This window comes from Kitasatospora sp. NPDC033851, assembly GCF_055576085.1.
Genome location: NZ_JBVIRL010000019.1, coordinates 1 through 55,551, shown reverse-complemented (window position 1 = coordinate 55,551; position 55,551 = coordinate 1). Strand labels below are relative to the sequence as shown.

Here is a 55,551-nt window from a genome sequence, read left to right as displayed (position 1 = left end):
AGGTGATGGCCCCACAAGTTAATCCCGGGTAGCTTCGGCTGTCCAGAGTCGACAGGCGTGGAAATCAAGGTCGGCGGGGGCGCCAAGTGAATCCTTGCTAGCCTTCGGTCGACGCCCGGACGGCACCGGGTGGGGCGCCCGGACGGCACCGGGTGGGGCGTTCGGAGCCGTACGGGCGGGGTGCTCGGAACGGTACGGGCGGAGTGTCCGGCCGGACGGGAGGGAGGCGTGCCATGGTGGTCCGACGGCCGCGCGGGCGGCGTGCCCAGATCCTCGCCGTGGCTGCCGACCGCTTCCACCGCAGCGGCTACCACCAGGTCTCGATGACCGAGGTCGCCGCCGGGGTCGGCATCACCGCGCCCGCGCTCTACCGGCACTTCCGGGGCAAGCCCGAACTGCTCGACCGCGCCGTCCGGTTGGGGCTGGACGAGCTCGCCGAAGGGCTGCGCGCGGCCCGTACCACCGAGGAGCTCGGCGCCGCGCTGGCCGCCGTCGCGGTCGGCCACCGCCCGCTCGGCACCCTGGTGCAGCGCGACGCCCGGCTGCTGCCGCCGGACCGGCGGGCCGCGCTGCGCCGTGAGCTGCGCGCGGACGTCGCGCCGATGACCGTCGTACTGCGTGCGGAGCGTCCCGAACTGGCGTCGGATGACGCCGAGTTGCTCTGCTGGTCGGCGCTCTCGGCCTGCGCCGGGCTCTCCTACCAGTCGGCCGTGCCGCAGCCCCGCCGTGCCGAGGCGCTGCTGCGCGAGCTGGTCGCGGCCGTCCTCGCGGTCTCGCTGGACGGCACGACCGTCGAGCCCGCGGCCGGACCGGCGCCCGAACCCGGGCCGCAGGCCCGCCGGGAGGAACTGCTCGCGGCGGCCGTCCGGCTGTTCCACCAGCGGGGCTTCGACAACGTCAGCACCGACCAGCTCGGCGCCGCCGTCGGCATCTCCGGCCCCAGCGTGTACCGGCACTTCGACAGCAAGGCCCACCTGCTCGCCGCCTCGCTGGTGCGCAGCCGGGAGCGGCTCTGGCACGAGGTGGGCGGCGCGATCGCGGCCGCCGACGGGCCCGGGGCGGCGCTGGCCGCCGGGCTGGACGCGTACGTGGGCTTCGCGCTGCGCAACGGCGACTACCTGGGCGCGATGCTCAGCGAGACGGAGCGGCTGGCCCCGCCCGACCGGCGGGCCGCGGTGGACTTCCGGCGGGACTTCCTGCGCACCTGGGTCGGCCTGCTGCGGCAGGTGCGTCCGGAGTACGACGCGGCGGCCGCCCGGATCCGGGTGCACGCGCTGTTCGCGCTGGTCAACGACGGGGTGCGGAACCGCCCGCACAGCACCCGGCCGGATCTCGGGGACTGCCTGCTGCGCCTCGGCCGGGCCGTGCTTGGCCTGCCCTGGCCGCCTTCACCGTCGTGACTGCCCGGAAACCCTGACTGCCCGGAAACCTGACTGCCCTGATACCTCGACTGCCCTGAGACGCGACACGGGCCGGGCGCCCGCCCCCTGGAATTCGTCCAGCGCGGGGCGGGCACCCGGCCCGGTGGGCGCGGCCTAGTTGAGGACGTTCGGGTAGTACACCCGGGCGTCGACGTTGCCGTTGCCCTGCAGGGCGCCGATGTTCCCGCCGTTGCCGGTCACGGCGAGGCCGTTGTTCTGGTTGCTCGCGCCCGAACCGGTGGCCGTCTGCTGGGTGTTGACCACGTTGCCGTGGACGTTGCCGATGATGTTGTTGGAGCCGACGTTGTTCACGACGCTGCCGTTGGAGTGGTCGATCGCGCCGGCGCTGTTGTCGGCGTGCGCGGTGGCGGCACCGACGCCGACGAGGAGGAACGCCCCGAGGGCGGTGACGGCGGCGGCTGCGCGAATACGGGACACGCTGGTCTCCCTGACTGGAAGTGCGAATTGTGGCGCGCTTCGGAGTGGCCGCTCCGAGGCGCCGTTGCCTGACGTCGCCCGCTCAGCATTCACCAGCGATGTGGACGAACTCCATCGAATGGGTGGCAATTCCTCCGATGGTGGAGGCCTGGTCAATTGGGGTTGACCGCAGTTCGTCAGTCCGGAAGGCCGGCCGTCCGTCAGCCCGGAAGTCGGTCAAGAAGAAAGAAATGGTGGGCAGATTGTCGCACTGGCACACTGGGGACCCATGTCTGAAGGTGCCCCGCTCGAGCCCACCCCCGTCGAGGAACTGCGGACGACCGAGGTCGATCTCGGCGGCCTGGTGAACGTCCTCGCCACCCACCTCTACTCCACCCCGCTGGTCGCCCTGCGCGAACTCGTCCAGAACGCGCACGACTCGCACACCCGCCGGCTCCTGGAGGACCCGGAGGGCGACCACCGCCCGCTGATCCGGGTGCGTGCCGACGCCGCCCGGCGCACCGTCTCCATCGAGGACACCGGGGCCGGACTCACCGAGCCCGAGATCCACTCCTACCTCGCCACCGTCGGCACCGGCTACACCCGCATGCTGCGCGAACTGACCGGCAATCAGGAGCTGATCGGCGCCTTCGGGCTGGGCTTCCTGTCCGCCTTCTCCATCGCCGACGAGGTCACCGTCACCACCACCTCGCACCGCGAGCCGCGGCTCGGCCACCGCTACCGCAGCCGCGGCGGCGAGCAGTACCGGGTCGAGCCGGTGCCCGCCCGGCCCCGCCCGGGCACCGTGGTCGAGCTGGCGCTCAAGGCCGAGCAGGCCCACCTCGCCGACGAGCCCACGCTGCGCGAAGTCCTCGCCCGGTACTGCGTGCTGCTCCCGATCCCGGTCTACGTCGGCGACGACGAGCAGCCCGTCAACTCCGTCGAGGTGCCCTGGCGCCAACGGGTGGAGGGCGACCGGCACGCCGCCCGGATGCGCTTCGCCACCGCCTTCGGCCGCCGCTTCGAGCCGCTCACCGCCTTCCCGGTCCAGCCGGTCGACGGCGGCACCGACGCGATCGGCCTGCTCTGGGTCCAGGACGGCGGTACCTACGGCAGCAGCGACAACCGCGACCTCGCCGTCTACCTGCGCGGCATGCTGCTCGCCGAGGACGCCCGCGACCTGCTGCCCAGCTGGGCCGGGTTCATCGGCGGGGTGGTCGAGTCCAGCCGGCTCACCCCCACCGCCAGCCGCGAGGACCTCCAACGCGACGAGCACTACCGCGCGCTCCAGAAGGCCCTCACCGACGCCATCGTGGACGGCCTGTACGAGACGGCCCGGCTGCGACCCGCCGCCTGGCGCCGCATCCTCACCCGGCACGGCCAGGACCTGCTCGGCGCCGCGCTCTGCGACGAGCGGCTGTTCACCCTGCTCGCCGACGACGTCCCGGTGCCCACCTCGCAGGGCGACCTCACCGCCGGAGCGCTGCGCGCCGCCGGAGGGGGAGCGGTGCACGTCGCGCTCGGCAGCGGCGGCGGCTTCGAGGAGATGCTGTACCGGGCCATGCGGGTGCCGATCGCGCGCGGCGACCGCTACGCCGTGCTGCCCTTCCTGCGCCGCTACGCGCAGCTGCGCGGCTGCCGGCTGGTCGAGCTGGGCAGCGAGCAGGGCAACCGCGAGCTGTTCCGCGACCCGGAGCGGCCGCTGCCGGAGGGGGAGGCGGCCTGGCTGGCCGGCGCCCTCGCCGACCAGGGCGAGCAGCTCGTCCCGGCCCGCTTCGACCCGCCCGGCCTGCCGCTGGTGCTGGTCCCGGACCGCGAGGCCGAGCTGAAGGCCCGGATCGAGGACGACCAGGCGGACGCCCGGATCCCGTCCGCCGCGCTGCGGCTGGCCCGCGCCTTCACCGCCCGCACCGACGGCGAGGTCAGGGCCCGGCTCTACCTCAACCTGGCGTGCCCGGCCGTCCAGGACCTGCTCACCGCCTACCGCACCGGACACACCGGCAGCGCCACCGCCGCCGGGCTGCTCCGCTCGCTCAAGGTGATCATGGCCGCGGCCTCCTCCGGTCCCGCCGAGGGCGACCTCACCGCCGCGCTGACCGGCGTCGGCACCGCGGTGTCCGCCCTGACCGCCGCCGTCCCGGCCGGGCTGCCGGACGTCCCGGACAGCCCCGGCGCCCTGTCGGACGAAGCGTGACCGGCGAAGCCTGACGGACGAAGCCTGACCGGCGAAGCAAGACCGGCGAAGCAAGACCGGCGAAGCGTGACGGACGGATTGTCAGTGGTCCGCGGTAGACAACTCATCAGCACGACGCAGAGGGAAGAAGCATGACCACCGACATCTGGTCCTGGGTGCGCGACGCCCACCGGCAGTTGGTCGAGGCCGGTCACCACCGGCTGGCCGAGGCCATCGTCGACCTGCCCGAGCACGCCACCGAGGGCCGCAACGACCAGCTGGACGCGCTCTACCCGGAGGCCCTCGCCGCCGCGCGGTCGCTCGACCTGCCCTGGGTCGAGGTCTACCTGCGGCACTGGCGGATGCAGAACCTGCTGAACAAGCGCCAGCAGGGCGAGGCGGTCATGCCCGAGGCGATCGACCTGCTGGAGTTCGCCCACCGGGAGGAGACCGTCGGCTGCCCGCAGTCCGTCTGCGTGGTGCAGGACTTCGCGATCTGCCACGCCCGGGTCGACGGGCCCGGGTACGTGACGGAGCGGCTCGAGGTGGTCGGCGAGACGCTCGACCGGATCGAGCCCGGCCGCGCCTGCTACGACTGCCTCTCCCGCGAGTACTCCGACGCCCTGGAGGACGACGGCCGGGCGGCCGAGGCGCTCGACCACCTGGACACCGCCGCCAACCGGATGCGCGCGGCCGGTCAGCGGATCTCGCTCCGCTTCCACCAGGCCCGGGCCGGCACCCTGCACCTGCTGGGCCGGTACGAGGAGGTGCTGGAGCTGCTGGACACCGCCGAGCGGGCCGAGCAGGCGCAGGGGCACCGGCTCGACGAGCGCGACCAGCGCTGGGGCGCCCTGCTGCGGGCCCGCGCGCTCGCCGCGCTCGGCCGGACGGAGGAGGCGCTCGCCCTGCTCCCCGACCGGGCCGAGGCCGAGCTCCACGCCGACCTGCGGCCCGCCTGGACACAGACGGTCGAGCTGCTGGTCGCGGCCGGCGCATGGGAGAACGACGCCGACCTGGGCGCCGTGCTGGCCGGCTGGGTCGGCTACCTGGACGGCGCCGGCGCGCACCGTCCGTGCGTGGACCTGCTGCTGGCGGCGGGCCGGCTCGCCCTCGCCCGCGGCGCCCGCACGGTGGCGCTGACCCTCGCCGCGACCGGGGCGCGCAAGCTCACCCGGCTGCGCCGCACCGACGGTGTGGCCGAGGAGATCGCCGCCCTGCGCGCGGCCGCCGAGGCGCTGCCGGAGCCCGCGCTGCCCGTCCCGCCGGGCGAACTGACGGCGTACCTGGCCGAGGCCGAGGTGCCCTTCGAGGTCGGCGCCGACCTGCTCTCCGTCGCCCTGGACCGGTACCGGGATGAGCCGGCCGGCGCCACCGGGCTGACGGTGCTCCTGGCCACCGTGCTGGGCGGGCTCGGCCACGCCCGGGCCGCGGCCGACCTGCTGTGGCGGCGGCTGGAGGCCGACCCGGGGGCCGGCGAGCTGACCGGCACGCTCGGCGAGCTGCTGATCGACGCCCGGGACGCCGAGGGCGTGCGCCGCCTCGCCGACCGGCTGTCTCTCACGGCCCCGGCCGACGGGCACTGGATACGCGCCCGCTGGGCCGCCGCCGAGAGCCGCTGGAGCGAGGTGCTGGAGCAGTGCGAGGCGATCCTCGCGCTCGACGACGAGGTGCTCAACACCCGCCGCCTCGCCGCCCGCGCCGCCACCGAGCTGGGCGACCACGCCACCGCGCAGCGGCTCTACCAGGAGCTGCTGGAGCGCGCGCTGCCCGCCGAGCCCACTCCGGACGAGGAGGGCCCGGAGGCCGCGACCCCGGCCGCGAAGGCCTCGGACGAGGAGGACCATCGGACGGTCCGGGAACCCGACCTCTGGCACCTGATCACCGCGGCCAGCGCCAACCGGGACTGGGCGGTGGTCCGCTCCACCGGCGCGCTGCTCGGCATCGAGTTCGACGAGCCCGAGGGCCCGGTGGACGAGGAGTGGCAGCTGGTCACCATCCGGGCCACCCGCACCAACGGCGCGACGGCCGACCTGCCCGCCATCCGGACCGGACCGGCCACCGCCCGCGTCCTGCCGGTGCTCGGCGACGACCTGACGCTCAACCACGGCGACGTGGTGGTCTTCTCCCCGGCGCTGCTGGAGGGCCCGCCGGCCGAGGACGCCCCCGAGGAGGAGCGGCGGCGCTGGCGACCGGTGTTCGAAATGCTCACCCTGCTCGACCCGGCGGGGTACACCACCTACTGGATCGACGGCGGCTGGCCCGGCGACGAACCGTGGGGCACCCTGCGCGAGCGGCTGCAGGAGGCCGGCTACGCGGTCTGGGCGTACAGCGGGGAGCAGTACCGGATCACCGACCCGGCCGACGAGGACGAGACGCTGCCCGGCATCTACGCGGCCCTCGGGGTGCCGCCGGTCGCCTCGGCCGCCGAGGCGGACGCGCTGCTGCACCGGCTGACCGGCGGCTGGCCGCACCCGCTCGCCTGGCCGGCCCTGGCCGAGGCCGCCGGCGCGGACCTCGCCCGACACGAGGAGATCGTGGAGCGCTACGGCCTCTGACCGCTCCGGTACGACCGCCCCCGGCCCGACGCGGGCCGGGGGAACCTTTCCACTCCCGGTCGAGTCTTTGTCAATGCTTTACTTTTTCATGACCGAGACTCGACCTCCGGGAGTGCCCGCACCGTGACCAGCCTCGCCCTCGGCCCGTCCTGGCTCGACCCGACCGCCCTGATCTCCACCTTCGGTCCGCTCGGCATCCTGGCCATCGTCTTCGCCGAGTCCGGCCTGTTGATCGGCTTCTTCCTGCCCGGCGACTCGCTGCTGTTCACCACCGGCCTGCTGGTGGCCGGCGGCACCTACCTGCACCAGCCGCTCTGGGTGGTCTGCGCGCTGATCGTGGCCGCGGCGGTGGCGGGGGACCAGGTCGGCTACCTCTTCGGCCGCAAGGTCGGGCCGGGCCTGTTCCGCCGCCCCGACTCCCGGATCTTCCGGCAGGAGAACGTCGAGAAGGCCGCCGCCTTCTTCGACCGGCACGGGCCCAAGGCGATCGTGCTGGCCCGCTTCGTGCCGATCGTGCGGACCTTCACGCCGATCGTCGCCGGCGTGAGCAGGATGAACTACCGCACCTTCGTGGTGTTCAACCTGGTCGGCGGCGTGCTGTGGGGCGGCGGGGTCACCGTGCTCGGCTACTTCCTGGGGCAGATCCCGTTCGTCCGGGACAACATCGAGGCGATCCTGGTCGCCATCGTGCTGGTCTCGGTGATCCCGGTGGTGGTCGAACTGCTGCGGGCCCGCCGGTCCGGCGAGGTTCCCGCCACCCGCAACCGCGCCGGGTAGGCGCCCGCCGCCCAGGCCGTGGGACGTCGCGTACATGTGCGTCAGGCTGTTCGATCAGGCATGGTGTAACCCGAGATCGAGCGGTGGCCGGCGGCCACCAGGGGCGGCAAGGAGCGGAAGTGCCTAAGCGGGGCCGACCGGGTGCGGGCAAGCGGGCGAGGGGAGGCCGGGCAGTCCGCCGGGTGCGGCAGACACCCCCGAAGCCGGTGCACCCCTCCGAGGCCCCGCCCACCGAGGGCCTGCTCGGGCACCCCGCCCCGCCCGTCGATCCCACCATCGTCGTCCCGTTCGTCCTGCCCGTCCCGGAGACCAAGGGCCTGCTGACGCCCGAGCCCGAGCCGCTCCCCGAGCCCGAGCCGTTCCCGGAGCCCGAGCCGCTCCCCGAGCCCCGGACCGAGCCGCACCCCGAGCTCACCGTCGACGCGCGTCCTCAGGACGCGGGCCCTCAGGACGCGGGCCCCCGGGACGCGGGCACCGGGAGCGTCCGCCCGGCCCGTCGCCGTTCGGTCGCCGAGGACACCCTCACCCCCGAGGAGTGGCGGGCGGCCGGCTACACCCCGCCCGCCGGCATCCCGGTCGCGGACCTGACCCCCGGCGCCCCCGGCGAGGCGCCGTGGCCGGACCGCATGCGCACCCTGCTGCGCACCCCGATGTTCGAGCGCCCCGCGTTCGAGCGGACCGCCCGCGAGATGCACCCCTCCGCCGGTGCCGCCCGCAACGTCCCCCGCATCCTCGACCTGACCCTGCGCATCGGCGAGCTGCTGCTGGCCAGCGGCGAAGCCGCCGAGGACGTCGAGGCGGCGATGCTCGGCATCGCGCACGCCTACCGGCTGGACCGCTGCGAGCCGCAGGTGACCTTCACCCTGATCGGCATCTCGCACCAGCCCTCGCTGGTCGAGCCGCCGGTCACCGCCGACCGCGTGGTGCGCCGCCGCACCTCCGACTACACCCGGCTGAACGCGGTGTACGAGCTGGTCGCGGACATCACCGCGGAGAAGGTGTCGGTCAACGACGCCTACCGCCGGCTCGCCCTGATCCGCCGCAACCGGCACCCGTACCCGGCCTGGCTGCTCGCCCTGACCACCGGTCTGCTGGCCGGCGCGGCGACCTTCCTGGTCGGCGGGCAGATCGACGACAAGGCCTGGCTGGTCTTCGCCAGCGCCTTCATCGCGGCCGTCCTCGGCGACCGGCTGGCCTCCGGGCTGGCCCGGCGCCGACTGCCGGAGTTCTACCAGTTCGTGGCGGCCGCGATGCCGGCCGCCGCCTCCGGGATCATCCTGTCCTTCAACGACTTGGGCCTGCGCGGCTCGGTCGTGATCACCGGCGGCCTGTTCGCCCTGCTGCCCGGGCGTGCCCTGGTGGCCGCCGTCCAGGACGGCCTGACCGGCTTCTACATCACCGCCGCGGCCCGCCTGCTGGAAGTGATCTACCTGGTCGCGGGCATCGTGATAGGCGTCATGGTGATCCTCTACCTGGGCGTCGGCGCCGAGGCGAAGCTGCGGCCGGACGAGAGCCTGGCGGGGACCAGTACCCCGCCGGTCCAGCTGGTCGCCGCGATGCTGCTGACCCTGGCCTTCGCGACGCTGCTGCAGACCGACCGCCGCACGCTCGCCCTGGTCACGGCGAACAGCGGCATCGGCTGGGCCAGCTACGGCGCGCTGGTCTACAACGCGGGCGTCAACCCGATCGCGGCGACCGGGGTGGCGGCCGGCCTGGTCGGCCTCTTCGGCCAGCTGATGGCGCGCTTCCGCAACGGTTCGGCGCTGCCGTACGTGACCGCCGCGATCGGCCCGCTGATGCCGGGTTCGGCGCTCTACCTCGGGATGCTCGCCTTCGCCCAGGGGCATTCCAGCGCCGGCCTGGTGTCGGTCTTCCGGGCGGCGGCGATCGCGATGGCGCTGGCGGTCGGGGTGAACCTCGGTGGGGAGATAGCCCGGCTGTTCCTGAAGCTGCCGGTCGGTGCCGAGCTCCCGTCGCTCTACCCGGCGGTGCCGCGCCGGGCGGCCAAGCGCACCCGAGGGTTCTGACCGCGCGTTGACCCGTGTTGGACCCGTATTGGGCCCCGGGCCATGTCACGGCAGGCTGCACGCAGGACCAGGAACGAAGGTAAGACGCATGACCACACTGCTGGACAGCTACCGCGAGCACATCGTCAACGCGCAGAAGCAACCGCTGTTCCTGCTGCTGGTCGGCTTCATCACGTCCTTCGTCTTCATCCGGTTCAGCGTCCGGATGATCCGCGCCCAGGTGCGCTGGTGGCCCGGCAACGTGACCCCCGGCGGCCTGCACATCCACCACATGGTGTTCGGCCTGGGCTTCCTGCTGCTCGGCGGCATCGGGGTGTTCGCCACCTACGGCGGCCAGCCGTGGATGGACTGGTTCGGGCTGGCCTTCGGTATCGGCTGCGGCCTGGTGCTGGACGAGTTCGCGCTGATCCTGCACCTGGACGACGTGTACTGGGGCGAGCAGGGCCGCAAGTCGGTGGATGCGGTGATCTTCGGGATCCTGTTCACCGCCCTGCTGCTGATCGGGTACGTGCCGTTCGGCGCGCTGCCCGGCGAGGAGACCAGGTGGGGCCTGATCACGGTGATCTCGGTGAACGCGCTGGCCTCGGTGATCACCCTGCTCAAGGGCAAGGTGTGGACCGGGCTGCTCGGAATCATGGTTCCCGGCCTGTCCTGGATCGGCGCGATCCGGCTGGCCCGCCCGAGCAGCCCCTGGGCCCGCTGGCGCTACTCCACGCGCCCCCGGCGCCGGGCGCGTGCGCTGCGGCGCGAGCGCCTGCTGCACCGGCGCGCCGACCGGGCCCGCACCTGGCTCTTCGACCTGATCGCCGGCGCCCCCGACAAGGTGCCCGCCAACCATCCCGCCGCCCACCGGGTCGCCGAGCGGATGGCCGCCCGGGCCAGCGCCCACCTCGACGCGCACGCCGCCCGGGCGCTGGCCCGCCGTCAGGCCCGGCTGGCCGACCGCCGCTCGGCGGCCGCCGCCGGGGCGACGGCCAAGTCCACGACCGCGGACGGCCCGGCGTACGCGGCCGGCCCGGGCCGCTCCCACCGGGCGCGGCAGCGCCGCCGTACGGTCCGGGCCGGGCGCAGCCGGACCTATGCCGTCGGCCCGACCGGGCTGGAGCGCCGGCCCGAGCGACACCCCCGGCTGCGGACGCACACCCGCCGGATCCACCGGTAGTTCGCATACCGCCTGCATCCGGCCGGAGCTGAATCCTGGTCGGATCATCTGATGATCACTCGACCGGCGGAGCGCTTTCCGGGTCTGAAGGCCGCCGGAATTGAGAATATGAGCGTCATGTGACCGTTCTGTCATGTGATGGGATGATTCGTCCGGACTTCCTGCCGCCCGGCCACCGCCTGCCCGTGCGCCGCGCGCCGTCCGCCGCCGTCCCCTCCGGACCCGTGAGAAGGGATGTCGCGTGGCGCGCAGGCTCCTGCCGACCCTCCTGTTGTCGCTCACCGCCCTGCTCGGGCTGCTCCCCGCCGCCCAAGCCGCCCAGGCCGCCCCGTCGACCGGCGAACCGCTGGGCGGCGAACCGGCGACGACCGAACAAGCCGGCCGCGAACCGGCCGGCCGCGGACCGGCTGTCGGTGAACCGGCGCTCGGCCGGACCCGCGGCGAGGAGCCGTACCCGAGCACCGAGGACATCGACCGCGCCCGGGCCGAGGCCGAGCGGAAGGCCTCCTCGACCGCCGCCCTGGAAGCCGCGCTCACCGCCGCCCGGACCGAGCTGGACCGGGCCGGACGCGGCGCCGAACAGGCCGTCGAGGCCTACAACGGCGCCCAGCTCGCCCTCACCCGGGCCCGCGCCGAGGAGGGCGCCGCCGTGCGGCGCGCCACCACCGCCGAGGCCGAACGGTCGGCCGCCGCCGAGGACGCGGCCCGGCTCGCCGCCGAAACGTACCGCCAGGGCGCGGGCGCCGAACTGTCCGCGCTCAACGCGCTGCTCGGCGCCCACGGCCCGCGCGAGGCGGGCGACCGCGCCGCCGCGGTCCGCCAGGTCAGCGAGCGCACCCGGCAGATCCTGGACGCCGCCACCTCCACCGCCGCCGCCGCCCGCACCGCCTCCGCGGCCGCCCGCACCGCCACCGGGACCGCCGAGAAGGCCGCCGCCGAAGTCGGTGCGGCCAGGGCACGGGCCGAGCAGCGGCTGGCCGCCCAGCAGGGCGAGGTGGCCGCCGCCACCCGGCACCGCGAGCAACTGCTCACCGAACTGGCCGCCGCCCGGAACACCACCGTCGAGCTGGAGCGCAAGCGCCGCGAGGCCCTGGAGGCGATCGCCGCCCGCGAGGCCGAGGCCGCCGCCCGCGCCGCCGCCGAGCAGGCCGCCCGGGAGGCCGAGGCCGCCGAAGCCGCGGCGGCCTCCGCCCAGGCCGCCGCCGTACCGCCCGCCGCGCGCCCGTGGTCCGCCGAGGGCGCGGCCGCCGCGGTCGCCTTCGCCAAGTCCAAGATCGGCCTGCCCTACATCTGGGGCGGCGAGGGCCCGGCCGGCTACGACTGCTCGGGGCTGACCATGATGGCCTGGCGCGAGGGCGGCCGGCCGCTCAACCACTTCGCCGCCGACCAGTACGCCCAGAGCACCCGGATCGGCTACCGCCAGCTGCGCCCCGGGGACCTGGTGTTCTGGACGGACACCGGACGCGCCGCCGACATCTACCACGTCGGGCTCTACATCGGCGACGACCAGATGATCGAGGCCCCGCGCGCGGGCATGCCGATCAAGCAGGCCAGCCTCTGGATCATGGGCACCCCGGACTTCTACGCCCGGCCGTGAGGCCCGGCCGGGTGCTCGGGTCGTGAGGGCCGGTCGCGAACTCGGGTCGTGAGGGCCGGCCGTGAACTCGGGTCGTGAGGGCCGGCCGTGAGCCCCGGCCGCCCGCAGGCTACCGGTCGAGCAGGGCGTCCGGTTCCTTCCGGCGGGCGCGCAGTCCCACGCAGGTCCAGATCCAGGCGGTGCAGAGCGGGAGCGTCAGGATGGCGACCGCGACCGCCTCGCCGATCCGGCCGATGACCTGGGAGTCGCAGACCTCCCGCAGGTGGAAGCCGGGCGGCTCGTAGAAGGCCGGCGAGCCGCAGTCCCCGCCGACCCGGGCGAGGATCAGCCAGGCCGCCCAGGCCCAGCCGAGGACCGTCAGCATGCCCAGCACCATCGCCGTGGTGCTCCGGGCCCCGTGCTCCTTCGACACTCGGAGTTGTTCGTCCTCCATGGCTCCCCCCGGGAGATCGTCCGTACCTGAACCGGCACGAGGATGGTGGCAGGAAGGGCGCCCCCACACCAGTGTCGGTGGTCGGCGTTAGCGTGGACGCTCGACCGTGGTGAGCCGACCGTACTGAGGAGGCGTCATGCTGTTGCGCGATGTTCGGGCAGGGGATGTCGAGGCGTACGTCCGGATGCGCTGCGACCCGGTGATGATGGCCGAGTTGGGCGGGCCGCTGCCCCGGGAGCGGGTGGAGGAGCGGCTGCGCAAGGACGTGGTCGAGGCGGCGGCGGACCGCTACTGGGCCAGGATGATCGTCCCGGACGGCACCGAGGACGGCGAGGTCGCGGGCACGGTCAACCTCTGGTCGGGCGAGGAGGACGGCCGGACGGTCTCCGAGATCGGCTGGATGGTGCTGCCCGAGTACCAGGGCCGCGGGCTGGCCAAGGCGGCCGTCCGCCGGGTGCTGGACGCCGCCGCCGAGGACGGCCGCTGGGGCGAGGTGCACGCCAACCCGGGGACGGGCAACGGCCCGTCCAACGGGATCTGCCGGGCGCTCGGCTTCCGGCTGCTCGGCGAGCGGGACCTGGGCTTCGCGGGCCGCGTCCTGCGGACCAACCACTGGGTGGTGGTCCCGGGGAAGCACCTCGGGGCGGGCACGGACTGACGTCGGGTACGGATCAGCGTCGGGTACGGATTAATCAGGTGCCGCTGCCGGAGGGCCGCCGTACGGTGGCCCCATGGGCAACAGCATCGATCACACGGCCGTCGACACCGTGAACGGGCTTCGGGTACGGGCGGTTGCCGAGGACGAGGTGGCGGCCTGGGACCGCGCGCTGACCTGTGGCTTCCTGCGTCCGCACGTGGCCAGCGCGGCGGAGGTGCGCCGCCGGCAGTGGGAGCCGGGCCGGATGCTGGCCGGCTTCGACGGCGACCGCCAGATCGCCACCTTCCGCAGCTACGACGCCGAGTTGACCGTCCCAGGCGGGGCCGTGATCACGGCCGACGCCATCAGCCACGTCACGGTCAGCGCCACCCACCGGCGCCGGGGCCTGCTCAGCACGATGATCCGCCGGGACCTCGCGGCCGCCGCCGAACGCGGCACGGCCGTCGCCATCCTGATCGCCGCCGAGTACGGCATCTACGGCCGGTTCGGCTTCGGCCCGGCCACCCGGTGCGCAGGCCTGCGCGTCGACCTGCGCCGCGCCCGGGGCCTGCGCGAGGGGCTGCCGGGCGTGCCCGGCGGCCGGATCGACCTCGTGACGATGGCGGAGGTGCGCGAGCTCGGGCCCGGCCTGCACGAGCGCTGGCGGCGCACCCAACCGGGCGCGATCGACCGCGACAAGCTGTGGTGGCAGCGCGCCACCGGTGAGGTCCAGGTGCCGGGCTTCGACTTCAAGGAGCCGTTCGCGGCCGTCCACCGGGACGCCGACGGCACGGTCACCGGCCTGGTGGCCTACCGGATCGACGGCAAGTGGGACGGTGACTACCCCGACTCCACACTCACCGTCGAGGAGTTCACCGCTCTCGACCTGCCCACCACGATCGAGCTCTGGCGCTTCCTGCTGTCCGTCGACTGGGTGGCCAGGATCGCGATGCCCAACGCCTCCCCGGACGAGCCGCTGCCGCTGCTGCTCCGGGACCGGCGCGCGGTCACCCCGCACGAGGAGAGCTCCGACTTCACCTGGCTGCGGGTGCTGGACGTCGAGGCCGCGTTCGGCGCCCGGACGTACGGCGCCCCCGGCCGGGTGGTGCTGGAGGTCGATGACAAGCTCGGCTTCGCGTCCGGCCGTTGGGCGCTCGAGGTCGCCGCGGACGGCACCGGCCGCTGCACCCGCACCGGGGAAGACGCCGACCTCGCCCTCGGAGCCTCGGAGTTGGGCTCGCTCTACCTCGGCACGGAGACCGCCCCGAGGCTGGCTGCGGCCGCACTGGTCACCGAGCTGCGCCCGGGTGCGGCGGCCGCCGCGGACCTGCTGCTGCGCGCCCCGCTGCAGGCCTGGAACCCGGACATCTTCTGAGCCACGCGAACCTGCCTGGCTCTGCCTGGCTCCGCCCGGACGCGCCGGAGGCCGGCCCCACTGCGGGGCCGGCCTCCGGCGCGTCCGAGTCGCTTCCCTCGGGCGCTACTTGACCGCCGTCTTGCCGATGGTCGGCAGGATGAAGTCCTGGATCAGACCCTTGGCGTCGCGGACGATCGGCCGGAAGACCCGGTAGCGCGACAGGTTGATCACCCGGGCCGCCAGCGGCGTCGAGCGCCGCACGAACTCCCTGGTCCGCTCGGTGTCCGGGGTGCGGTCGAAGACCCAGTAGAGCACCACGATCATCAGGTGCAGCCACAGCACGTCGGGCAGCAGCTCGACCAGTTCGGCGTCCAGCTTGGGCGCCAGTTCCGAGCCCTGCAGGACCTCGCGGAACAGTTCGACGGCCGTCGCCCGCGCCGGGTGGGACTCGTTGGAGAACGGGCTCAACGAGCTGGTCGGATCGGCGGCGGTGCGGAAGAACTGCGCGGAGAACTCGTGGTACGGCGCGGCCGTGTCGAGCCAGGAGTCCAGCGCGATCTGCAGCCGCTCGGAGAAGTCCCGGGTGTGGGCCATGCGGCGTTTGGCGTCGGCCGCGTGGTCGTAGGTCATCCGGTCGTAGAACCCCTGGATCAGGAATTCCTTCGCCGAGAAGTAGTAGTAGGCGTTGCCCACCGAGACGCCCGCCTCGGTGGCGATCGCGCGCATGGTGGTCTTCTCGTAGCCCCGTTCCTGGAACAGCCGCATGGCCGTCTCCAGGATCAGCGCCCGGGTCGCCTCACTCTTGTCGGTCTTCGGCTGCGCCCGGCCGCCGGGCATGGGCCCGCCCTCCGCGCCGGGTGCGGCCGAAGCCTCGGTCGCACCGTTCTCGCCGTCCGTTCGGTTCGTCGCTGCCAGGTCGTCCACGGGCACGAGCCTAGCCGGAGACGAGGCTCCAGCCGGTGTCGGTGTTCGTGGCACCGGATGCCCCCTCCGCACCCGGTGCCACGCCCGCCACCCCCCGTGATTCGAACACGTTCAAAAGCTTGGCAGAACTGTAGACGCTTCGGTTGAACATGTTCAACTCATCTCTGTGGGAGGCTGGTCACATGATCAGTTCAGGGCAGACCGTTATCCGGCGGGGTGGCGCGCAGGACGCCGAGTCCATCGCCGAGCTGCACGCCCGCAGTTGGCGCACCACCTACCGGGGCATCGTCCCGGAGGAGGCGCTCGGCGACGGGATGATCGCCCAGCGGCGCGAACTGTGGCAGCTGCGCCTGGACGCGGACTACGGCGAGCCGGAGAACACGCCCGAGCTGCTGGTCGCCGAACGGGACGGGGAGACGGCCGGCTTCATCTACCTCGTCCCGCAGCCGGACGGCCGGGTGCTGATCGACAACCTGCACGTGCGCCCCGGCCTGACCAGCGGCGGCATCGGCCACGCGCTGCTGGCCGCAGCGCATGTCTTCGTCGCCGAGCGGCACCCCGGGGCCGAGCTCTTCCTGGAGGTGCTGCGCGACAACACCCGCGCGGTCGCCTTCTACGAGCGCGAGGGCGCCGTGCGGGTCCGGGCACAGGAGGGCGTTTTTCCGGGCGGGTTCCTGCTGCCCGAGTACGTGTACGCCTGGCCGGGCCGGTCGGAGTCCTAGACCGGTCGGGAGTGGCCCCGAGCCGGACGTGGCCCGAGCCGGATGTGGCCCGAGCCGGATGTGGCTCAGAGCCGGAGCCGGGGTCGGTCAGTCGACGTCGTAGACGGTCACCGGCACACCACGCGCCGTCAGTCGGGCGGTGACCAGCGGCTCGACCTTCGCCCAGCGCCCGCCCGCCAGTCCGCAGCCGAGCCGCGGCATGTGGACGGAGGCGCCGAGTTCGAGCGCGCGGTCGCCCAGCGCGGCCAGGCCGGTGTCGATGGCCTCGTACCGCACCGGCACCCCGGTGGAGCGCCCGGTCCGGATGCCGCGCTGGCCGACCAGGTTGGCCACCCAGACGTACGGCTCCACCTGCACCAACTGCAGGGCGCCGAGGCCGAAGTCGTTCTTCGCCCGCTCCCGGTGCCAGCGTCTGTACGCGGACTCGGGCTCGGGCCAGCGTCTGGAGAGCGCGAGCACGAAGCCCTTGCCCCAGCCGCCGAGGTCGTTGCAGATGTGCGCGATCACCTTCACGCCCTTGCCGAGCGGCGTGGTGGCATCGCCTCGGACGTAGGTGATTTCCGCCATGCCTCGAAGTTAGACCGAGGCACTGACAACGCGCTCGGAATTTTCCGGCGCCCGCTGTGCCTGCTGTGCCCCCAGCGCCTGCTGTTCCTGCTGTTCCTGCTGTGCCCGCCCGGCTGCCGTGGCCTTGCGCACCGTCAGGTGCCGCCGTCCGGCCAGCGCGATCAGCAGCGCGAGCGCGGCGGCCGTGGCCGGAAGCGCGTAGCCGGTGCCGGGGGCGGCCTGTTCGGCGAGCGTCCCGGCAAGCGCCGCACCGGCCGAGATGCCGACCACGATGCCGGACACCGCCATCGCCATGCCCTCGTTGAACTGGCGCTGCGGCAGCAGTTCCTGGACCAGCGTCATCCCGGTCACCATGGTCGGCGCGGTGGCCGTGCCGGCGGCGAACAGCCCCAGCCCGAGCACCCCGAGGCCGGCTCCGCCCAGCCCGGCGGCGAGCGGCAGCAGCAGCACCCCGGCCATCGCCGACGCCCCGATCAGGAAGCGCGTGCCCGGCGCCCGACGTGGTGTCAGCAGTCCGAACAGCAGCCCCGCCACGCAGGATCCGGCCGCGAAAAGGGCCAGCAGCACGCCGGCCGCCGCCTTGTGCCCGTGCGCGTCGGCGTACGCCACGGTGGTGATCTCGGTCGCGCCGAAGACCATGCCGGTCGCCAGGAAGGTCAGCACCAGCACCCGCAGCCCGGGCACCCCCAGCGGGGAACCGTGCCGCTGCCCGGCCGACGTCCGCGCCTTCGTCGAGGGGGCGGGAAGCGGCGGTTCGGTGCGCCGCTGGGCGGCGAACAGCAGGGCGCCGGTGGTGCCGAGCGTGCCGGCGGTGAGCAGCCCGGCCTCCGGGGCGAGCGTGGTGCAGAGCAGCATCGCGAGCACCGGCCCGGCCATGAAGCAGAGTTCGTCCAGCGCCTGCTCGAAGGAGTTGGCCAGGTGCCGGGCGGCCGGGTCGTCCCGGTACAGGTGCGCCCAGCGGGAGCGGGCCATGCCGCCGAGGTTGGGTGCGGCGGCGCAGGCCGCGTTGCTCAGGTACAGCGTCCAGTCCGGTGCGTCGAACCGGACGCAGAGCAGCAGGGCGGTGAGCGGGACGGCGTTGTACAGCGCGGCCGGTACCGTCACCCGCGTCTGCCCGTACCGGTCCACCAGGCGGCCGATCAGTGGCATCCCGATCGCGCCGGTGACCAGCCCGGCCGCCGAGACCGTCCCGGCCAGCCCGTACGAGCCGCGCCGCTCGGAGAGCAGCACCACCAGCGAGACGCCGGTCATCGACAGCGCGAGCCGGCCGAGCAGCCCAGCCAGGGTGAAGGCGAGGGCGCCGGGGGCCGCGAACAGCCGCCGGTAGGAGTAGGAGTGGGAAGCGATGAGGGCGCGCGAGGGCAAGCGGGCTCCTGGGAAGGAAGAAGGGGGGACGTCCGACAGCCTCGCCGTGGTGGCGGGCCGCCGTCCAACACCTGTTCCGCCGCACTGACAACGCGCTGTTGTTAATCTGCCGCCCATGCCCCGTGACCTGCACCCCCGCCTGCTCCGCGGCTTCGTCGCGACCGCCGAGACCCTGCACTTCGGCCGGACCGCCGAGCGGCTGCACATCGCCCAGCAGGCACTCAGCCGGGACATCCGGACCCTGGAGGGGCTGCTCGGCACCACGCTGTTCACCCGCACCACCCGCAGCGTCGACCTCACTCCGGCCGGACAGCGGCTGCTGCCCCGGGTCCGCCGACTCCTCGCCCTGCACGACGAGATCCTCACCGAGGCCGGGACCGGAGCCGCCGCCCGGCCGCTGCTGCTCGACCTCAACAGCGACGTCACCGGCCCGGACCTCACCGCCGACCGGGTGCTCGGACGGGCCCGCGCCGCCTGGCCCGAGGGTGAGCTGCTGGCCCGCTTCCACGGCGGCCTCGCCGCGGCCGCCGCCGAACTGCTGGCCCACCGGCTGGACGCCTCGTTCGGCCGCTTCGCCGGGCTGCCCGCCCCGGTGCGCGCCCAACTCGTCCAGTTGCCGGTGCGGTTGGAGCGGATCTCGGTGATGATGGCGGACACCCACCCGCTGGCCGGCCGCCCGGCACTACGCCCGGCCGAGCTGGCCGGTCACCCCGTCGACATCTGCGCGGGCAACCCGGCCACCACCGAGTGGGCCGATCTCGGCGCCCGGCTGCTGCGCGAGCACGGCCTGACGGCGGCCGACCCGTACGTCCCCCCGGTGGGCGTGGACGAGACCGCCCGCTACCTCGCCCGGCACGGCGATCCGATGCTGACCACGGTCGGCGGGCCTAGGATCCCCGGCACGGTGAACGTGCCGCTGGTGGACCCGGTGCCGCTGAGCCTGGTCAGCCTGGTGCACCGGCCCGGCGAGCGCCATCCGGGGCTGCGCGCGCTGGCCGACGCGGCGGCCGGACTGGGCGCGGCCGAGGGCTGGCTGCGCCGCCCGCCGGGCAGCTGGCTGCCGGAGGCGGACGCGGCGCTGCTCCCGGTCGCCGGGTAACGGAGCGTTGCGACGAAACCGCCCCTGCCCAGGGGGGATGGGCAGGGGCGGCGTACGGGGGGCGGGTTCGGGCCCGCCTCGCGGGGTGTCCGGGTCAGGAGGCCTTGACGGCGGAGATGTCGAAGCTGAGCTTGACCTTCTCGCCGATCAGTACGCCGCCGGTCTCCAGCGCCGCGTTGTAGGTCAGCCCGAAGTCGGTGCGGTCGACGACGGCCTTGCCCTCGAAGCCGACCCGCTGGGCGCCGTACGCGTCGGTGGCGCTGCCGGTGTACTCGAGGTCCAGGACGACCGGGCGGGTGGTGCCCTTGATGGTGAGCTCGCCGGTCATCCGGTAGGCGTCGTCGCCGAGCGGCTCGGCGGAGGCGCTGCGGAAGCGGATCTCCGGGTGGGTCTCCGTGGCGAAGAAGTCACCGGTGCGCAGGTGCTCGTCGCGCTGGGCCTGGTTGGTGTCGACGCTCGCGACCTTGATCACCAGCTCGGCCGAGGAGTTGCCCGGGGCGCTGCCGTCCAGGTGCAGCTTGCCGTCGTACTCGGTGAAGCGGCCCTTGATGTTGGTCACCATGGCGTGGCGCACCGAGAAGCCGATCTCGCTGTGCGTGGTGTCGATCGCCCAGTCGCCGGTGAGGTGGGCGAGGTCGGGGCCGGCCGGCGTCTGGACGGCGGTGGTGGCGGGGACGTCGGTGGTCTTGGTGCGGTTGAAAAGGCCCATGGCTCCTCCTCGGGTCCGAAGCCATTTGTTTAGGCTTCAACTTGTTGGCTCCAGCGTAGGACTCTTTCGTTCAAATTTCAACCACAAGCTTCGAGGATCCCCCGAACGGCTCAGCGGACCCGCCTGTCAGCCCTCCCGACTAGGCTGCGAAGGACCGGTTCCCACCCGCCCGGAAGGCCCCCGATGTTCGTCCTGCACGCGCTCTGGCGGACGGACGGGCAGCTGGCGCTCTGGGCCGAGGACGCCCGCGCCCACCCCGGCACCGCCGAACCGCCGACGGACCGGCCCGCCCCGCCCGACCGGGCCGCCCCCCGGGCCCACCCCTACGCCTGCCCGGCCGGTGAGCTGGCCATCGTGCTCGGCGGCATCGGCCCGGGCCTCGGCTGGCTCGCCGGGCAGGCCCCCGAACGCTGGGCCACCCTGCTGCTGCCCACCATCGGCGCCGTCCCCGCGCCCTCGCCCGACCTGCCGGTCACCCCGCCGCGCGGCGGCGCCGTGCTCACCCCCTGGCGGGTACCGGCGCTGCTCTTCGACGCCGGGGCCGCCGCCCAGCTGCTCGGCGAGGTCTTCGACCCGCACTGGGCCGTCACCGACACCGACCTGCCCGGCGCCGGGCGCGTCGAGGTCGTCCACGGCCCCTCGCTGCGCTGGCTCACGGGGGTGCACGACCTCGCCTGGCGGACGGTCGGCCGGGGCCGGGTGCTGCCACAGCCCGTCCTCGCCGACGGCCGCCCGCAGGCCCGCTGGCGACCGGACCCCACCCCGGCCGGGCGCCGCGAGGCCGCCGCACTGGCCGCCGGCTGCCCGCCCGTCCTGCTGGGGGAGCGGCCGCACGGCGCCGGTACCGGGGAGGCGCTGCTGGGCGCCGTGCTGGGCGCGCTGGTGGACGCCGAGGCCCGCGCCGCCCTGGCCACCGCCCCGCCCGCCTTTCCGGTCAAGGCCGGGGCCGCACCCGGGGCCGTATCCGGTTCCGCACCCGGGGTCGCACCCGTGTCCGCCCTCGGGGTCGCGCCCGCGTCCGCACCCGGGGAGGCCGTCGCCGAGCGCTGGCTGCACGCCCTCACCACCCCCGACGGCCTCCTCGGCGACGTCCCGCCCGAGGACTTCGCCGAGCTGCGCCGCCGGGTCGCCGCCTGGTGCGCCGTCGCCGAGCCCACCGACCCCGCGCTGCGGCTCTGCTTCCGCCTGGTCGAGCCGCTCGGCCCCGACCCCGACGACCCCGATGGCCGCCCCTCCGACGACGCCTGGCAACTGGAGTTCCTGCTCCAGGCCGTGGACGAGCCGTCCCTGCTGATCCGCGCCGCCGACCTGCACGAGGGCGGCGCCGCGCACGCCGCCCTCGCCCGCAAGGCCGCCGGCCAGGCCGCCGACCCGGTCGACGTTCTGGTCGCCGAACTCGCCCGCGCCGCCCATCGCTGGCCCATCCTGGACGGGCTGCGCCACCGCTCCCGCCCGTCCGCCCTGCCGCTGGACCGGGCGGGCGCGCTGGACTTCCTGCGCACCGCCGCGCCCGCGCTCGCCGAGGGCGGCTTCGGTGTGCTGCTGCCCGCCTGGTGGCGCCGCCGCCCCCGCCTCGGGCTCGCCCTGCGCGCCACCACCCCGCCCGCGCCCGGCTCGCTCGCGGTCGCGAGCCAGGTGGACCGGGACGCCGTGGTCGCCTTCCGCTGGCAGGCCGCGCTCGGCCCGGACGGCGCCCCGCTCACCGAACAGGAGCTGGCCGAACTGGCCGCCGCCAAGCAGGGCCTGGTGCGGGTGCGCGGCACCTGGCTGGAGGCCGACCCGGCGCAGATCGCCGCCGCGCTCGCCTTCCTCGCCGACCGGCGCGACGGCGTGCTGGCCCCCGCGGACCTGCTGCGGCTCGCCCTCGACCCGCAGGCCTCGGTCGCCGGACTGCCGGTGACGTCCGTCCACGCGGACGGCCCGCTCGGCGATCTGCTCGCCGGGCGCACCGACGCCGCTCCCGCCCCGGAGCTGCCGCCGGACTTCCGGGCCGTGCTGCGCCCGTACCAGGAACGCGGACTGGCCTGGCTGCGGACGATGTCCGGGCTCGGCCTCGGCGCCGTGGTGGCCGACGACATGGGCCTCGGCAAGACCGTCCAGACCCTCGCCCTGCTGGCCACCGAAAGAGCTCTCGGAGCCACCGGCCCGACCCTGGTGGTCTGCCCGATGTCCCTGGTCGGCAACTGGCAGCGCGAGGCCGAACGCTTCGCCCCCGCCCTGCGACGGTACGTCCACCACGGCTCCGGCCGCCTGGGCGAGGAGCAACTCGCCGAAGCCGTACGGGAAACGGACCTCGTCATCACCACCTACGGGCTGGTCCAGCGCGACCTCGCCGCCCTGCGGGTGATCCGCTGGCGCCGGGTGGTCGCCGACGAGGCCCAGCACATCAAGAACACCGGCACCGCGCAGTCCCGGGCGATCCGCGCGCTGCCCGTCACCCGACACCGGGTCGCACTCACCGGCACCCCGGTGGAGAACCGGCTCTCCGAACTGCACGCCGTCCTGGACTTCGCCAACCCCGGCCTGCTCGGCTCGGCCGAGCGCTTCAAGGAGCGCTACGCGATCCCGGTCGAACTGCACCGCAGCCCCGAACGCACCGCCGAACTCCGGCGCCGCACCGCCCCGTTCGTGCTGCGCCGGCTCAAGTCCGACCCGGCGGTGGCGGCCGACCTGCCCGCGAAGCAGGAGATGACCGTCTGGTGCAACCTGACCGCCGAGCAGGCGGGCCTCTACCAGGCCGTGGTCGCCGACCTGCTGCGCCGGGTCGAGGGGATCCGGGGCGTGGAGCGGCGCGGCACGGTGCTGGCCGCGATCGGCAAGCTCAAGCAGGCCTGCAACCACCCGGCCCAACTGCTGCACGACGGCTCGGCGTTGGGTGAGCGCTCGGGCAAGGTCGCCCGGCTGGCCGAGCTGCTGGAGGAGGCGCTGGCGGAGGGCGACCGGACGCTGGTCTTCACCCAGTACGCCGAGTTCGGCACGATGCTCCGCCCGTACCTGGAGCGGCGGCTCGGCGAGGAGGTGCTCTACCTGCACGGCGGCCTGTCCCGGGCGCGCCGCGAGGAACTGGTCGAGCGCTTCCAGTCCCCGGACGGGCCACGGGTGTTCCTGCTGTCGCTGCGGGCCGGAGGCACCGGCCTCAACCTGACCGCCGCCAACCAGGTGATCCACCTGGACCGTTGGTGGAACCCGGCGGTCGAGGAGCAGGCCACCGACCGCGCCTTCCGGATCGGCCAGCGCCGGGACGTCCAGGTCCGCCGCCTGGTCTGCGTCGGCACCGTCGAGGAGCGGATCGACGAACTCCTCGCCGCCAAAAGGTCGTTGGCCGAGACGGTGGTGGGGGAGGGGGAACAGTGGCTCACCGACCTGCCCGTCGACGCACTGCGCGAACTGGTCGCCCTCACCCGGGAGGACGCCGTGGCCGAGGAGGACGCATGAGCGAAGAGCCGAAGCCCACGATGGTCAACGTCGCCGCCTACTGGCGCGGCGACTTCACCCTGCGCCCCGAGGCGCCGGAGGAAGAGCCGGACGAACCCTCGCCGCACCGCCTCGGCCGCTCCGGCATCACCGCGCACGGCCGCGACCTCGCCGTCCTGCTCGCCCCCGCCTACGACACTTTCCGCAGCTGAACCGGGCGTTGAACCAGGCGCCGAACCGGGCGTTGCACCAGGCGCCGAACCCCGGCGCCTACTGTGCGGTAGCGTCCCGAAGGTGACCGACACCTCCGACACCCGTCTCGCCGATTTCGAGCAGCACCGGCGGATGGTCTTCGGCATCGCCTACCGGATGCTCGGCAGCGTCGCCGACGCCGAGGACCTGGTCCAGGACACCTGGCTGCGCTGGAGCGGGGTCACCGGGCCGGTCGCCAGCCCCGGCGGCTTCCTGGCCCGTACGGTCACCAACCTCGCCCTCAACCGGCTGGACTCGGCCGCCGTCCGCCGCGAGTCCTACGTCGGCCCGTGGCTGCCCGAGCCGCTGGTCACCGAGCCGGACGCGACCGACGGCGTCGAGCGCGCCGAGACCGTCTCGCTCGCCCTGCTGGTGATGCTGGAGAGCCTGTCCCCGCTGGAACGGGCGGTGTTCGTCCTCAAGGAGGCCTTCGGCTTCTCCTACCTGGAGATCGCCGAAGCCCTGGACCGCACCGAGACGGCCTGCCGCCAGGTCGGCAGCCGGGCCCGGGCACACGTCCGCGCCCGCCGGCCCCGCTACGACGCCCCGCCCGAGCTGCGCCGCCGCGCCACCGACGAGTTCCTGGCGGCCTGCGTCGGCGGCGACCTCAACCGGATGCTCGAACTGCTCGCCCCCGACGTCACCACCTGGAGCGACGGCGGCGGCGTGATCCGCGCCGCGCTGCGGCCGGTCACCGGCGCCGAGAACGTGGCCCGCTTCACCCTCGGCGTGCTCCGGCAGCTGGGCGAGGGCGCTGTCGCCCGCCCGGTCCTGGTCAACGGCGAACCCGGCCTGCTGATCACCGTGGACGGCGCGGTCGACTCCGTCTCCGTGCTCGACTTCGTCGAGGGACCGGACGGCACGCTCCTGATCTCCGCGATCCGCGCCGTCCGCAACCCGCAGAAGCTCACCCACCTCGCCGACCTTGACCTCGCCCCCGCCCCCGACGCCGGTGCCGCCTCCGCCTCCGACCCCGGTGGCGCCCCCGCCTCCGACCCCGGCGGCCTCGAGCGGGCTTGACCCTCGACCAGGTCGAGCCCACACAGTCACGGCATGGAGAGCGAGCTGCACAGCATCGGCGAGCTGGCCCGCGCCAGCGGCCTCGGCGTCGGCACCCTGCGCTACTACGACGGCGCCGAGGTGCTCACCCCCGCCTGGGTCGACCCGCACACCGGCTACCGCTGGTACCGCCCCGGCCAGCTCGCCGACGCCCGGCTGCTGGCCCGGTTGCGCCGGGTCGGCCTGCCGCTGGCCGGCATCCGCGCCGTGCTCGGCGCCGCGCCCGGCAGCGGCGAGGCCGGCCGGGTGCTCGACGCGCACCTGCGGCGCCTGGAGGACGGCCTCGCCGACGCCCGCCGCGAGCTCTCCCTGATCCACGCGATGATCGACCAGAGGGAGCAACCGATGACCGCCGACCCCGCCGACCCCGCCGACCGCCGCCTCGCTGCCCCGAGCCTTACCGTCCCGAGCCTCACCATCCCGGCCGACGGCCTGGCCGCCGCCCTGGACGCGGTCCGCTTCGCGGTCTGCGGCGACCCCGAGCTGCCCGCCCTCGCCGGGGTGCTGTTCGAGCCGGACGGCCCGGTGCTGCGCCTGGTCGCCACCGACCGCTACCGGATGGCCTTCGCCGAGGTGCCCGCCTCCGGAGACCTGCCCGAGCAGCCGGTAGTCGGCACGATCGTCCCGACCCCGCTGGTGGACGCGCTGCGCGCCCTGCTCGGCCCGGGGACCGACGAGGTCACCCTTACCCTCGGCGGCGGCCTGGTCCGCGCCGAGGCGGGCGGGCACCGGATCGAGGGCGCCGCCCTGGACTTCGACTACCCCGACCACCGAGTCCTGACCAGGCTCGAACCGGAGCACCGGATCACCCTCCCGGCCGCCGAACTGCGCGCCGCCGTCGAGAGCGGCGCCACCCGCACCCTGCCCTCCGGCCCGCACGGCGCCGACTGCGAGGTCACCGTCCTCACCCTGACCGGGGACGGCCGGCTGGCCGTCGCCGCCGACCCGGCCCCCGAGGAGGTCCGACTGGCCGTCAACCGGGACTTCCTCCTCGACGCCCTCGACGCCGGTCGGCCCGAACAGCTCCTGCTCGAACTCGGCGGCCCCATCGCCCCGCTGGCCATCCGCACCCCCGGCCGGGCGGGCACCTTCTCCGTCCTGATGCCCATCCGCCTCCCGTAGGTCGTCCTCGAGCCCCTGCCTGCGGGGGCTCTGGGAGGATCGCCGGATGAGCCAGCACACCGGTCGTCCTGTGTCCGAGGTCCACGTCCCCGCCCCCGGCGGAGGCGGGTTGTGGGCGGAGCGCGGCGGCGCCGGCAGCCCGGTGGTGCTGCTGCACGGCTCCGGCATGGATTCCCGGCTGTGGGACGCCGTCCTCCCGGAGCTCTCCAGCCACCACGACGTGATCCGTTACGACGCCCGGGGCCTGGGCCGGTCCACCGAGCCGGAGCAGCCGTTCGACGACGTCGAGGACCTGCGTGCCGTGCTGGACCACTTCGACCTGGCGAGCGCCGCGCTGGTCGGCCTCAGCATGGGCGGGGAGACCGCGCTGGACTTCGCCCTCGCCCATCCGGACCGGGTGACCGCGCTCGGCCTGGTCGGCGCCTCGGTCAGCGGCCACGACTGGCTGCCCTCCCCGGAGACCACCGCCTACGCCGAGGCCCGCCGACGGGGCGACGCGGCGGCCCTGGCCGAGCTGGAGCTGTCCGTCTGGGCCGCCCTGGGCCGGACGGCGCCCGGCGGCGAGCTGATCGCGGCGATGGTCGAGGAGAACGCGGCTCGCCGCATCGTCAGCGAGCGCCACCTCACCGGCACGCCCGGGCGGCCCGCCGAACCCCGCCTCGGTGAGGTCGCCGTCCCCACCCTGGTCGTCCACGGCGACCGGGACCACCCCGAGATCGCGGCGATCGCCCGGCGGCTCGCCGCCGACATCCCCGGCGCCCGGGGCCGCCTCGTCCCGGACGCCGACCACTACCTCCCGCTGCGGACCCCCGAACGGCTCACCGAGCTGCTGCTCGCCCACCTGGCCTGACCGGCCCCGCCCGCGAGTGCGGGCGGACCCGACCGGAGCGCCACGTCGTCCATCCGGACGTCGCTGCGCAGTCGGTCCGGCTCGGTGTCGCAGGCTTCTCAGGGCTGTGCCGCGCGTTCGAATTCCTGGCGCAGGACGGGGAGCCCCGGCACCGGTCGAACGTCACCCGTCGAAGTTGGACCAGAAGATCCCGACGCCCGCGCCGCTCTCGTCCTGACCGACCAGGATGCTGTTCGAGGTGAAGCAACTGGTGGGGAAGACCAGGGAGTTCGCGCCGCAGTCCGGGTCGACGACGACGTCGAGCACGGGGGTCCGGGAGCCGCTCTCCTGCTGCGCCCGGAACTCGGCCACGGCATGGGCCTGGGGGTTGTCGGCCTGCGCGAAGCCGGCGGTCCGGCCGAGGGCCCCGCCGATGGCCAGGTTGCCCGGGGTGCTGGAGTAGATCGCCGACGCGCCGTCACTCAGCATGTTGACGTCGTCCGACGCCTCCTCCCAGCTCGCACCCGCCAGCGCCTGCGGGGTGGTACCGCCGGCGACCAGCGCGACTGCGGAGACGGTGGCTCCCTGCTCGTCGTCCCACTCGTACGCCAGGTACACCTCGTGCAGCCCGTCGGCGAGGACGGGGAACGTGTAGAACTCGGCACCGTCGAGCCCGCACACGGCGATCCCCCCGCGGCTCAACAGCCGCCCTGCCAGCGTGAACTCGCCCGGGTACCCGCCATGGTTCGCCTTCAGAACTGTCTCGATTGCTTCGATCATCTGCATGCTGGGGAGTGTGCCACTGCGCTCCGACAGGCCCCCCACGTCCGCCGATACCCTCGCCTCGAGCGCAGCTGCCCGACGGCACCGACCGCATCGAGTACGCCCTGCGCCCGGGTGGCTGAGCGCCGTGGAGGGCCAGAGTTCGCGCTGCTTGGCCCACGGGTGGGCACATCTTTGCTCCCGCTAGCACCCTGCTTGCATTTGCAAGCAGGGTGCTGCAGGCTGTCCGCATGGCCTCACTCAACGTCGGCTCGCTCGGCGAGTACATCCGGGAGCAGCGCCGCAACGCGCAGTACTCGCTGCGGCAGCTGGCGGAGGCCGCCGGCGTGTCCAACCCGTACCTCAGCCAGATCGAGCGCGGGCTGCGCAAGCCGAGCGCGGAGATCCTGCAGCAGATCGCCAAGGCGCTGCGGATCTCGGCGGAGACGCTGTACGTCCAGGCCGGGATCCTGGAGGAGCGGCGGGGCGAGGGCCTGGAACTTCGGGCCTCGATCCTGGCCGATCCGCTGATCAACGAGCAGCAGAAGCAGGCGCTGCTCGCGGTCTACGACGCCTTCCTCAAGGAGAACGCCGCTCCGGCCCCCGGTGCGACGACCGACGACTCAGCCACCCAGAACCCTCACCGGGAGGACCGGTAACCATGCCGATCACGGACGAGATCAAGAAGACCCTCAGCGACCCGACCCCGCTGTACGCCCTGGCCGGCGCCGGGGACCTCGCGTACGAGAAGCTGCGCGAGGTGCCGGGCAAGGTCGAGGCGCTGGCAGCGGACCGCAAGGGCACGCAGGAGAAGGCCACCGCCAGGCTCCAGGAGGCGCAGTCGCTGCTGGTCGGGGCGCCGGCCAAGGTCGGCGAGGCCGTCACCGCCCTGCCCACCGACCTCAAGGTCCTGCAGGAGCGGGCCCAGGGCTTCGCGCTGCAGCAGGTGGGCCGTGCGGTCGAGCTGGCGGTGAAGGCCAAGGAGGCGTACGACGAGCTGGCCGAGCGCGGCAAGGTCGTGGTGGAGAAGGCCCGCCCGAGCGCGCCGGCCGGGACCGCCGAGCTGGCCGAGCAGCCGGTCGACGTCGAGCCGGTCGAGGCCGAGCCGGTGGAGGACGGTGCCGCCGAGCCGGCGCCGAAGAAGTCCGCCCGTGCTCGGAAGGCGGCCTCCGCCGACGCGGAGTAGCAACGCGGAGTGAGGCCCTTCCTGGAGGGCACATCCGGTGACCACGGAACGTTGGCACCGGTGCGGACGGTCGCCGTGCCAGGATGGGCGGCGGTCGAAACGCCGGGAGTCGAGAGACAGAGGAGATCGCGATGGTCGGAGTGCTCCAGATTCTGGCCTTTTCCTACCTGAACCCGATCTGGTGGGCGACGATCGCCATCCTGGCCTACAAGTTGTTCGCCCTGGTCGACGCGGCCACCCGCAGGGAGGACGCCTACCGGGCGGCGGACAAGAAGACCAAGGGGTTCTGGATCGCGATCCTCGCGATCTCCTTCGGCTGGGATTTCCTGTTCGGGGTGAACTTCTTCACCGGCATTGGCACCCTGGCCGGTCTGGTCGCCTCGATCGTCTACGTGGTGGACGTCCGCCCCGCGATCCGGGCACTGACCGGAGGCGGCGGCCGAAGCAACACCGGCCCGTACGGGCCCTGGTAGGCGCGACAGCGGACAACGCGGCGGCCCGGGCGGGGAGTTCACCCCGCCCGGGCCGCCGCACATCCGCACACCCACACATCCGCTCGGCCGCCAACCCGCTCGGCTGTCAGCCTGCCCGGCTGTCAGCCGAGGATCAGCTGCACCGGGTTGCGCTCCAGCAGCAGTACCGCGACGTCGTCGGTCAGCGCGCCGCCGTTCAGCTCCTCGACCTCGGCGATGGCGCTGTCGACGAGCCGCCCCCGGGTCAGCCCGGCGGCCTGGTGGTCGCCGATCAGGTCGGCGAGCCCGTCCTGGCCCAGGCGGCGCGACCCGGCCCCGACCCGGCCCTCGATCAGGCCGTCGGTGTAGAGCAACAGCCGCCAGCCGGCCCGGAGTTCGACCTCGTGGGCGGGCCAGGCGGCCTCCCCGTCGTGGCACGGCAGCAGGCCGAGCGCGGGCCCGGCGAGGTCGGCGGGCAGGCTGACCGGCTCGTGGTCGCGGCCGAGGAGCAGCGGGGCCGGGTGCCCGGCGAGGTAGAGCCGGGCCTTCTCGCCGGTGCCGAGCGAGTCGAGGTCGCTGTCGGTGCCACCCGGGCCGATGACGAGCATGCAGAGCGTCGCGAAGATCTCGTCGCTGCGCCGCTCGTGCTCCAGCACGTGCTGGAGGGTGGTGAGCAGGGCCTCGCCGGTGAGGCCCGCGAAGACCAGGGTGCGCCACGCTATCCGGAGCGCGACGCCGAGCGCGGCCTCGTCCGGGCCGTGGCCGCAGACGTCGCCGATCACGACGTGGACGGTGCCGTCGTCGGTGCGCACGGCGTCGTAGAAGTCGCCGCCGAGCAGGGCACGGCGGCGGCCGGGGCGGTAGCGGCGGGTGAAGGAGAGCCCGGCGCCGTCCAGCAGCGGGGTGGGCAGCAGGTGGCGCTGGAGGCGGGCGTTCTCCTGGCCGCGCAGCTCGGCCTCGACGAGACGGCGCTGGGACTCGTCGGCGCGCTTGCGTTCGACGGCGTAGCGCAGGGCGCGGGCCAGCAGTGGGCCGTCCGTCTCGTGCTTGATCAGGAAGTCCTGGGCGCCGGCGGCGACGGCGGCCGCGCCGAGTTCGGCCCCGGCGGCGTCGGTGAGCACCACGACGGGGATGTGCGGGGCCCTGCGGAGCAGTTCGTGCAGGCCCTCCAGCCCGTCGGAGGAGTCGGACGGGTGTGCGAGGTCGGCGGGCGCGGCGAGGTCGAGCAGCACGCAGCCGAACTCGGGGCCGCGGGAGCGTCCGCGCCGGGCGGAGTGCGCGGGGGAGGCCAGCAGTGCGATGGCCTGGTCGAGGCCGCGGGCCCACTGGATCGCGATGGAGGTGCCGCTGTCGGCCACCGCCGCCTTGATCAGCTGGGCGTCCGAGGCGTCGTCCTCGATGACCAGCAGTCGGAGCGGCGCGGCGCCGGCGGCGTTGTCCGGTCCTGGGCCCGGTCCTGGGCCTGGTCCTGCACCCGGCGACACCTCGGCGACGTGGGAGGGGTGGGCGGCGTGCGCCGCCCGGGCCGCCTGTGAGCGGGGGTGGGGTATCGGGGAAGTCGCCGTTGCCGGGCCGGTCGTGGCCAGGCGGTTGCGGGCATGGCCGACGGGGGCGCCGTGGGCGCCCGGCAGGTCCGCGGCACCCGGTGCCCGCCCGTCTCCCGTTGCGGGCATCGGTGGTTCCTCCCTTTCCCCGACTGCGTAACGGTCGACGTCCGTCCGCAGTGCCCGCCTGGCACCGTGCGTCGGGGAACTTCTCGCGACCATAACGTGATCTCCGGGGATTTCTTTGGCCGACCGGCGCCGTTGTGGTTATTGCCACGCCGGTGGGGGTGTGGTGATCGGACTCGGATGACGGCTGGGATGCCCGGCGCGGCGGTTGCCGTGCGGGGCGGAGAAGGGGGCAAACGGTGGTGGCACGTATCACCCTGGTCGAGGGTGACATCACGGAACAGCAGGTGGACGCGGTGGTGAACGCCGCGAACTCGTCCCTCCTGGGCGGCGGCGGAGTCGACGGCGCGATCCACCGCAAGGGCGGACCGCAGGTCCTTGAGGAGTGCCGTCGGCTGCGCGCCTCGCACTGGGGCAAGGGGCTGCCCACCGGGCGCGCGGTGGCGACGACGGCCGGACGGCTGCCGGCCCGGTGGGTGGTGCACACCGTCGGGCCGGTGTATCGGGCGGAGGAGTACGAGGAGCGGGCGGAGCTGCTGGCCTCCTGCTATCGCGAGTCGCTGCGCGTCGCGGCGGAGCTGGGCGCGCGCACGGTGGCCTTCCCGGCCGTGTCGGCCGGGATCTACGGCTGGCCGCCGGCGGACGCGGCCCGGATCGCGCTGGGCACCGTCGCCGAGGTGCTGGACGGCGGTGACCCGGAGGCGGGCGCGGAGCTGGCGGAGGTGCGGTTCGTGCTGTTCGGGTCGGAGATGTACGGGGTGTTCGAACGGGCCCGACAGGCGCTGCTCGGGCGGGACGACTGACGACACAACGGCTGACGGCGGGGCTGGGCGTGGTGCGCACCGAGCGGCGTGTGGTGTCGCCGCTCGGTCGCGTCCATCGTCGCGTGACGGGGCGTCAACACGCCAGAGATATTCGATAACTCGTTCGAGTGAATGCGTCGGGTCGCTCACCAGCTCCCGCCCGAACCGCCCGTCCCGCCCGTCCCGCTCGTGCCGCCGGTACCGCCCGCACGGCGGCTCGGGGCGGGCGGCTAGGGCCGTTCCCGCCGGCTACGGCGCGAGCGCCGACCAGGGCACCGTGACCTCGCCCTGCCGCCACCGCCCGCGCGCGTCCACCAGCGGCCAGCTGCCCGCCAGCGCCGTGCAGGCCGCGACCCAGCGCTGCCGCGCCCCGAACGCCCCGTACGGCGCGGCCGCCGCCCAGGCCCGGTCGAAGTCGGCCAGGAAGGCGTGCACCGGCCGCCCCGGCACGTTGTGGTGGATCAGCGCCTTCGGCAGCCGTTCGGCGAGGTCGGAGGGCTGTTCCAGGCCGCCCAGCCGGGCCGCGAAGGTCACCGTCCGGGGCCCCTCCGGGCCGAGCGCGACCCAGACGTGCCGTCGCCCGATCTCGTCGCAGGTGCCCTCGACCAGCAGTCCGTCCGGGGCGAGCCGCGCGCACAGCCGCTCCCAGACCCCGGCCACCGCCGCCTCGTCGTACTGCCGCAGCACGTTGGCCGCCCGGATCAGCCGGGCCGGCGCGCCGCCGTCCAGCGGTACTTCGAAGCCGCCGCGCCGGAAGGTGAGCCGTGGCGGATCGGCGTACGGCAGCGCGGCCGCGACCCGCTCCGGTTCGATCTCGATCCCGACCACGCGGACGTCCGGCCGCACCGCGCGCAGCCGCGCGGCGAGCTCGACGGCCGTCCACGGCGCGGCGCCGTAGCCGAGGTCCACCGCCACCGGGGGGAGCTCGGCGGCGCGCAGCGCGCGGCCGAGGGTGTGGGCGATCCAGCGGTCCATCCGGCGCAGCCGGTTGGTGTTGGTGGTGCCCCGGGTGACGGTCCCCACCGGGCGTCCGGTCCGCCCACGGGAGGGCGCGGCGGTCGCGGGGTCGAAGGAGGCAGCCATGCCCAGAAGGGTAGTCGGGGCGCCGGCGGCACCGTGCTGACCTGGGACGATGCCGGCCCGCCCGACCCGTGCGCCGGACAGGCGAGGCCCGTGCGCCGAGCCGGCGATGTTCGTGGGCCGGGCCGGGAATGCCGAACGCCGCCCGCGTGGTTGGCACACTGGCGGTGATGTGTGCCAACCACGGGCAGCGCACACCGGACAACGGGCGGCCCGGCGCGGACCGCCTAGACGGGCCGCACAGAGGAGGCTTCAGCCAGGTGATCCAGCACCCCGCCCGGTCGGTACGCCGTGCCCAGTCGGCCGTGCCCGCGCGAGGCCGGCTCCAGTCGCTCGTCCCGGGCCGCCGCCGCCCGCGCCGGATAGCGATGCTGAGCGTCCACACCTCGCCGTTGCACCAGCCCGGCACCGGGGACGCCGGCGGGATGAACGTCTACATCGTCGAGCTGGCGAAGCGCCTGGCCGACCTCAACATCGAGGTCGAGGTGTTCACCCGGGCGATCTGTTCGGACGACGCCCCGACGGTCGAGCTGGCCCCGGGGGTGCTGGTCCGCCACGTCACCGCTGGCCCGTACGAGGGCCTGGTCAAGGAGGACCTGCCGGCCCAGCTGTGTGCCTTCACCCACGGGGTGCTGCGGACGGAGGCGGGCCACCGCCCCGGCCACTACGACCTGGTGCACTCGCACTACTGGCTCTCCGGGCAGGTCGGCTGGCTGGCCGCGCAGCGCTGGGGGGTGCCGCTGGTGCACACCATGCACACGATGGCGAAGGTCAAGAACGCCGCGCTGGCCGAGGGCGACACGCCCGAGCCCGCGGCCCGGGTGATCGGCGAGACCCAGGTGGTGGAGGCGGCCGACCGGCTGATCGCCAACACCACCGAGGAGGCCGCCGAGCTGGCTCTGCACTACGCCGCCCGGCCGGACCAGCTGGCCGTCGTCCACCCCGGGGTCAACCTGGACGTCTTCCGCCCCGACGGAGCGCGGCCAACGGCCGCCGCCCGGGCCCGCCTGGGCCTGCCGCAGGACGCCGCCGTGCTGCTCTTCGCCGGCCGGATCCAGCCGCTCAAGGCCCCGGACGTGCTGCTGCGGGCGGTCGCCGCGCTGCTGGCCCGCCGCCCCGAGCTGCGCGAGCGCCTGGTGGTGCCGATCGTCGGCGGCCCGTCCGGCACCGGGCTGGCCCGGCCGGAGAGCCTGCACAAGCTCGCCGCCCAGCTCGGCATCTCCGACGTGGTGCGCTTCCACCCGCCGGTCGGCCAGGAGCGGCTCGCCGAGTGGTACCGCGCGGCGACGGCCCTGGTGATGCCCTCGTACAGCGAGTCCTTCGGCCTGGTCGCGCTGGAGGCGCAGGCCTGCGGCACCCCGGTCGTGGCGGCCGCGGTCGGCGGCTTGCCGGTCGCGGTGCGGGACGGCGAGACCGGCAGCCTGGTGCGCGGCCACGACCCGCTGGACTGGTCGCACGCGCTGGAGCCGTACGTCACCGACCCGGCGCTGGTGGCCCGGCGCGGTGCGGCGGCGGCCCGGCACGCGGCCGCTTTCGGCTGGGACACCGCCGCGGCGACCACCGCCGAGGTGTACGCCGGCAGCCTGGCCCGCCCGGCCGGTCGGCTGGCCGCCGCCCGGCGCCGGCTGACCTGAGGCCGCGTACGGCGGGCCTGAGGTCGCGTGCCGACCGACCTGAGGGCCGCGTACGGCGGGCCTGAGGCCGCGTACCGAGCGACCTGAGGCTGCGCCGGGCCGGTACCGCCGAGTAACGTCGCCTCCATGGCAATCCGCACCAAGGACGAGGCCCTGACCCTCCTGCGCACCGCCCTGGACGACGCCGGGGTGGCCTGGGAGCCGGCCGCCACCGACCCGTACACGCTGGTGGCGACCCTCCCGGGCACCCGGAAGCTGAGCACCCCCTGCGCCCTGCGGGTCGGCGACCACACCCTCTCGGTGAACGCCTTCGTGATCCGCCGCCCCGACGAGAACCACGAGGCCGTCTACCGCCGCCTGCTGGAGCGCAACACCAAGCTGTACGGCGTGGCGTACGCGATCGACGCGCTCGGCGACGTCTACCTGGCCGGCCGGCTGCCGCTGGAGGCGCTCACCCCGGCGGTCGTGGACCGGCTGCTCGGGACGGTGCTGGAGAACGCGGACGAGCCGTTCAACACCCTGCTGGAGCTGGGCTTCGCCTCGGCGATCCGGCGCGAGTGGGAGTGGCGGACCAAGCGCGGGGAGTCCACCCGCAACCTGGCCGCCTTCGCCCATCTGGCCGCCCCGGCCGAGGCCCCGGACGAGGCCGCAGCCCCGGACGACGCTCCGGCCGCCGGCTGACGGCGGACCGGTCGCGGACGCTCAGGCGCCCGCCGGAGCCTTCTCGGGCTCCGCCGTGGGCGCCGACACCACGACGGTCCCGGCGGGTCCGGTGCCCTTCGCGGCGCCGGTCCGCTTGCCCAGCAGCGCGTACCCGACCGCGGCGACCGTGCCGCAGATTCCGCACGCGCCCCACAGCGTCCCGCTGCCGGCCCGCTCCAGGAGCACGCCGCCGACGGCGGGGCCGACGAACGAGGCGAGCGACCAGGAGAGTGAGTAGACGCCCTGGTAGCGCCCGCGGGCATGGGTCGGCGACAGCTCGGCGACCAGGCCCATCAGGGTCGGCGTGTAGAGGATCTCCCCGACCGTCCAGACCGCCACGGTGAGGGCGTAGAGCCAGGCGGACGACCCGGCCAGGGCCGTCAGCCCGAATCCCCAGCCGATGAACAGCGCGGCCGCGACCAGCATGGCCGACCGGCTGCGGTTCTCGACCCACCGGGTGAGCGGGATCTGCAGCACCACGATCAGCAGCCCGTTCAGGCCGATGACCAGGCCGTACTCGGTGGAGGTGATCCCCCACCGGCCCATGTCCACGGCGAGGGTGGTCGACCCCTGCTGGAGCACCAGGGCGAGCAGCAGGGTGAGCCCGACCACGGCCATGAAGCGGCGGTCGCGGAACACCGTGCCGAGGCCGACCGCGGGCCCGTCGGCCTTCGCCGCCGGTTCGTCGGGCTTCGTCTCCGGGATCCTGACGAAGATCACCACGGCGCAGAGCACCGTGGACAGCGCGTCCAGCAGGAAGAGCGTGAGGTAGCCGTGGGTGGCGATCAGGCCGGCGACCGCCGAGGAGAGGCCGAAGCCGAGGTTGATCGCCCAGAAGTTCAGCGAGTAGGCGCGGACCCGGTCGGCGGCCGGGACGATGTCCGCGATGATCGCCGAGATTGCCGGCCGGGTGGCGTTGTTGCAGAAGCCCACCAGGAAGGCGACCACCGCGATCGCCACCCGGCCGTCCGTGAAGCCGAGTACGGCGGTGAACAGCGCGGTGCCGAGCTGGGCGGCGAGCAGGGTCGGGCGGCGCCCGATCCGGTCGGTGAGCACCCCGGCGACGATCGCGGAGGCCGCCGAGCCGAGGCCGAACAGGGAGGCGACCAGGCCCGCGTAGGAGGCCGAGTACCCCCGGCTGCTGGTGAGGTAGAGCGCCAGGAAGGTGACCACGAAGGCGCCGAGCCGGTTGACCAGCGTCGAGACCCAGAGCCACCAGAACTGGCGTGGCAGGCCGCCCGCCGTCTCGCTCACCATTCTTCGGAACCGGGCGGCGTCGAGCATGTGGGGGCTCCCGAGGGCAGGCGTCCGCTGAGCGGCGCGGGCAGGCCCCGAATCAGCCGACGCATGTAAGTGGCAGATATACGCGGCACACGTTACACAGCGGTCGAAGGTCCCCACCAGGGGTTTTCGGGCCCTCCACTAAGCTGGGGCCCATGGCTGACACGACGTACCGACTCATCCTGCTCCGCCACGGCGAGAGCCAGTGGAACCAGAAGAACCTGTTCACCGGTTGGGTCGACGTCGACCTCAACGAGAAGGGCGAGAAGGAGGCCGCTCGCGGTGGCGAGCTCCTGGCCGCCGAGGGCCTGCTCCCCGATGTGGTGCACACCTCACTCCTGCGTCGCGCCATCCGTACCTCGCAGATCGCCCTGGACAAGGCCGACCGCCACTGGATCCCGGTCAACCGCAGCTGGCGCCTGAACGAGCGCCACTACGGCGCGCTGCAGGGCAAGGACAAGGCCCAGACCCTGGCCGAGTTCGGCGACGAGCAGTTCCAGCTGTGGCGCCGCTCGTACGACACCCCGCCGCCGGTGCTGGCCGACGACTCCGAGTACTCGCAGGCCGGTGACGCCCGCTACGCCGAGATCCCGAGCGAGCTGCGTCCGCGCACCGAGTGCCTGAAGGACGTCGTCGACCGGATGCTCCCGTACTGGTACGACGCCATCGTCCCGGACCTCGCCTCCGGCCGGACCGTCCTGGTCACCGCCCACGGCAACAGCCTGCGCGCGCTGGTCAAGCACCTCGACGGCATCTCCGACGAGGCCATCGCCGGCCTGAACATCCCCACCGGCATCCCGCTGGTGTACGAGCTGGACGCCGACTTCAAGCCCGTCGCCAAGGGCGGCCGCTACCTCGACCCGGACGCCGCCGCCGCGGCCATCGAGGCGGTCAAGAACCAGGGCAAGAAGTAAGCGCGAGAAGTAAGCGCGAGAAGTAGTAAGTCCGACCGGGCGAGCAGCAAGCCCGGGGACGAGAAGGCCCCGCCACCGGTTCGCCGGTAGTGGGGCCTTTTCATTCAACCGGCTTGTCGGGCAGGCCAGTTGGGCGGAGCTGAAAGTGGTTCAGACCATTGACGGGCAGTGGCGGCGGCTCCTACCGTGAGGGCACCGGGCAGGCGCGGGCATGCCATGGATCTCCCCGTCCGGGCCCGCACCCCCACGTGCGTGTCCGCGCCCCGGCGCACTCTCCATCCACCCCCACGGAGGAGCACCATGCGCACACGTCACATCGTCGGGGCGGCGGTCGCCGCGCTGGCGATCCCGCTCACCTTCGCCTTCCCGGCGTCGTCACACGGGTACATCACGACCCCGCCCAGCCGGGCCGCGCTCTGCGCCGTGGACACGGTTCCCTGGGACTGCGGTGAGATCCAGTGGGAGCCGCAGAGCGTCGAGGGTCCGAAGGGCTTCCCCGCCGGCGGCCCGTCCGACGGCACCATCTGCGCCGGCGGCAACGCGCGCTTCGCCGAGCTGGACGACCCGCACGGCGGCGCCTGGCCGACCACGCCGGTGACCGCGGGTCGGCAGCTCACCTTCACCTGGAGGTTCACCGCCCGGCACGCGACCACGAACTTCAAGTACTACCTGACCAAGCCGGGCTACGACGCGAGCCGGCCGGTCAGCCGGGCCGACCTGGAGCTGACGCCCTTCCTGACCGTCCCGTACGGCGGGAAGCAGGTGCCGAGCACGCTCAGCCACACCGCGACCGTCCCGAGCGGGCGCACCGGCCACCAGGTGATCGTCGCGGTCTGGGAGATCGCCGACACCGGGAACGCCTTCTACTCCTGCACCGACGTCACGTTCTGACGTCACGTTCCGAGGTCCGGCGCGGGCCCGGCCGGGGCTGCCGGGTGCACGGCCGTCTCCCTCGGCGGTCGTGCACCCGAGGCCGTCAGTGGCCGCCGCAGCAGCCGCCGTCCGCGCCGCCGCACTGGCAGGGCGCGCCGGACTGGCAGCCGCAGCCGCAGCCCGGGCCGCAGCCGCAGCCGGCGGCGAGGACGGGCAACAGCTTCGGGGCGGGCGGCTCGACGGTGTCGCGGGCGGGGGCCGGGCGGGTCGGGTTGGCCTTCATCGAGCTGTTCCCTCCGTGAAGCGGGCACACTCCGGCGCCCGATACTTCGAGTGAAACCGCCGAACGGAGGGAGCGTCAACGGGCGCGCAGTGGTGGGACGTACGGAGAACCGTGCGCCCGCACCACCGTCGCCACAGGTTTACTCACCCCTCGGGGGGAGCGGCCGTCGGAACGGAGCTCACTCCGCCGCCGCGCCGGCCTCGGTGGCGGCCACGAACTCGGCCACGTGCTCGCCCGTCACCAGGTACACCACGCGCTTGGCGACCGACACCGCGTGGTCCGCGAAGCGCTCGTAGTAGCGGCCGACCAGGGTGATGTCGACGGCGGTCTCGATGCCGTGGTGCCAGCGCTCGTCGATCAGGTGCGACAGCAGCTCGCGGTGCAGGGTGTCGATGGCGTCGTCGTCCTGCTCCATCTCCAGGGCCTTGTCGACGTCCTTGGTGGCGATCACCAGACCGGCCTTGGCCACCAGGCGCTGGGCGAGCTGGCCCATCTCCAGGACGGTGGAGTGCAGGTCGCGCGGCACGGCCGTGTCGGGGTAGCGCATCCGCGCGACCTTGGCGACGTGCCGGGCGAGGTCGCCACAGCGCTCCAGGTCGGCGCTCATCCGCAGCGAGGTGACGACGATGCGCAGGTCGGTGGCGACCGGCTGCTGCCGGGCGAGCAGGTCGATCGCCCGGTTCTCCAGCTCGTGGTGCAGGTCGTTGATCTTCTCGTCGGCGGCGATCACGTTCTCCGCCAGCGCCAGGTCCGCGTCGAGGAGGGCAGTGGTGGCGCGGCCGAGGGCAGAGCCGACCAGCCGGGCCATCTCGACCAGGTTGTCGCCGATGGCATCGAGTTCCTCGTGGTACGCGTCGCGCATGTTCTCTCCTCAGTAGCTGTGTCGGTGGCGGTGCCGACCGGCCGGCCCGTCCGACCGTCGTTCCGGCGTCCGGGTGACCGCTGCTGGTGGCGCGCATCGTACGCGCACACCCGAGCCGGCGCCCGCTGTTCGGCACACCGGTCTCTCCCACACGGGCTGCCCGGCCAACTTTCCGCTGCCAGGGCGACGGTGTTCGGCCGCTACGGTGAATCGGCAGCCACATGAAGGTGAATTCTCGGCAACGTGCGGTCGATGCCTTGATCCAGCCCTTGGGGAGTGCCCTGGCCGTGCGCTTACGCTGGCCACATGGACGTGAACGTGGCCGCCGCCGCTGCCTGCGCCATTGCCGGGCTCGGCGTCGGCCTCACCGCCTCCATCGCCTTCCGTTGGAGCGAGCGCGAGCAGGCCAAGGGCAAGCACAGCGGCACCAGCGGCAGAAACCACAGCCGGCACCAGGCACTGGGCACCGGCAACCCCGAGCCGCCCCTGCCGCCGGGGGTCGACACCGTGCTCTCCGTGCTGCGCTCCTGCGCGATCGTGCTGGGCGAGGGCGACGAGGTGGTCAAGGCCAGCTCGGCGGCGTACGCGATGGGCCTGGTGCGTGGTGGCGCGGTCGCCGTGGACCAGATGCTCGCGCTGGCCCGCGCCACCCGCCGGGACGGCGAGATCCGCCAGGTCGAGCTGGAGGTGCCCCGTCCGGGCGCGGCCCGCGCGGTCGAGCCGCTCGCGGTCTCCGTCCGGGTCGCCCCGCTGGGCTCCCGGCTGGTGCTGGTGCTGGTCGAGGACCAGACCGAGCGGCGCCGGGTGGAGGCCGTCCGCCGGGACTTCGTGGCCAACGTCAGCCATGAGCTCAAGACCCCGGTCGGCGCCCTGTCGCTGCTCTCCGAGGCGGTCGCCGACGCGTCCGACGACCCGGAGGCGGTGCAGCGCTTCGCCGGCCGGATGCAGGTCGAGGCGACGAGGCTGGCCAGCCTCGTCCAGGAGATCATCGACCTCTCCCGGGTCCAGGACGACCGGCTGATGGTCGACCCGGAGCCGGTCGCGGTGGACGAGCTGATCGCCGAGGCGATCGACCGCTGCCGCCAGCAGGCCGCCGCCAAGCAGATCCTCATCGCCGCGGGCGGCATCGCCGGCCTCTACCTGCACGGCAACCGCGGCCAGCTCGCCGCCGCGCTCGGCAACCTGGTCGAGAACGCCGTCAACTACAGCCCGCCCCGCACCCGGGTGGCGATCGCCACCCGCCGGATCTCCAGCGCCGCGGCGCTCGGCGAGGCGGACGGCGAGCTCATCGAGATCTCGGTCACCGACCAGGGCATCGGCATCTCCGAGAAGGACCGCGAGCGGGTCTTCGAACGCTTCTACCGCGTCGACCCGGCCCGCTCCCGGGCCACCGGCGGCACCGGCCTCGGCCTCTCCATCGTCAAGCACGTCGCCGCCTCGCACGGCGGCACGGTGTCGGTGTGGAGCGTCGAGGGACAGGGGTCGACCTTCACCGTCCGCCTGCCCGCCGGACTGGCGCCCGTCGACGACGAGCCGGACGACGACCCCGACGCCACCGAGCACGACCCCGACGCCACCGAGCGCGACCCCGACATGACCGGCCACGACCGGGACGCGACCGGCCACGAGCCGGACGCCGCCGGGCCCGCCGCGACACCCCGAACCCTCACCACGAACCGCACGAACCGTTCGCTCCCCGCTCGGGAGCGGGAACCACACCTGTCAGACACAACCCCTCAGCTTGCCCCGGAGGCCTGATCGTGACCCGAGTACTGGTGGTCGAGGACGAGGAGTCGTTCAGCGACGCCCTCTCGTACATGCTTCGCAAGGAGGGCTTCGAGGTGGCCGTCGCCGCCACCGGCCCCGACGCGCTGGAGCAGTTCGAACGCAACGGTGCCGACCTCGTCCTGCTCGACCTGATGCTGCCGGGCCTGCCCGGCACCGAGGTCTGCCGCCAGCTCCGGGTGCGGTCCAACGTCCCGGTGATCATGGTGACCGCCAAGGACAGCGAGATCGACAAGGTCGTCGGGCTGGAGATAGGCGCTGACGACTACGTCACCAAGCCGTACTCCACCCGGGAGCTGGTCGCCCGGATCCGCGCGGTGCTGCGCCGCCGCGGCGAGGACGGTGGCGCGGGCGAGAACGGCGGCGGCCCGGGCGCCCTGGAGGCGGGCCCGGTCCGGATGGATGTGGACCGGCACGTGGTGACCGTGGACGGCGCCAAGGTCGACCTGCCGCTCAAGGAGTTCGACCTGCTGGAGATGCTGCTGCGCAACGCGGGCCGGGTGCTCACCCGCATGCAGCTGATCGACCGGGTCTGGGGCGCGGACTACGTCGGCGACACCAAGACCCTGGACGTCCACGTGAAGCGCCTGCGGGCCAAGATCGAGCCGGACCCGGGTGCGCCGCGCTACCTGGTCACCGTCCGCGGCCTGGGCTACAAGTTCGAGCCGTAAACCGTAGGGACTCCGCCCACGCGGAAGGCCCCCGCCGGCCGGAGCCGGAGGGGGCCTTCGCGTTGCCTCCGGCAGGCCCGGGCGGGCCCGCCGGAGGCGGTGTGCGGCGTCAGTGGGCGGCCGGGACCGCCGGGGTGGTGGCGCCGGCCGGGACGGCCGCGCCGGTGGCCGTGGCGCCCGGGGTGGCCGTGGCGCCCGGAGTGGCCGTGGCGCCCGGAGTGGTGGTGGCACCGGGGGTGGCGGCACCGGAGGTCGGGGCGGTGGCGGCGGGGGAGCCGCTCTTGACGGGCGTGGCGCTCGCCGAGGGGGTCGGGCCGAAGCCCTTGTACAGGCCCTTGCCGTCCGGGCTCACGCCGGCCTGGGCGTCGACCTTCCGGCCGTCCTTGAACGTGAAGGTCGTGGGGGCGAAACCGCCGACGTGGACAGAAGCGGCGGCGACGGCGGCGGTCGGGTTGCCCTGACCGCCGATCGCCACCGCGCCGCCGGCCGGGATGACGATGCTGGTCAGCGGGGCACCGGCGGCGTCCGCGAAGGACGCGGCGGAGGTGCCGACGGTGATGGACTGCAGCTCGGCCGGGATCTCCGCGGTGTTCGCGATGTTCACGACCACGTTGGCGGGCCCGGTGTAGTCGCCCGAGGTGCCCTCCCCGGTGACGATCACGATGTTGTTCAGTCGAAGGTTCGTCCCGAGGGTTGCCGCCGCGTTGTCGGGCTTGATCTGCAGGGTGTCCGGCGTATTGCCTGCAGCGCAGGAGGACAGCGAGGCGATGGCGATGGCGGCGATTGCGGCGATGCTGCCGCGTCGAAGGCTGCGGCTCACGGCGGCGGCTTCTCCTAAGTCACGTGTCGGTAGGTCAGGTCTCAGATTATCGACCTCACTTATGCGCTCCTCACGGGGTGGTCCCCGTGTCGCACTCCCGGGGGCCCCGGAGGGCCGTCCGGCGGTACCTCCGCCATGTCCCGGTCACATCGTGGACAAGCTTCGACCAAGATCGAATAACGATTGGGCCGCGACCGGAAAAAGGGTGAAAGCTCAAGATCCAATCATGGCTGCGGGGGTGTTGCGCAAGGGTTTCGTCGAACCCCGGAACCGCCTCCGACCTGCGGGAAGCCCCTCTCGAACATCGGTCGCAGCACGTCATGGGGGTGCTTGTCAAGCCCCGAGACCCGCCCTGACCTGCGAAAACGCCCTTCGGGTGCGCCGAGAAGCGTGTTATTCTGGAAAGCCACGGAAGGGGTCCTGTCACATGACGTTCAAGGTTGGCGACACGGTGGTCTACCCCCATCACGGGGCCGCGCTGATCGAGGCCATCGAAACTCGCCAGATCAAAGGTGTGGACAAGACCTACCTGGTGCTCAAGGTGCAGCAGGGAGACCTGACGCTCCGCGTGCCCGCCGAGAACGCGGAGTTCGTCGGTGTGCGCGATGTAGTCGGCCAGGAGGGTCTGGACCGGGTCTTCGAGGTGCTGCGCGCACCGTACACGGAAGAGCCGACCAACTGGTCCCGTCGCTACAAGGCGAACCTGGAGAAGCTCGCCTCGGGTGACGTTATCAAGGTCGCCGAGGTTGTGCGCGACCTCTGGCGTCGCGAGCGCGAGCGCGGCCTCTCGGCCGGCGAGAAGCGGATGCTCGCGAAGGCGCGCCAGATCCTCGTCAGCGAGCTCGCGCTGGCGGAGAACACCAACGAGGACAAGGCGGAAACGCTGCTCGACGAGGTCCTCGCCTCGTAGCGCACGCGTCACCGCATGCGGTCGGGCTACCGCCCAACGCTCACAGCGCCCGGTGCCGGCGCGCCGCTCCTCGGACGAACTGTCCGGGAGTGGTGCAGTGGCACTTCGGGCGCTGAGGCGTGTCCGGACGACGCCTCCCACCCGAGCCGGTCCAGGCCTGCAAGACCGTTTCTGCACCCGCCCTTTCGCGCATTCCGCGGAGCGCGGACCCTGCAGAACCGTGCGGCGGGCAGCGGACCGTGGTTCTTCGGAAGGGGCCCGGTGCGCCCGCCGGGCACGCCAAGGCCATACCCACTTCGCCGAAGGAGTGAAACCTGAACGCGTCAGCAGCAGTCGCAGCAGCAGTGGTGCCCGCCGCCGGACGCGGTGAGCGGCTGGGGCCGGGGGCCCCGAAGGCCCTGCGGGAGCTCGGCGGTGTGCCGCTCCTGGTGCACGCCGTCAGGGCGCTGGCCCGCAGCCGGGCCGTCGGCCTGGTCGTGGTCGCCGCACCCGCCGACGGGGTGGCCGAGGTGGTCGCCCTGCTGGACAGCCACGGGCTGGACGGCAAGGACATCCGCGTGGTGGCCGGCGGCGCGACCCGCCAGGAGTCGGTCCGGCTGGGCTTGGCCGCGATCCCGGAGGACGTGGAGATCGTCCTGGTGCACGACGCGGCCCGTCCGCTCGTGCCGGTCGAGGTGGTGGACGCCGTCGCGGCCGCCGTCCGGGCCGGGGCGCGGGCCGTGGTGCCCGCGGTGCCGCTGGCCGACACCGTGAAGCGGGTCGAGCCGAACCCGGGCCGACCCGAGCCGGTGCTCGACACGCCCGAGCGGTCCACCCTGCGCGCGGTGCAGACCCCGCAGGGCTTCGATCGCGCCACCCTGGTCGAGGTGCACGCCAAGGCGCTGGCCGAGGAGAGCGCGGGCACCGCCGACGCGCCGCCGGTCACCGACGACGCCGGGCTGGTCGAGCGCTACGGCGGCCAGGTCGTCGTGGTGCCCGGCCACGAGGAGGCGTTCAAGGTCACCCGTCCGCTGGACCTCGTGCTCGCCGAGGCCGTACTCGCCCGCCGGAGGGCCGCCGATGCCTACTGACCCGCAGACTCCCGTGATCCCCCGTATCGGGATCGGCACCGACGTGCACGCCTTCGAGCCCGGCCGCCCGCTCTGGGTGGCCGGACTGGAGTGGCCGGACGCCGAGGTCGGGCTCTCCGGGCACTCGGACGCCGACGTCGCCGCGCACGCCGCCTGCGACGCGCTGTTCTCGGCGGCCGGGATCGGCGACCTGGGCGCGCACTTCGGCACCGACCGTCCGGAGTGGGCGGGCGCCGCCGGGGTGAAGCTGCTCGGCGAGGCCGCCCGGCTGGTCCGCGAGGCGGGCTTCGAGATCGGCAACATCGCGGTCCAGGTGATCGGCGTCCGACCGAAGATCGGCAAGCGGCGGGCCGAGGCGCAGGCCGCGCTGTCGGAGGCGGCCGGCGCCCCGGTCTCCGTCTCCGGCACCACCACCGACGGGCTGGGCCTGACCGGCCGGGCCGAGGGGCTGGCCGCGATCGCCACCGCCCTGGTGTACGAGCGGCGTTGAGGCCGGCGGTCCGGTGAGGTGAGCGGGCGAGGTGGGCGGGCGAGGAAGAATCCGTTCCTGACGGGTGTTCACCGGGTGCCGCGGGGCCCGAGTCGATACTGTTCGGTTTCGGGCCCGCGCGGGGTTCCCCCCCGGGCCGTTCCCGCCGCCGACGAGATGAGGTTCGCCAGATGACTTCCCAACTCTCCGACCGTGCCAAGGCGTTGATCGACGGCAAGAGCTTCGCCGTGGTCTCCACGATCCAGCCCGACGGCAGCCCCCAGTCCTCGGTGGTCTGGGTCAAGCGGGACGGCGACGACATCCTCTTCTCCACCGTCGAGGGCCGCCGCAAGCACCTCAACCTGGTGCGGGACCCGCGCGTCTCGATCCTGCTCAACCCCGCGGACAGCCCGTACGAGTACCTGGAGGCGCGCGGGGAGATCACCATGACCACCGAGGGCGGCCGCGAGCTGATCGACGAGCTGGCCGCCAAGTACCGCGGGGTGGACAAGTACACCTGGGACGGCCCGGACGACGTCCGGGTGGTGGTGCGGCTCACGCCGCGCAAGGTGGTCGGCAGCATCTGACCTTCCGCCCGCGACCTGCCGTTCCCCGGGATCACGGCACCGTTGTCCCGGGGAATGTAGCGGGGCACCCCCCACCGCCCACTACGCTTGACGCTGTGAGCATTCGTCTGTACGACACCAGCACCCGCCAGGTACGCGACTTCGTCCCGCTTGTACCGGGTTGTGTCTCGATCTACCTGTGCGGCGCTACCGTCCAGTCGGCGCCTCACATCGGGCACATCCGGTCCGGCCTCAACTTCGACATCATGCAGCGGTGGTTCGCCCACCGCGGCTACCAGGTGACCTTCGCCCGGAACGTCACCGACATCGACGACAAGATCATCGCCAAGGAGCGCGAGCTCGGCACGCCGTGGTGGCAGATCGCCTACGAGAACGAGCGCGCCTTCAACGACGGCTACAACGCCCTCGGCTGCCTGCCGCCGACCGTCGAACCGCGGGCCACCGGGCACATCCCCGAGATGGTCGAGATGATGCAGGGGCTCATCGAGAAGGGCCACGCCTACGCGGCCGACGGCAACGTCTACTTCGACGTGAAGTCCTACCCGGACTACCTCGCGCTCTCCAACCAGAAGCTCGAGGACCTGCGCCAGCCGAGCGGCGACGGCGAGACCGGCAAGCGGGACCAGCGCGACTTCGCGATGTGGAAGGCCACCAAGCCGGGCGAGCCCAGCTGGGAGACCCCGTGGGGCCGCGGCCGTCCGGGCTGGCACCTGGAGTGCTCGGCGATGGTCCACAAGTACCTGGGCCCAGCCTTCGACATCCACGGCGGCGGGCTGGACCTGATCTTCCCGCACCACGAGAACGAGATCGCCCAGTCCAAGGCCTACGGCGACGGCTTCGCCAACTTCTGGGTGCACAATGCCTGGGTCACCATGGCCGGCGAGAAGATGAGCAAGTCGCTCGGCAACTCGGTGCTGGTCTCCGAGATGATCCGCGCGTGGCGGCCGATCGTGCTCCGGTACTACCTGGCGGCCCCGCACTACCGCTCGATGATCGAGTACAGCGAGGAGTCGCTGCGCGAGGCCGAGGCCGGGTTCGCCCGGATCGAGGGTTTCATCCAGCGCGCCGTCGAGCGCTGCGGCACGGTCGACGCGGCGCCCGAGGTGCCGCCGGCCTTCGCCGAGGCGATGGACGACGACTTCGGCGTTCCGCAGGCGCTGGCCGTCGTGCACACCGCCGTCCGCCAGGGCAACAGCGCCCTGAACGCGGACGACAAGGAGAGCGTGGTGGCGCGACTGGCCGAGGTCCGTGCGATGCTCGGAGTACTGGGCCTCGACCCGCTCGACCCGCACTGGGCCGGGACGGAGCGCGGCGAGGACCTCCACGGTGTGGTCGACTCGCTGGTCCGCCTGGTCCTGGACCAGCGGCAGGCGGCGCGCGAGCGCAAGGACTTCGCCACCGCGGATGCCATCCGCGACCAGCTCGGCCTGGCCGGGCTGGCGATCGAGGACACCCCGTCCGGCCCGCGCTGGACGATCAACAACCAGTAACCCCATCCGACGATCGGGGTGATGGGTGGGCCGTACCGGACCGGTGCGGCCCTCCCGCATGACGTAGCGCATGCCGTCGGCCGCCGCCGGACAGAACGGGGCGGCCGGGGCATGCCGGACAGACAGGAAGTACAGCCATGGCCGGCAACAGCCAGCGCAGGAACCGTCGCAACCCCGGATCGAAGAAGGGTGCGGCTGTCGGTACCGGCGGGCACAGCCGGAAGGCGCTCCAGGGCAAGGGCCCGACCCCGCCCGGGGAGGAGCGCAAGGGCCACCCGAAGCAGCGCGCCGCCAACGCCGCGATCAAGCGCGAGCGGGACGCCAAGGCCCGCGCCGGCATGCGCCGGGCCGGTGCCGGCGGTCGCGGTGGCCGCGGCGGCGCGGGCAGCGCCGAACTGGTCTTCGGCCGCAACTCGGTGGTCGAGGCCCTGAAGGGTGACGTGCCGGCCAACGCGCTGTACGTCCAGCAGTTCATCGACACCGACGACCGGGTCCGCGACGCCTTCCAGGCCGCCAACGACCGCGGCATCCCGCTGATGGAGGCCCCGCGCCCCCAGCTCGACCAGATGACCGGCGGGATGAACCACCAGGGCCTGGTGCTCCAGGTCCCGCCGTACGAGTACGCGCACCCCGAGGACCTGCTGGCGGAGGCCGCCGACGCCGGCCAGGACGCGCTGATCATCGCGCTGGACGGGGTCACCGACTCGCGCAACCTGGGCGCCGTGGTCCGCTCCGCCGCCGCCTTCGGCGCGCACGGCGTGGTCATCCCCGAGCGCCGCGCGGCCGGCATGACCGCCGGTGCCTGGAAGACCTCCTCCGGCGCCGCGGCCCGGCTGCCCGTCGCCCGGGCCACCAACCTGACCCGCACCCTGGAGGCGTACCAGAAGGCCGGCCTGATGGTGGTCGGCCTGGCCGCCGACGGCGAGGCCGAGCTGGGCGACCTGGAGCTGCTGAAGGGTCCCGTGGTGATCGTCGCGGGCAGCGAGGGCAAGGGCCTGTCCCGGCTGGTCTCGGAGACCTGCGACATGCGGGTGCGGATCCCGATGTCCGGCCTGACCGAGTCGCTGAACGCCGGTGTCGCGGCGGGCATCGTGCTGTACGAGGCCGCCCGGATGCGCGCCAAGCGCTGAGCACGTTTGACGGGCGGGGCGCAGGCGATCTTCCGAATTGCCCGCAACCCGAGTGAAAGGCGATCGGGCCCGACCGGGTCCGATCGCTTTTTTCATGATCACTTCAAGTGTGCGCCGGACATCCACCCGGGAGAGTGTCCTAAGCGGCCGTCACCCGGTTAGACGGGCGTGGACACCAGAACACCTCGGCGCCCCCTGTTCGGCGGCGGCAGCACCGGGATAGACGCGGGCCCGGGCCTCAACACGGTCAAGGTGGAGTCGGACCCGGCGCGGCTCAGCATCACCCAGGCGAGCTTCCGGCTCCGGCTCGGCGCTCCGGTGGCGCCGCTCATCGAGGCTCCGGCCGGACTGCTGTCCACCGGCGCCGCGTTCGGCGACCCGTACGCCAACCAGGGCCTGATCCGCCGTCCGCTGGTCACCCCGCAGGTCGTCGTGCCCGCCTCCGCCGTCCCGGCGCTGGCCGGGGCCGGGGCAGTGGCCGGCGGCGCACCGCGCCGCAAGGGCCGGGTCACCGCCGTCACCTGGACCGGCCAGGCGCCCCCCGGCGACCTCGCGGCCACCCAGCTGCTGGAAGCGGTGCGCCAGGGCGGCGCTCCGGGGCGCGGCGGCGTCGGCCTGGCCGAGGCGGACACCCAGGTGATCCCGTCCCTCGTCGGCGCCCGGACCGTCCCGCGCCAGCCCCGCGAGGGCAACGGCACCGCCACCGACGCGGGCGTCGGCCCGGTCGGCGAGCCGCACGGCTGGACCCCGAGCGGCGAACTGCCCGAGGTCTGCGCCGCCGACGCCGAAGGCAAGCAGCCCTGGTACCCCGGCCGACGGGTCGACCTCGGCCTGGTGCTGCTGCCACTGCGCGCCGTCCTCGGCTCGCTCTCGGTCTACGCCGGGTTCAGCAAGCTGTGCGACCCGGTGTACTTCGACGGCGGCGAGCGCGGCTCGATGATGCGCTGGCTCTCCTCGCTGCACCCCTGGAAGGTCGCCGAGCCGCTGCTGGCCTTCGCCATGGCGCACCCCGTGGGCGCCGGCCTGGTGGTGTCGTTCACCGAGATCGTGGTCGGCGTGCTGACCGTCCTCGGCCTCTGGCAGCGGCTCGCGGCCGGGGCGGCGATGACGCTCTCCGCCGTGCTGCTGTTCACCGTCAGCTGGCGGTCCGTCCCGGTCTACGACACACCCGACCTGATCTTCCTCGCGGCGTGGAGCCCGCTGCTGATCGCCGGGGCGCCGTTCGCCTCGCTCGACGGCCGGCTCAACCTGGAGGCCTGGCGGCGGTTCGGCGCGGACGCGCCCGGGGCACTGCGCCGCCGGGTGCTGCGCCGGGGCACGGTGGTCACCACGGTCGTCGTCGGCCTGACCCTGCTGCTCGGCTCGATGCTCGGCGCCGCCGTCCGCACCGGCGCCCGCGCGCACCAGGCGCCGACCCGCCCGGCCACCGACTACGGCACCCCGGTGTGGCCGGCCGGCGGCCCGTCCGGCGCCCCGGCCGGCAAGGCCCCGTCCACCTCGCCCTCGCCCGCCGCCCCGCGCCCGGCCACCCCGACGCCGAGCGCCACCGCGCCGGCCACCAAGCCGGCCACCCCGACGCCGAGCGGCAAGACACACTCCGGCAGGGCGGAGACCGGGACGGGCGCCTCCCCGGCACCCGCCGCCCCGTCCGCCGGGTCCGGCGGCTCCGCGCCCGTCCAGCGCAGCACCCCGGGCCCCGGCGGCTCGGGCTCGGCGCCCAAGTCCAGTCCGAGCTCCGGCGCCGGGCTGCTCGGCGGGGTGCTGGGCAGCGCGCCGCTGGCCGACCTGTCCGGCGACGGCCGCGCCTCCCGCCCGGGGGCCCCGACCGCGACCTGAGGCCCCGGTCACGCCGGGGGGGGGGGGGGGGGGGGGGGGGGGGGGGCCCCCCCCCCCCCCCCCGGCGTTTCGTGGCGCCGCCGTTGTCGCGCCCTGGTTGCTGAAGGCCGTTGCTACTGGGGCGCGCGGCCGGCGCCGGCCGCGAGCTCCTTGGCCGCCTCGGTGAGGTCCTTGGCGGTGTCGATCGCGCGCCAGTACACGCCCTGCGGCAGCTGGTAGCCCGCCAGCCGCTTGCTGCGGGCGAGTTGGGGGAAGGTCGTGCGCTCGTGGTCGCCCACGTCCGGCAGCAGCTCGGCGAACTCCGGGCTGAACACGTACAGGCCGGCGTTGATCAGGAAGGGCGAGGGCGGCGCCTCGATGAAGTCCAGCACGTTGCCGAACTGGTCGGTCTCCACGGCGCCCCACGGGATCCGCGGCCGGGCCAGCGCGAGCGTCGCGACGGCGTCCCGCTCGTGGTGGAAGGCCGCCATGTCGCGCAGGCTGAAGCGGGTCCAGATGTCGCCGTTCGTGGCGTACCAGGGCTCGTCCGAGCGGGGCAGCGCCTTGGCCGCGTACTTGAGCCCGCCGCCGCGCCCGAGCGGCTCCGCCTCGACCACCGTACGCACCCGCAGCGGCAGGTCCGCCTTGTCCAGCCACTCCTCCAGCACGTCGGCGAGGTGCCCGCAGGAGACCACGACATCGGTGACGCCCTCGGCGGCGAGCCAGGCCAGCTGGTGCCCGAGGATCGGCGTACCCGTCCCCGGGATCTCGACCAGCGGCTTCGGGCGGTCGTCCGTGTAGGGGCGCAGCCGGGAGCCCTGGCCGCCGGCCAGGATGACGGCCTGGGTGACCGGCGTCGAGGTCGGCCGGGGTGGGTGCGGCTGCGGGGAGTTCGCGGACTGGAGGGAGTTCGCGGACTGGGGGGAGCTCGGGGACGTGAGGTCGGCGGTGGGGCCGGAGTCAGCGGTCATGTCTGAACAATAGGGCCGCCGCTCCGGCCACGGACCGGACGAGCGTCAACCCACCACGCCCGCCGCGAACGCCCCGTCGCAGACCGGGCGGGCGAAGGAACGGGCCCGCTGGACGTCGCCCTGGTACTTGCGCACCGCCGCCTTGCCCAGTTCGGTGGCCAGCGAGGTGCAGTACGGCGTCAGCGAGGGCTGCTCGCGCATCGAGCGCTCCAGCAGGTCCAGCGCGGCGGACGGGTTCTTCGCCCGTAGCTCGTCCAGCAGGGCCACCCGCAGGGACTCCTGCGGGGCGAGCCCGTCGGCGGTCTTGGCCGCGGTGGTGGAGCGTCCGATCCCGGCGCCGTCGCCGCTGGACGCCGCCACCACCTGCTGGTCTAGCCCGGTCGGCGGGGCCCACGGGACCCGGGTCACGGCGAGGGTGCCGGTGGTCACCAGGACGACCGGCAGGGTCAGGGCGACGGTCTGGCCGATACGGCGCACAAGCTGCTTCACCCTCAGGAGAGTAGCGGTGGGTACGGGCCGGATCGCCCTCCGTTACACCATCGAGTGACACGGTGTCCGGGTTCGTCCCCACGTCGTGTTGACGCGGGGGTGTACGGACGGAGCCCGCCGGACCGGGGAGGGTCCGACGGGCTCCGTCGTGCTCATCAGCCGAGTCGGCAGTTGCCGGCCGGGTCGGCTGCGTCAGTCGCAGACGCTCAGGCGCTTGCCGGTGCCGGTCGCGAAGACGTGGGTCTCGTTGGCGATCGGCACCACGTGGATGGTCTCGCCGCGGGCCGGGATCTGGCGGCCGGGCACGCGGACGACCAGGTCCCTGTCCTCGCCGCCGATCTTGGTGGTGCCGTAGACGAAGCCGTCCGAGCCGAGCTCCTCGACCACGTTCACGGTCACCGCGACGCCCTCGATGCCGCCCGCCGGGACGATCTCGAAGTGCTCGGGGCGGACGCCGACGGTCACCGTCTTGTCGGAGCCGGCGCCGGCCAGGTTCTCGCGCGAGATGTTGACGACCGAGCCGCCGAACTTCACGCCGCCGTCGACCAGCGGCACCTCGACCAGGTTCATGGCCGGCGAGCCGATGAAGCCGGCCACGAACAGGTTGGCGGGCTTGTCGTACATGTTGCGCGGGGTGTCGACCTGCTGCAGCAGACCGTCCTTGAGCACCGCGACCCGGTCGCCCATGGTGAGCGCCTCGGTCTGGTCGTGGGTGACGTACACCGTGGTGATGCCCAGACGGCGCTGCAGGCCGGCGATCTGGGTACGGGTCGAGACGCGGAGCTTGGCGTCCAGGTTCGACAGCGGCTCGTCCATCAGGAAGACCTGCGGCTGGCGGACGATCGCCCGGCCCATCGCGACACGCTGGCGCTGACCGCCGGAGAGCGCCTTCGGCTTGCGGTCCAGGTACTCGGTGAGGTCGAGGATCTTCGCGGCCTCCTCGACCTTGGTGCGGATCTCCGACTTGTTCACGCCGGCGATCTTGAGCGCGAAGCCCATGTTCTCGGCGACGGTCATGTGCGGGTAGAGCGCGTAGTTCTGGAACACCATCGCGATGTCCCGGTCCTTCGGCGGCAGGTGGGTGACGTCCCGGTCGCCGATGCGGATCGAGCCCGTGTTGACGTCCTCCAGACCGGCCAGCATGCGCAGGCTGGTCGACTTGCCGCAGCCCGAGGGGCCGACCAGCACGAGGAACTCGCCGTCCGCGATCTCCAGGTCCAGCGCGTCCACGGACGGCTTGTCCGCCCCGGGGTAGATGCGGGTCGCCTGGTCGTACGTGACAGAAGCCATGGTTGTTGCTCTCCTTCACCGGCAGGAACGTGCCGGACGATCCGAGTAAAGGGGTGTGTGCTTGCTCCGTCGCCCCGTCAGTGGTCTGAACCACTACACGAACCGACTCCCGGCGACGCTACCTGCGCTTCCGCGGCTTGTCAGCCCCCACCGACCCGATTTCGGCATCGGTTCCATCACGCCCGCCCCACCCCACCAACCCCCGGATATCCCACCACGCCGCCACCGCGGCCCGGTAGACTGCCCCCGGTGCCGCCGTGATCCCTCGCGGACGGTCACCGTGCCTCCTTAGCTCAGTTGGCCAGAGCACCGCTCTTGTAAAGCGGGGGTCGTCGGTTCGAACCCGACAGGGGGCTCCGAAATGGAAGGCCGCCGATCTGCCCGAAAGGGCAGATCGGCGGCCTTCTTCGCGTCTACGTGGATCTGAGCGACCCCCGCTTCGGCGGGTGGGCGGGGCGAGGATGGTGGCGCGTCGAGCGCGACCTCGTCCCTGTGTTCGGCCGGTACCGTGCGGCGGGCCGGGCGGCCCCCGGTGCCCACCGTCGCCGACCGACTGAGTGGCAGTCAGCTGCTTTCCGCCCTGGCCGCCGCCCCTCCCGGCGAGGTGATCGCCGCCTGGCGCGCGGCCGGGAAGGGATTCTCGCGGGCCGCGGCAACCTTTTCGGGGCCGGTGACAACCAGGTGTCGTCCGGCCGGGTGGTCCGGCCGGAGGAAGCGGCTGAAAGAGAGCACCGACATGTCCCCTCGCCCCTCCACGCCGTCGGAGGCGTCTCCCCCCGGCGACCACGGACGCCGTGGTCGTCCGTCGTTCCGCTCGGCCCTACCGGGTCAGCGGCAGACGCATCGTCGCCGCCGGTTGTACCAGCGTCGGGGTTTCTGGGCGGCCGTCGGCCTTGCTGTCGTGGGCGGCTCCGTGGTCGTGGTCAACACGGCCTCGGCGGGAACCGTGGACGTGGACACGAAGCCCTGGTACATGCTGGTCAACCGCAACAGCGGCGAGGTGCTGGACGGCCTCCGTTACGCCACGAACGACGGTGCTGCGGTGGTGCAGTGGGGCCGTCACGACGGGGCCAACCAGCAGTGGCGGTTCATCGACGCGGGTGACGGGAACTACCGGCTGCAGAACCGCAACTCCGGCAAGGTGCTGGACGACTACGGCTGGTCGAAGACCGCCGGCTCCGGCCTGGTGCAGTGGCGCGACCTGAACGGCGCCAACCAGCAGTTCCACCTGGAGAAGTCGCCGGACGGCTACCTGCGTCTGATCAACCGCTTCAGTGGCATGGCCGTCGAGGTCCAGAGCGGTTCCAAGACCGACGGGGGCCGCGTCGCCCAGTACCACGACTGGGGTGGCGCCAACCAGCAGTGGCTGCTCGTCCCGGTCGGGAACGCCGGCGGCACCGGGAGCGCGGCGGGCTCCGACAGCACCCCCACCCCCAGCACCCCCACCCCCAGCACCCCCAGCCCCGCCGTGCCCACCACGGCTGCCACGCCGGGCGGCGGCACTGCGACAGGCCAGGCTACGAGCGGGACCCGCCCGCCGTCGGCGCCGTCTCCGGCCGCCGGCGGTAGCGGCGCCTCGGCGACACGTTTCATGGGCAGCAGCACGGTGCTCATCGGCGGCTCGATGTCCGACGCCTCGGCGACCGCCGCGCCGTTCGACGTGCGATACGCCTATGTGCACAGCCAGCCCGCGCCCTCGTCGGCCTACTATTCGGCAGCGCTCTGCCAGGCCGCGTGGACGAGCTGGTGGGGCTGCTGGGGCGGCAACACCACGGCGCCCGGCAACTACGTGACCTGGGGCGACACCCATGCGGCCCAGGCGACGTACCAGGGCAAGCCGCGGCCGCAGAAGAACTTCTGGACCTGGTACTCGTTGCGCGACCTCGGGGATGCGGCGGGCCAGGGCGACGGCCCGGGCGAGGTCGTCGCCATCAACAAGGCCGACCTGCTCACCCGCTACATGAACGACTACCGGTTCTTCCTCCAGAAGATCGGCAACAACCACGACATGATCGACATCGAGCCCGACTTCTGGGGCTACGTCCGCTCGCTCGGCAATCCGCACCAGGTCGCCGCGCAGGTCACGGCAGCGAATCCGACGGACTGCGGATCGCAGGAGAACAGCGCCGCCGGACTCGCCGGTTGCCTGATAGCGATGGCGCACAAGTACGCGCCGAACACGGGCGCGGGGTTCCACCTCACCTGCTGGGACTGGCAGACCAACGTCCAGGGATGCGTCAAGGACTACGCGGACCTCGGGGCGAAGAACGCCGACTTCCTGGCCACCGATGTGGTGGACCGCGACGCGGGCTGGTACGCACAGCCGGCGCACGGCGGCCGTGACACCTTCTGGACCGACCAGAAGGCCGCTGCCGCGCTGGGCTTCTACAAGACGATGGCCGAGTCGGTGGGCAAGCCGGTGGTCCTGTGGCAGATCCCCGTGGGCAACATGGCGCAGAACAACACCCTCAACCACTACAAGGACGACAAGGTGGACTGGTTCTTCGCGCACATGGACCAGGTGGCGAACGCGCATATCGCCGGCCTCCTGTTCGGTGCGGGCCAGCAGGAACAGACAGGGGTCGAGTCCGACGGCGGGAACCTGATCAACAAGACGATCGCGTACCACAACTCGGGTGGTACGGCGCTCAAGTAGCCGCACGCAGCCTGTCGGCCCCTTCCCTTCGCCGTGGGCGCCGATGGTCATCTCGCATCAAGGAACCCCAGCCGACGCACGGCTGGGGTTCCTTGATGTGGTGGGTATCGGTCAGTGCTGCAGGGTGAGGAGGCCCGGCCGGTACGGCAGTTGGTCGTAGGGGCCGGTCGCGGTGGGGGACTTGCCCTGGTAGAGGAACTGCAGGTTGCAGGGGTCGATGGTCATGGTCTGGTCGGGGTTGTTGCGGACCAGGTCACCGTGGCTGATGTCGTTGGTCC

Annotated in this window: 52 protein-coding genes and 1 tRNA gene; 35 read left to right on the top strand and 18 right to left on the bottom strand. The window is 73.6% G+C overall.

The window, feature by feature from the left end; all coding sequences use genetic code 11:
* The first annotated feature begins 233 nt into the window (after positions 1-233).
* Positions 234-1,400, top strand: coding sequence for a TetR/AcrR family transcriptional regulator (locus ACZ51D_RS30165; RefSeq protein ID WP_465622595.1), 1,167 nt, complete (start codon positions 234-236; stop codon positions 1,398-1,400).
* A 135-nt stretch (positions 1,401-1,535) separates the two neighbouring features.
* Here ACZ51D_RS30165 and ACZ51D_RS30160 read toward each other — a convergent pair whose 3' ends face one another.
* The gene (locus tag ACZ51D_RS30160; RefSeq protein WP_465625280.1) at positions 1,536-1,859 is read right to left on the bottom strand and encodes a hypothetical protein; all 324 of its coding nucleotides are present in this window, start codon (positions 1,857-1,859) and stop codon (positions 1,536-1,538) included.
* Positions 1,860-2,127: 268 nt separating this feature from the next.
* Between ACZ51D_RS30160 and ACZ51D_RS30155 the strand changes: the two genes are divergently transcribed.
* The 6 genes from ACZ51D_RS30155 to ACZ51D_RS30130 all read left to right on the top strand — a co-directional run bounded on the left by ACZ51D_RS30155 (position 2,128) and on the right by ACZ51D_RS30130 (position 12,129).
* The gene (locus tag ACZ51D_RS30155) at positions 2,128-4,032 is read left to right on the top strand and encodes an ATP-binding protein (RefSeq protein ID WP_465625282.1); all 1,905 of its coding nucleotides are present in this window, start codon (positions 2,128-2,130) and stop codon (positions 4,030-4,032) included.
* A gap of 131 nt (positions 4,033-4,163) precedes the next feature.
* Complete coding sequence (locus ACZ51D_RS30150) at positions 4,164-6,566, top strand: coiled-coil domain-containing protein (protein WP_465625284.1); 2,403 nt, start codon at positions 4,164-4,166, stop codon at positions 6,564-6,566.
* Positions 6,567-6,689: 123 nt separating this feature from the next.
* Positions 6,690-7,343, top strand: a complete 654-nt coding sequence (locus ACZ51D_RS30145; RefSeq protein ID WP_465625286.1) for a DedA family protein — start codon at positions 6,690-6,692, stop codon at positions 7,341-7,343.
* Positions 7,344-7,525: 182 nt separating this feature from the next.
* Complete coding sequence (locus ACZ51D_RS30140; protein WP_465625288.1) at positions 7,526-9,370, top strand: threonine/serine exporter family protein; 1,845 nt, start codon at positions 7,526-7,528, stop codon at positions 9,368-9,370.
* 88 nt (positions 9,371-9,458) lie between these two features.
* Complete coding sequence (locus ACZ51D_RS30135; protein ID WP_465664019.1) at positions 9,459-10,532, top strand: hypothetical protein; 1,074 nt, start codon at positions 9,459-9,461, stop codon at positions 10,530-10,532.
* Positions 10,533-10,773: 241 nt separating this feature from the next.
* Positions 10,774-12,129: a C40 family peptidase gene (locus tag ACZ51D_RS30130; RefSeq protein ID WP_465625292.1), complete on the top strand. Its 1,356-nt coding sequence runs from the start codon at positions 10,774-10,776 to the stop codon at positions 12,127-12,129.
* Positions 12,130-12,238: 109 nt separating this feature from the next.
* Here ACZ51D_RS30130 and ACZ51D_RS30125 read toward each other — a convergent pair whose 3' ends face one another.
* Entirely contained in the window at positions 12,239-12,562 is a 324-nt protein-coding gene (locus ACZ51D_RS30125; protein ID WP_465625294.1) for a hypothetical protein, read from the bottom strand.
* A 136-nt stretch (positions 12,563-12,698) separates the two neighbouring features.
* Between ACZ51D_RS30125 and ACZ51D_RS30120 the strand changes: the two genes are divergently transcribed.
* Both ACZ51D_RS30120 and ACZ51D_RS30115 read left to right on the top strand, forming a co-directional pair.
* A complete protein-coding gene (locus tag ACZ51D_RS30120; RefSeq protein WP_360495959.1) occupies positions 12,699-13,220 on the top strand; it encodes a GNAT family N-acetyltransferase in 522 nt (173 codons plus the stop codon).
* A gap of 73 nt (positions 13,221-13,293) precedes the next feature.
* Positions 13,294-14,574: a GNAT family N-acetyltransferase gene (locus ACZ51D_RS30115; RefSeq protein ID WP_465664018.1), complete on the top strand. Its 1,281-nt coding sequence runs from the start codon at positions 13,294-13,296 to the stop codon at positions 14,572-14,574.
* 105 nt (positions 14,575-14,679) lie between these two features.
* On the opposite strand, the gene ACZ51D_RS30110 is transcribed toward ACZ51D_RS30115, so the two are convergent.
* The gene (locus tag ACZ51D_RS30110) at positions 14,680-15,480 is read right to left on the bottom strand and encodes a TetR/AcrR family transcriptional regulator (protein ID WP_360495953.1); all 801 of its coding nucleotides are present in this window, start codon (positions 15,478-15,480) and stop codon (positions 14,680-14,682) included.
* Between the two features lie 182 nt (positions 15,481-15,662).
* Here ACZ51D_RS30110 and ACZ51D_RS30105 point away from each other — a divergent pair, with 182 nt between their 5' ends.
* Positions 15,663-16,202, top strand: coding sequence for a GNAT family N-acetyltransferase (locus ACZ51D_RS30105; protein WP_465625300.1), 540 nt, complete (start codon positions 15,663-15,665; stop codon positions 16,200-16,202).
* Positions 16,203-16,289: 87 nt separating this feature from the next.
* Here ACZ51D_RS30105 and ACZ51D_RS30100 read toward each other — a convergent pair whose 3' ends face one another.
* Entirely contained in the window at positions 16,290-16,769 is a 480-nt protein-coding gene (locus tag ACZ51D_RS30100; RefSeq protein WP_360495947.1) for a macro domain-containing protein, read from the bottom strand.
* A gap of 9 nt (positions 16,770-16,778) precedes the next feature.
* Positions 16,779-18,134 (bottom strand): MFS transporter, encoded by a 1,356-nt coding sequence (locus ACZ51D_RS30095; protein WP_465664017.1) that lies wholly within the window; start codon positions 18,132-18,134, stop codon positions 16,779-16,781.
* A gap of 115 nt (positions 18,135-18,249) precedes the next feature.
* Here ACZ51D_RS30095 and ACZ51D_RS30090 point away from each other — a divergent pair, with 115 nt between their 5' ends.
* The gene (locus tag ACZ51D_RS30090; RefSeq protein WP_465664016.1) at positions 18,250-19,233 is read left to right on the top strand and encodes a LysR family transcriptional regulator; all 984 of its coding nucleotides are present in this window, start codon (positions 18,250-18,252) and stop codon (positions 19,231-19,233) included.
* Between the two features lie 94 nt (positions 19,234-19,327).
* Here ACZ51D_RS30090 and ACZ51D_RS30085 read toward each other — a convergent pair whose 3' ends face one another.
* Positions 19,328-19,942, bottom strand: a complete 615-nt coding sequence (locus tag ACZ51D_RS30085; protein ID WP_465664015.1) for a YceI family protein — start codon at positions 19,940-19,942, stop codon at positions 19,328-19,330.
* Positions 19,943-20,125: 183 nt separating this feature from the next.
* On the opposite strand from ACZ51D_RS30085, the gene ACZ51D_RS30080 reads away from it, so the two are divergent.
* The 5 genes from ACZ51D_RS30080 (at position 20,126) to ACZ51D_RS30060 (ending at position 26,639) form a co-directional block, all read left to right on the top strand.
* On the top strand, positions 20,126-23,377 hold the full coding sequence (locus ACZ51D_RS30080) for a DEAD/DEAH box helicase (RefSeq protein WP_465664013.1): 3,252 nt from the start codon (positions 20,126-20,128) through the stop codon (positions 23,375-23,377).
* The gene (locus tag ACZ51D_RS30075) at positions 23,374-23,568 is read left to right on the top strand and encodes a hypothetical protein (RefSeq protein WP_465625309.1); all 195 of its coding nucleotides are present in this window, start codon (positions 23,374-23,376) and stop codon (positions 23,566-23,568) included. The genes ACZ51D_RS30080 and ACZ51D_RS30075 overlap by 4 nt, the downstream gene beginning before the upstream one ends.
* A gap of 82 nt (positions 23,569-23,650) precedes the next feature.
* Positions 23,651-24,628 (top strand): RNA polymerase sigma-70 factor, encoded by a 978-nt coding sequence (locus tag ACZ51D_RS30070; protein WP_465664012.1) that lies wholly within the window; start codon positions 23,651-23,653, stop codon positions 24,626-24,628.
* A gap of 33 nt (positions 24,629-24,661) precedes the next feature.
* Complete coding sequence (locus ACZ51D_RS30065; RefSeq protein ID WP_465625313.1) at positions 24,662-25,789, top strand: DNA polymerase III subunit beta family protein; 1,128 nt, start codon at positions 24,662-24,664, stop codon at positions 25,787-25,789.
* 46 nt (positions 25,790-25,835) lie between these two features.
* The gene (locus ACZ51D_RS30060; RefSeq protein ID WP_465664011.1) at positions 25,836-26,639 is read left to right on the top strand and encodes an alpha/beta fold hydrolase; all 804 of its coding nucleotides are present in this window, start codon (positions 25,836-25,838) and stop codon (positions 26,637-26,639) included.
* 162 nt (positions 26,640-26,801) lie between these two features.
* Here the strand turns inward: ACZ51D_RS30060 and ACZ51D_RS30055 are convergent, their stop codons facing one another.
* On the bottom strand, positions 26,802-27,404 hold the full coding sequence (locus ACZ51D_RS30055) for a hypothetical protein (RefSeq protein WP_465625317.1): 603 nt from the start codon (positions 27,402-27,404) through the stop codon (positions 26,802-26,804).
* 227 nt (positions 27,405-27,631) lie between these two features.
* Between ACZ51D_RS30055 and ACZ51D_RS30050 the strand changes: the two genes are divergently transcribed.
* The 3 genes from ACZ51D_RS30050 (at position 27,632) to ACZ51D_RS30040 (ending at position 29,039) form a co-directional block, all read left to right on the top strand.
* Positions 27,632-28,039 carry a helix-turn-helix domain-containing protein gene (locus ACZ51D_RS30050; RefSeq protein WP_465625319.1) on the top strand — a complete coding sequence of 136 codons (408 nt, stop codon included), beginning with the start codon at positions 27,632-27,634 and terminating at the stop codon, positions 28,037-28,039.
* Positions 28,040-28,041: 2 nt separating this feature from the next.
* Positions 28,042-28,566 carry a hypothetical protein gene (locus tag ACZ51D_RS30045; RefSeq protein ID WP_465625321.1) on the top strand — a complete coding sequence of 175 codons (525 nt, stop codon included), beginning with the start codon at positions 28,042-28,044 and terminating at the stop codon, positions 28,564-28,566.
* A gap of 131 nt (positions 28,567-28,697) precedes the next feature.
* Positions 28,698-29,039 carry a DUF2516 family protein gene (locus tag ACZ51D_RS30040; protein ID WP_360495912.1) on the top strand — a complete coding sequence of 114 codons (342 nt, stop codon included), beginning with the start codon at positions 28,698-28,700 and terminating at the stop codon, positions 29,037-29,039.
* Between the two features lie 122 nt (positions 29,040-29,161).
* Here ACZ51D_RS30040 and ACZ51D_RS30035 read toward each other — a convergent pair whose 3' ends face one another.
* A complete protein-coding gene (locus ACZ51D_RS30035) occupies positions 29,162-30,691 on the bottom strand; it encodes a PP2C family protein-serine/threonine phosphatase (RefSeq protein ID WP_465625323.1) in 1,530 nt (509 codons plus the stop codon).
* Between the two features lie 239 nt (positions 30,692-30,930).
* On the opposite strand from ACZ51D_RS30035, the gene ACZ51D_RS30030 reads away from it, so the two are divergent.
* Positions 30,931-31,491 carry an O-acetyl-ADP-ribose deacetylase gene (locus ACZ51D_RS30030; protein WP_465664061.1) on the top strand — a complete coding sequence of 187 codons (561 nt, stop codon included), beginning with the start codon at positions 30,931-30,933 and terminating at the stop codon, positions 31,489-31,491.
* 249 nt (positions 31,492-31,740) lie between these two features.
* On the opposite strand, the gene ACZ51D_RS30025 is transcribed toward ACZ51D_RS30030, so the two are convergent.
* Complete coding sequence (locus tag ACZ51D_RS30025; RefSeq protein WP_465625325.1) at positions 31,741-32,574, bottom strand: methyltransferase domain-containing protein; 834 nt, start codon at positions 32,572-32,574, stop codon at positions 31,741-31,743.
* Positions 32,575-32,831: 257 nt separating this feature from the next.
* Here ACZ51D_RS30025 and mshA point away from each other — a divergent pair, with 257 nt between their 5' ends.
* Together mshA and ACZ51D_RS30015 are read left to right on the top strand one after the other, a co-directional pair.
* The gene (gene mshA, locus ACZ51D_RS30020) at positions 32,832-34,205 is read left to right on the top strand and encodes a D-inositol-3-phosphate glycosyltransferase (RefSeq protein ID WP_465664010.1); all 1,374 of its coding nucleotides are present in this window, start codon (positions 32,832-32,834) and stop codon (positions 34,203-34,205) included.
* A gap of 126 nt (positions 34,206-34,331) precedes the next feature.
* Positions 34,332-34,886, top strand: coding sequence for a type III secretion system chaperone family protein (locus ACZ51D_RS30015; protein ID WP_360495899.1), 555 nt, complete (start codon positions 34,332-34,334; stop codon positions 34,884-34,886).
* A 21-nt stretch (positions 34,887-34,907) separates the two neighbouring features.
* Here the strand turns inward: ACZ51D_RS30015 and ACZ51D_RS30010 are convergent, their stop codons facing one another.
* Positions 34,908-36,191, bottom strand: a complete 1,284-nt coding sequence (locus ACZ51D_RS30010; RefSeq protein WP_360495896.1) for an MDR family MFS transporter — start codon at positions 36,189-36,191, stop codon at positions 34,908-34,910.
* Between the two features lie 152 nt (positions 36,192-36,343).
* Here ACZ51D_RS30010 and ACZ51D_RS30005 point away from each other — a divergent pair, with 152 nt between their 5' ends.
* Together ACZ51D_RS30005 and ACZ51D_RS30000 are read left to right on the top strand one after the other, a co-directional pair.
* Positions 36,344-37,102, top strand: coding sequence for a phosphoglyceromutase (locus tag ACZ51D_RS30005; protein WP_360495893.1), 759 nt, complete (start codon positions 36,344-36,346; stop codon positions 37,100-37,102).
* 300 nt (positions 37,103-37,402) lie between these two features.
* On the top strand, positions 37,403-37,993 hold the full coding sequence (locus ACZ51D_RS30000; RefSeq protein WP_465664009.1) for a lytic polysaccharide monooxygenase auxiliary activity family 9 protein: 591 nt from the start codon (positions 37,403-37,405) through the stop codon (positions 37,991-37,993).
* A gap of 85 nt (positions 37,994-38,078) precedes the next feature.
* Here the strand turns inward: ACZ51D_RS30000 and ACZ51D_RS29995 are convergent, their stop codons facing one another.
* The gene (locus ACZ51D_RS29995; protein WP_350521682.1) at positions 38,079-38,258 is read right to left on the bottom strand and encodes a hypothetical protein; all 180 of its coding nucleotides are present in this window, start codon (positions 38,256-38,258) and stop codon (positions 38,079-38,081) included.
* 178 nt (positions 38,259-38,436) lie between these two features.
* Complete coding sequence (gene phoU / locus ACZ51D_RS29990) at positions 38,437-39,120, bottom strand: phosphate signaling complex protein PhoU (RefSeq protein WP_360495887.1); 684 nt, start codon at positions 39,118-39,120, stop codon at positions 38,437-38,439.
* Between the two features lie 306 nt (positions 39,121-39,426).
* On the opposite strand from phoU, the gene ACZ51D_RS29985 reads away from it, so the two are divergent.
* Entirely contained in the window at positions 39,427-40,878 is a 1,452-nt protein-coding gene (locus ACZ51D_RS29985; RefSeq protein ID WP_465664007.1) for a sensor histidine kinase, read from the top strand.
* A 2-nt stretch (positions 40,879-40,880) separates the two neighbouring features.
* On the top strand, positions 40,881-41,576 hold the full coding sequence (gene phoP / locus ACZ51D_RS29980; protein ID WP_030061050.1) for a two-component system response regulator PhoP: 696 nt from the start codon (positions 40,881-40,883) through the stop codon (positions 41,574-41,576).
* Positions 41,577-41,685: 109 nt separating this feature from the next.
* Here phoP and ACZ51D_RS29975 read toward each other — a convergent pair whose 3' ends face one another.
* The gene (locus tag ACZ51D_RS29975) at positions 41,686-42,396 is read right to left on the bottom strand and encodes a DUF461 domain-containing protein (RefSeq protein ID WP_465664006.1); all 711 of its coding nucleotides are present in this window, start codon (positions 42,394-42,396) and stop codon (positions 41,686-41,688) included.
* 427 nt (positions 42,397-42,823) lie between these two features.
* Between ACZ51D_RS29975 and ACZ51D_RS29970 the strand changes: the two genes are divergently transcribed.
* The 7 genes from ACZ51D_RS29970 to ACZ51D_RS29940 all read left to right on the top strand — a co-directional run bounded on the left by ACZ51D_RS29970 (position 42,824) and on the right by ACZ51D_RS29940 (position 49,888).
* On the top strand, positions 42,824-43,306 hold the full coding sequence (locus ACZ51D_RS29970; RefSeq protein ID WP_014136563.1) for a CarD family transcriptional regulator: 483 nt from the start codon (positions 42,824-42,826) through the stop codon (positions 43,304-43,306).
* A 344-nt stretch (positions 43,307-43,650) separates the two neighbouring features.
* Positions 43,651-44,376, top strand: a complete 726-nt coding sequence (gene ispD / locus ACZ51D_RS29965) for a 2-C-methyl-D-erythritol 4-phosphate cytidylyltransferase (RefSeq protein ID WP_360495879.1) — start codon at positions 43,651-43,653, stop codon at positions 44,374-44,376.
* Positions 44,366-44,866, top strand: coding sequence for a 2-C-methyl-D-erythritol 2,4-cyclodiphosphate synthase (gene ispF, locus ACZ51D_RS29960; RefSeq protein WP_465625343.1), 501 nt, complete (start codon positions 44,366-44,368; stop codon positions 44,864-44,866). The genes ispD and ispF overlap by 11 nt, the downstream gene beginning before the upstream one ends.
* A gap of 170 nt (positions 44,867-45,036) precedes the next feature.
* Positions 45,037-45,432 (top strand): PPOX class F420-dependent oxidoreductase, encoded by a 396-nt coding sequence (locus ACZ51D_RS29955; RefSeq protein WP_360495873.1) that lies wholly within the window; start codon positions 45,037-45,039, stop codon positions 45,430-45,432.
* Between the two features lie 95 nt (positions 45,433-45,527).
* The gene (cysS, locus tag ACZ51D_RS29950) at positions 45,528-46,922 is read left to right on the top strand and encodes a cysteine--tRNA ligase (protein ID WP_465664005.1); all 1,395 of its coding nucleotides are present in this window, start codon (positions 45,528-45,530) and stop codon (positions 46,920-46,922) included.
* A 137-nt stretch (positions 46,923-47,059) separates the two neighbouring features.
* Positions 47,060-48,052, top strand: coding sequence for a 23S rRNA (guanosine(2251)-2'-O)-methyltransferase RlmB (gene rlmB / locus ACZ51D_RS29945; RefSeq protein WP_360495867.1), 993 nt, complete (start codon positions 47,060-47,062; stop codon positions 48,050-48,052).
* A gap of 168 nt (positions 48,053-48,220) precedes the next feature.
* Positions 48,221-49,888: a DoxX family protein gene (locus ACZ51D_RS29940; protein WP_465625346.1), complete on the top strand. Its 1,668-nt coding sequence runs from the start codon at positions 48,221-48,223 to the stop codon at positions 49,886-49,888.
* 113 nt (positions 49,889-50,001) lie between these two features.
* Here the strand turns inward: ACZ51D_RS29940 and ACZ51D_RS29935 are convergent, their stop codons facing one another.
* From ACZ51D_RS29935 to ACZ51D_RS29925, 3 genes are all read right to left on the bottom strand, one after another.
* Complete coding sequence (locus tag ACZ51D_RS29935) at positions 50,002-50,838, bottom strand: nucleotidyltransferase family protein (RefSeq protein WP_360495861.1); 837 nt, start codon at positions 50,836-50,838, stop codon at positions 50,002-50,004.
* 45 nt (positions 50,839-50,883) lie between these two features.
* Complete coding sequence (locus ACZ51D_RS29930; protein WP_360495858.1) at positions 50,884-51,327, bottom strand: hypothetical protein; 444 nt, start codon at positions 51,325-51,327, stop codon at positions 50,884-50,886.
* A gap of 192 nt (positions 51,328-51,519) precedes the next feature.
* Positions 51,520-52,617, bottom strand: a complete 1,098-nt coding sequence (locus ACZ51D_RS29925; RefSeq protein ID WP_465625349.1) for an ABC transporter ATP-binding protein — start codon at positions 52,615-52,617, stop codon at positions 51,520-51,522.
* A 282-nt stretch (positions 52,618-52,899) separates the two neighbouring features.
* Between ACZ51D_RS29925 and ACZ51D_RS29920 the strand changes: the two genes are divergently transcribed.
* Positions 52,900-52,973: transfer RNA gene (locus ACZ51D_RS29920), tRNA-Thr, on the top strand.
* Positions 52,974-53,181: 208 nt separating this feature from the next.
* On the opposite strand, the gene ACZ51D_RS29915 is transcribed toward ACZ51D_RS29920, so the two are convergent.
* Positions 53,182-53,355 carry a hypothetical protein gene (locus tag ACZ51D_RS29915; RefSeq protein ID WP_465664003.1) on the bottom strand — a complete coding sequence of 58 codons (174 nt, stop codon included), beginning with the start codon at positions 53,353-53,355 and terminating at the stop codon, positions 53,182-53,184.
* Between the two features lie 163 nt (positions 53,356-53,518).
* Here ACZ51D_RS29915 and ACZ51D_RS29910 point away from each other — a divergent pair, with 163 nt between their 5' ends.
* Complete coding sequence (locus tag ACZ51D_RS29910; RefSeq protein ID WP_465625393.1) at positions 53,519-55,273, top strand: RICIN domain-containing protein; 1,755 nt, start codon at positions 53,519-53,521, stop codon at positions 55,271-55,273.
* A 111-nt stretch (positions 55,274-55,384) separates the two neighbouring features.
* Here ACZ51D_RS29910 and ACZ51D_RS29905 read toward each other — a convergent pair.
* A partial coding sequence (locus tag ACZ51D_RS29905; RefSeq protein WP_465664060.1) for a non-reducing end alpha-L-arabinofuranosidase family hydrolase occupies positions 55,385-55,551 on the bottom strand: 167 nt, incomplete at its 5' end.

What these genes read in the sequence shown, in the direction of transcription:
- ACZ51D_RS30165 (WP_465622595.1), top strand. Translation starts at nt 234, where the DNA reads ATGGTGGTCCGACGGCCGCGCGGGCGGCGTGCCCAGATCCTCGCCGTG.
- ACZ51D_RS30155 (WP_465625282.1), top strand. Translation starts at nt 2,128, where the DNA reads ATGTCTGAAGGTGCCCCGCTCGAGCCCACCCCCGTCGAGGAACTGCGG.
- ACZ51D_RS30150 (WP_465625284.1), top strand. Translation starts at nt 4,164, where the DNA reads ATGACCACCGACATCTGGTCCTGGGTGCGCGACGCCCACCGGCAGTTG.
- ACZ51D_RS30135 (WP_465664019.1), top strand. Translation starts at nt 9,459, where the DNA reads ATGACCACACTGCTGGACAGCTACCGCGAGCACATCGTCAACGCGCAG.
- ACZ51D_RS30125 (WP_465625294.1), bottom strand. Translation starts at nt 12,562, where the DNA reads ATGGAGGACGAACAACTCCGAGTGTCGAAGGAGCACGGGGCCCGGAGC.
- ACZ51D_RS30120 (WP_360495959.1), top strand. Translation starts at nt 12,699, where the DNA reads ATGCTGTTGCGCGATGTTCGGGCAGGGGATGTCGAGGCGTACGTCCGG.
- ACZ51D_RS30115 (WP_465664018.1), top strand. Translation starts at nt 13,294, where the DNA reads ATGGGCAACAGCATCGATCACACGGCCGTCGACACCGTGAACGGGCTT.
- ACZ51D_RS30105 (WP_465625300.1), top strand. Translation starts at nt 15,663, where the DNA reads ATGATCAGTTCAGGGCAGACCGTTATCCGGCGGGGTGGCGCGCAGGAC.
- ACZ51D_RS30100 (WP_360495947.1), bottom strand. Translation starts at nt 16,769, where the DNA reads ATGGCGGAAATCACCTACGTCCGAGGCGATGCCACCACGCCGCTCGGC.
- ACZ51D_RS30090 (WP_465664016.1), top strand. Translation starts at nt 18,250, where the DNA reads ATGCCCCGTGACCTGCACCCCCGCCTGCTCCGCGGCTTCGTCGCGACC.
- ACZ51D_RS30085 (WP_465664015.1), bottom strand. Translation starts at nt 19,942, where the DNA reads ATGGGCCTTTTCAACCGCACCAAGACCACCGACGTCCCCGCCACCACC.
- ACZ51D_RS30080 (WP_465664013.1), top strand. Translation starts at nt 20,126, where the DNA reads ATGTTCGTCCTGCACGCGCTCTGGCGGACGGACGGGCAGCTGGCGCTC.
- ACZ51D_RS30075 (WP_465625309.1), top strand. Translation starts at nt 23,374, where the DNA reads ATGAGCGAAGAGCCGAAGCCCACGATGGTCAACGTCGCCGCCTACTGG.
- ACZ51D_RS30065 (WP_465625313.1), top strand. Translation starts at nt 24,662, where the DNA reads ATGGAGAGCGAGCTGCACAGCATCGGCGAGCTGGCCCGCGCCAGCGGC.
- ACZ51D_RS30060 (WP_465664011.1), top strand. Translation starts at nt 25,836, where the DNA reads ATGAGCCAGCACACCGGTCGTCCTGTGTCCGAGGTCCACGTCCCCGCC.
- ACZ51D_RS30055 (WP_465625317.1), bottom strand. Translation starts at nt 27,404, where the DNA reads ATGCAGATGATCGAAGCAATCGAGACAGTTCTGAAGGCGAACCATGGC.
- ACZ51D_RS30050 (WP_465625319.1), top strand. Translation starts at nt 27,632, where the DNA reads ATGGCCTCACTCAACGTCGGCTCGCTCGGCGAGTACATCCGGGAGCAG.
- ACZ51D_RS30045 (WP_465625321.1), top strand. Translation starts at nt 28,042, where the DNA reads ATGCCGATCACGGACGAGATCAAGAAGACCCTCAGCGACCCGACCCCG.
- ACZ51D_RS30040 (WP_360495912.1), top strand. Translation starts at nt 28,698, where the DNA reads ATGGTCGGAGTGCTCCAGATTCTGGCCTTTTCCTACCTGAACCCGATC.
- ACZ51D_RS30035 (WP_465625323.1), bottom strand. Translation starts at nt 30,691, where the DNA reads ATGCCCGCAACGGGAGACGGGCGGGCACCGGGTGCCGCGGACCTGCCG.
- ACZ51D_RS30025 (WP_465625325.1), bottom strand. Translation starts at nt 32,574, where the DNA reads ATGGCTGCCTCCTTCGACCCCGCGACCGCCGCGCCCTCCCGTGGGCGG.
- ACZ51D_RS30015 (WP_360495899.1), top strand. Translation starts at nt 34,332, where the DNA reads ATGGCAATCCGCACCAAGGACGAGGCCCTGACCCTCCTGCGCACCGCC.
- ACZ51D_RS30010 (WP_360495896.1), bottom strand. Translation starts at nt 36,191, where the DNA reads ATGCTCGACGCCGCCCGGTTCCGAAGAATGGTGAGCGAGACGGCGGGC.
- ACZ51D_RS30005 (WP_360495893.1), top strand. Translation starts at nt 36,344, where the DNA reads ATGGCTGACACGACGTACCGACTCATCCTGCTCCGCCACGGCGAGAGC.
- ACZ51D_RS30000 (WP_465664009.1), top strand. Translation starts at nt 37,403, where the DNA reads ATGCGCACACGTCACATCGTCGGGGCGGCGGTCGCCGCGCTGGCGATC.
- ACZ51D_RS29995 (WP_350521682.1), bottom strand. Translation starts at nt 38,258, where the DNA reads ATGAAGGCCAACCCGACCCGCCCGGCCCCCGCCCGCGACACCGTCGAG.
- phoU (WP_360495887.1), bottom strand. Translation starts at nt 39,120, where the DNA reads ATGCGCGACGCGTACCACGAGGAACTCGATGCCATCGGCGACAACCTG.
- ACZ51D_RS29985 (WP_465664007.1), top strand. Translation starts at nt 39,427, where the DNA reads ATGGACGTGAACGTGGCCGCCGCCGCTGCCTGCGCCATTGCCGGGCTC.
- ACZ51D_RS29970 (WP_014136563.1), top strand. Translation starts at nt 42,824, where the DNA reads ATGACGTTCAAGGTTGGCGACACGGTGGTCTACCCCCATCACGGGGCC.
- ispF (WP_465625343.1), top strand. Translation starts at nt 44,366, where the DNA reads ATGCCTACTGACCCGCAGACTCCCGTGATCCCCCGTATCGGGATCGGC.
- ACZ51D_RS29955 (WP_360495873.1), top strand. Translation starts at nt 45,037, where the DNA reads ATGACTTCCCAACTCTCCGACCGTGCCAAGGCGTTGATCGACGGCAAG.
- rlmB (WP_360495867.1), top strand. Translation starts at nt 47,060, where the DNA reads ATGGCCGGCAACAGCCAGCGCAGGAACCGTCGCAACCCCGGATCGAAG.
- ACZ51D_RS29935 (WP_360495861.1), bottom strand. Translation starts at nt 50,838, where the DNA reads ATGACCGCTGACTCCGGCCCCACCGCCGACCTCACGTCCCCGAGCTCC.
- ACZ51D_RS29925 (WP_465625349.1), bottom strand. Translation starts at nt 52,617, where the DNA reads ATGGCTTCTGTCACGTACGACCAGGCGACCCGCATCTACCCCGGGGCG.
- ACZ51D_RS29915 (WP_465664003.1), bottom strand. Translation starts at nt 53,355, where the DNA reads ATGTCGGTGCTCTCTTTCAGCCGCTTCCTCCGGCCGGACCACCCGGCC.